We start from the raw sequence: 57671 nt of genomic DNA on the forward strand, positions 1-57671 counted from the left end.
GGTCGGGGTCAACGCGATCGCCCGGGGGGACGCCGGAGCCCCGGCCCTCCCGGACGCGACGGGCCCGGTCACCACCGGGCCGGGCGAGCCGGCCGTCCCCGAGCGCGGCCCGCTGCCCTAGGGAGTTTCTTTCGGATCGGGCCGGATCGGTGAGCGGGGTCCGGTGCCGTGGATCGGGAGGCGGAGGAGGGAGCCCACGCGGAGCGCCGGCGACCGACGACAACGCGGCGGGGCGCGGTGCCAGGGCTCGCGAGCCCGGCACGATCCGAAAGAGACGGCCTGGAGGCCCCCTCCGAGCAGGGGCGGGCCACAGTGACACATCTCTCACTCGGTCAACCCCGGCCCCGGCCCCGGGCGTAAGGCCATCAGATACTGACCTTGCGAGGAGCCGATGGCCAACCACACACAGACCGACCTCCGTCCGCCCCCGGCCGCCGTCTCCGTCCCCCGTACCCGGAAGCGGACGGGCGCGCGTTTCCTCGCGGGTTCCCGTGCGGGCTTCCCCGCCCGGCGGTGGGATGTCCTCGCCCGCACGGCGGGCACGGCGCTGGCGGTCCACGCCGTGAGCACCACGATCCATCTGGTGATCCTCGCCCTGATGGGCGGTCCGGGCGGTCCGCCGCTGCGGGAGCGGCTCCAGGCCTGGGACGGACACCTCTACATATCCATAGCCGAGGACGGCTACCCCCAGGGCCTCACCCGCTCCGAGACGGGCGAGCCGACCGGCAACAACCTCGCGTTCTTCCCGCTCTATCCGCTGCTCACCCGGTCCGTGCACCAACTGACCGGCCTGGAGACCGGCATCGCCGCCATCGTCGTGGCACACCTCTCGCTGCTGGGCGCGCTCATCGCCGTGCACCGTCTGCTGGCCCTGCTGTACGGGCCCCGTACCGCCACGATCGGCATCGTGCTGCTGGCGGGGGCGCAGCCGATGGCGCTGACCTTCCTCATGGCGTACAGCGAGGCGCTGTTCCTCGCGCTCGCGGCGGGGGCGCTGCTCGCCGCCCACCGCCGGCGCTGGCTTCTCGCCGGTGTCCTCGCCTTCCTCACCGGGCTCACCCGGCCCGCCGCGCTCGCCCTGGCCCTCGCCCTGGCGCTGGCCGCCCTCCTGGAGCTGCGGCGCCGGCGCGATCTCGCCTGGCGCCCGATCGCCGCGGTCGTGCTGGCCTGCGCCGGCACCCCCGTCTATCTGGCCTGGGTCGGGGAGCGCTCCGGGCAGCTCAACGCCTGGTTCGTGATCCAGGAGGCGGGGTGGGGCACCCACTGGGACAACGGCGCCGCCTTCGTGGACTTTCTGCGCGGGACCTTCCTCCGGAGCGACGACTGGGTGCCGTTGAGCACCGCCGTCCTCCTCGTCCTCGCGGTCTGCGCCACGGCCGTCACCTGGCGGCGCGGTGTCTGGCCGCCGCTGCTGGTCTACGGCACCACCGTGCTCGTCCTGACCCTGGGGCAGAGCAACTACTACCACTCCAAGCTGCGGCTGCTGATCCCCGCCGTGCTCTTCCTGGTGCCCCTGGCGCAGGCGCTGGCGCGGGCCGGCACCCGTACGGTCGTGGTCTCGCTCACCGCGGCGACGCTCTTCGGGAGCTGGTACGGCGCCCATATGCTCACGTCCTGGAAGTACGCGATCTGAGGCCGCCGCCCCGGCGGGAGGGCCGCGGGACAGTGGGGACAAGCTGCCGAACGGGGGGCGTTTCCCCCCGAAGTCCCGCCCTCCTGGCGGCCCGGCGGTTGCCGGCACAGTTTTGTCCGCCATACTCCTGCCGTGGAGCAGAAGCACATAGGACCGAAAATCCCGCCGACGCACGCGGCCGGAGTCGACCCGGCGTACATCCCCGGGCTCATGCCCGCGCGCCCCGCCGGGGCCGGCGCGGACACCGGGGAGACCCCGGAGCCGGAGACCGGGGCGCCGCCGCCGGACGGTGTCCGGGAGGACGCCGTATCCGATGCCGTGCCCGAGAACGCCCCGCCCGAGGAGGCGGCGCCCGAGGAGTCCGGGGAGTCCGGGAAGCCCCGGGAGTCCGAGGACGCCGACGGGAGCGGCGAGGGCGGCGCGCCCGACGAGGGGCCCGTCTTCGAGGTCTCCGACCGGCGCGGCGCGATCGTCGCGGACGGCGCGGGCGTCACCTTCCGGCTGGACACGGAGGAGGCCGGCTTCGGCTGGGACGAGATCAAGGCGGTGGAGTTCGACACCCCGCGCTTCGGCCGCCGGTTCAGCGTCACGGTCTACACCTCGACCCAGCGCTGGTTCCAGAACGATGTCGAGGCACCGACCCGGGCCGATCTGAAGACCTGGGCGGCGGAGCTGGACGCGGTGCTGGACGCGCGCTTCGAGGACAGCGCGACCTGACCCGTGGGGCGCGGGGCGCGGCGGCGGGTGAGGCCCGTCAGCCCCGCGGCGCTCCGGCGACGGCCTGCCCGGTCTCCCGCGCGGTGAGATGCGGGCGGAGGCCGTGCGCCCCGGCGCCGTCGTGGACGAGGACGTCCTCGACGCGCCCGTCGAACAGCGGCGCCGGCGTCTTCGCCGGTGCCACCAGATCCGTCCGGTCGGCGATGCCGATCCGGCGCCCGACCGGCTCCGGCCACCGGCCGCGCTTCCCGGCCGGGGCGGTACGAGCCGGCCGAAGACCGGATTCCGCACGTCCGGTGGCGGGCCCGGCGTGACTGGGGTCAGCGGGGGCCGGCCGGGGTGCGCGCACCGTGCCTCGTACGCGACGACCGAGCCGGGCGCGCGGGCCACCAGCCCCTCGGTGCCGTCCGTCAGCTCCCGTACGCACCGCTCCCGCACTGCGGCGCGCACCGGGGCTCGGTGAGATCCCGCTCGGCCACCGGCCGGCGCCGGAGCTTCCGGCGGCTCTGCCCGGCTCCGTCGTGCCCGGTCGCGGCGCGGATGCCGGCGGGCACGGAGGCGAGCTGTTCGCTCTCGGGGAGCGGGCGGTACCGCCCGCTTCCCGGCGCGATGAGGAATCGCCGCCCCGCCCACCCCGCGGCCGCCCCCCTGTTCAGCGCGGTACCGGGGGCGGCCGGGGCCTCTCCCTCAGGGCCTGCGGGGAGGAGTCAGGCCGGGAGCAGCGGGCGGCGGCGCGAGAGACGCATGGCGGCCTCCGTCACCGCGGGGTCGGACGAGGCGCCGGACAGGCCGTCGAGATAGGCCTGGGCCGCCGCCTCGTAGAGGTGGCCGACGGCGTCGAGCCGGGCGTCGTGGGCGTTGCGCCGGGCGGCCGTACGGATGTCGAGGGCCGCCTCGGCCTGTCGGGCGCGCTCGGCGCCGGCCTGCTCCTCCTCGATCCGCTCGTCCAGGGCGCGCAGGGCTTCGACCGCGCTCCGGTAGGAGCCCAGATGGGGGTGCTCGTCGCCGAGCCCGAGCAGCAGGGCGACACCGCCGGAGAGCAGCAGCAGGGCGACGAACATCAGCGAGACGGTGTCGGGGGAGAGATTCAGCGAGTCGATCAGGCTGACCTGCGGAATCGGCTCCACATCGGGGGAGAGCTGGAGTGGCGGCTCCTCCCGGAAGACCAGCCGCGCCCTCATGTCGCCGAGCGTCCACGCGCCGTACCCCCAGGCCACGAGGGCCGCCAGGGCGGGCAGGGCGGCCAGCCGGATCGCGCCGGTGGCGGAGCGCCGCCGGAGAATCCGGCCCGCGAAGTGCGGGCCGAGGATCATCACCGTGGACACGGCGAGGGTGAGGCTGACCGTGAGCCCGGCGGCGGTGTCGCCGGTGCCGTGGAGTTCGGTGAAGACGGCGTAGTAGACCGGGATCTCCACCAGCGCCAGCAGGGCGAGCAGGGCGAGCCGGCCCCAGACGGGCATGCCGGGGCGGGCGGTGGCGCCCTCCCAGGCGGCCCGGGCCGCCGGGTCGGCGGCGGGGGCGGGGAGCGGGTCCGGGGTGTCCGCCGGGGCCGTGGGCGGGGTGTCGGAGAGGGCGTACCAGCGCGGGTGGCCGGCGGCCGGCTCCCGGTCGTCGCCGGGGCGCGGTTCCGGGTCGTCCCGATCGGACGGCAGCCCGGCGCGGGTCCCGCGCGGGTCGAACCGGCCCACCACCCGGTCGCGGAAGGCGTGCCAGCGGTCGGCCCGCTGGGCGAGCCGGTCCAGCTGGGCCGTGGCCCGGTCCCGCTGGGACTCCAGCAGCGTCCGCCGGTCGTCCGCGCGCCGGAGCCGCGCTTCGGCGGCGGTGAGGGCCGCCCGCACCCTGCCCGCCTCCAGCGCCGCGCTCTCCTCGGCGCGGGCCGCCTCGACGGTGAGCTGCTGCCGCACCCGGTCCCGCGCGCTCGCCAGCTCGGCGAAGTACGGGACCGGCTCGGGGCCGCTGAGCACCCAGGGGTCGTAGACCCCGGCCTTCGCCGCCCTGGCGCCGTGCTCACGGGCCCCGCGCCTCAGCCACTCGGTGTCCTTGCCCCGGATGAGGGCGGGTTCGATGGGCTCCGGCTGGGGCAGCGAGCCGTCCGGGAAGAGCCGGGGGTCCGGCCGGCCGCGCCGGGCCCGGTCGTCGGCGGGCCGGCCGCGCCGCGGCCGGAGCCGGCGGGGGCGTTCGTCCCTACCGGTAAGTGGTGTGGACACGGGCCTTGATCCTCCCCTCCAGGAGTTCCGTCCAGAAGGCGTCGAACTGGCGGTACCGCGAGGACTTGGTGTCGAACTTCATGCCGTACCCGACGGGGTGGATGTCCGCGCCGTCGAGCTTCGGGATGTCGTGCGAGGAGAGCAGGTCGTCGATGACCGCCTCGCGCTTCGCGGCGGTGGACAGATCCTGCCTCCCCATCCGGAACTCGGGGTCGTTCTGCTGGAAGTCGCTGACCACCAGCACCTCGAAGGAGGTGTCCCCCCGGTCCGGCCTGGAGAGCGCGATACGGGAGAGCCCGCCGATGACGTCCGAGCCGGGCTCCTCCTTCTGCGCGCAGGCCAGCAGCTTCCGCGCACCGGCGACCGCGGCGGCCCGCAGCGCGGTGCGGGTGCGGTCGCGGTCCGCGGTGCCGGGCAGGTCCGGGTCGAGATCGACCTCGCCGACCTGGCACTTGGACGCCTGGGAGACCCGGGTGATCGGGGCGAAGGCCGTCCTGCGGCACTTGTTGTCGGCGAGGAACCCCGCGAGTTTCGCGTCCAGTTTGGCCTTGGCGTCGAAGCCGTCCTTGGTGGCGGCGGCCGAGCCCGAGCCGTCGACCACCACCCCGCAGGCCTGGCTCCAGCGCTCCGGTTCGTCGTTGAACCCGCAGGAGGCGGTCGCGGTGGTGGCGAGGGCGAGCAGCAGGGCCAGGGGGAGCGAGCGCCGGGCGCGGGTCCGGGGCGGGGGCGGGGTTGCGGTGGGGGTCCGGGTCGGGGTCGGGGTCATCGGGTGGTCCTCCTCCCGGCGCTGCCGGGCATCTGCCGGTCGAGAATGCGCAGCGCCCGCGAGGTCGCCGTGGAGTCGGTCTCGTCGTCGTCGAGGAGCCAGATCTCCGGCCGCCGCCAGCTGTCGTCCAGCGCCGTGCGGCCGGGCAGCCAGTCGGCGCTCGGGCGCCGGCCGAGCCGGGAGAGCTGGGGGTGGGTGATCCACACGGCCTCCCAGTAGCAGGCGAGTTGCTGATTGGAGCGGTCGATCACCGCCTGGGCGCGGGAGCGGCAGAGGTCGGTGCTGGTGCGCCACTCGCCCACCCAGTGGCCGTAGCGGGCCAGCGCGGCGGGCAGCGGCTCGGCCCGGATGTCGTACTGGTTGACGACCCGCACCGACTCGGAGCGCAGCCGGGCGATCAGCTCCCGCTTGCGCAGGATCAGGGCGGAGCGCATCTGTTCCGTGGTGCGGCGAGCGGTCTCCCGTACCTCGGTGACATAGGGCGTGACCAGCAGGAGGTCGGTGTCGGCCGGTCCGGCGGGCGGCCCGTCGGCCGGGGTGAGCGGGACGCGGGGGACACCCCGGGCGCCGTCCCGCCGGCCACGCCATCCGGCCACGGTTCGTGTGGTGCGGCCGAGCCGGCCCCGGCGGGCCACCGCGTTGACACTGTCGGCTCTGATCATGGATGTCTTTCCCCCGATTTCCCACAGCGCGAATTCCGCGCCGGACAGAGGTGCAATTCATCGTGCTCACGCATGCCGAATACGGCCCTTTACGGCCGGCTCGCGGTACCGCCCCCACGGGACCGCGAACGGTAGTTCGGATCGGATACGGATCGGAGATGCGGATCGACGCGGGGTCCGGATACGGATCGGAGCCGGTCCGGATACGGATCGGGCCGGCTCCGTCGAGCGCGGCACCCCGGGTGGTTGAAGGCGATAACTGGCAGGAGCGTAGCGGAGGTTTCCCGCTTCCGTACCCGAGAACGCCCAATTCGGCGACCGTTCCCGAAGTCGCCCGGAAGCCGACCGGAGAACGCCCTCGGGGGCCGTCTCCAGCGGGCCATACTGAAATGCCTCAGGGGAGAGAAAGGGAGTGGGGCGGATGGCCGGCACCACCGGGTCCTCGGGCCTGTCAGCGGACCCGTCCACGGCCCCCGGGAGCGCGTCCCGAACGGGTGCCGGTGCCGGTGCCGATGCCGGTGCCGGTGCCGATGCCGATGCCGGTGCCGATGCCGGTGCCGGTGCCGATGCCGGTGCCGGTGCCGGGCCGGACGAGGGACGGCGGCCCGGGGACGGGCGGGCGGACGGTACGGAGGAGGGCCGGGCGGGGGCCGGGGCGGTGGAGGACGGGCCGGTGGAGGACGAGGCGGCGGAGGACGGGCCGGTGCTGCGGGTCTCCGGGACGCACTTCCCGGTGTGGACGCTGGGGCCGGGGAAGCGGCTCTGCGTCTGGGTCCAGGGCTGCGGCCTCGGCTGCCCCGGCTGCATGTCCCGGCACACCTGGGACCCGCACGGCGGCCTCGCCCGTACGGTCCCGTCCCTGCTGGCGCTCTGGCGCGCGGCCCTGGCCGCCGGGGCGGACGGGCTCACCGTCAGCGGCGGGGAGCCCCTGGACCAGCCCGCCGCCGTGGCGGCCCTGCTCGCGGGCGCCGCGCGGATCGCCTCCGCGTCCGGCCGGGAGGCGGACCTGCTCCTCTACACGGGGTACGAGGACGGCGAGGCCGAGGCGGACGAGGCGCGCACGGCGGCGGTCCGGCACGCGGACTGCCTGGTGACCGGCCGGTTCCGGACGGCCGAGCCGACCGCGCTGGTGTGGCGCGGCTCGGCGAACCAGCGGATGCGGCCACGGACGGAGCTGGGACGGGCACGGTACGGGCCGCATCTGCACCGGACCGACACCGGCTCCCGGCTCCAGGTGCACATGGTCGAGGGGGAGGGCGATGTACGGCTCTACGGGGTGCCCCGGCGCGGTGAACTCCGCGCGCTGGAAAGGCGGCTCAGGGACTTGGGGATGGGGCTCGACGGGCCCAGCTGGCGGCCATGAGACACCCCGCCCGCCGCGCCGCCGACCCGGGCGCCGCCCCCGGCAGGGCGAGCACGGCGGGTGCGGCGGACAGCGCGGGCAGGGCGAACAGGGCAGGCAGCGCGGGCAGAAGGGCCAGGGCCGCCCCCGCGCTCCGCTCTCACAGCTCCCCCAGCGCCTCCGCCGTGCTCCGGTTGCGCACCACCACATGCACCTGACGGCCGGGGTCCCGGGCGAGTTCGTCGCGGATGGCCCAGCGCAGCCAGACCGCGCTGACCTGCGGGGTCAGCCCACCGCGCCCGGCCCCGAGCAGCGGAAAGCAGAGCGAGGCGAGGGCCGGGCCCCGGCCATCGGCCGCCAGCGCGGCGTCCTCCTCCCGGGCGAGGGCGAAACAGGCGCCCACCGCGCGGGCGATGCTCTCCGGGCTGACCCGGTAGGTGTCCTCGTACGGTGTGGCCACCGCCGCGTGGTAGATCCGCCGCACCCCGCGGGCCGCCAGCGCTCCCGGCGAAGTGGGCACCACCGTCCCGGGCCGCACCGGCAGTCCGGGGCGGCCATGGGCGCGCAGCCACTCGCCCAGCTCCCGGGCGAGGACATCGTCGACTATCTCGCCCGCCGGGTCGCGCACGGCGGCGGCCAGCCGCAGCGAGCCGGAGACCGTGGGGCGGAAGGTCTTGGACATCTCCAGGTAGATGTTCTCGGAGGAGACCAGCACATCGATGTCCCGCAGCAGTTCGATGGGCGAGACATGGAGGGTGAAGCCGGCGTGGGCGCCGACCGGGACCCGGCCCGCGGGCTGCCGCGGGGGTTCGAGCCCGCCCCCGGTCCCCGCCCCGGCGCCGGGCCCGGTCTCGGCAGCCGCCGTGCCCGCGCCCACGCCGACGGTGCGCGCCGGTTCCCTCAGCACGGTCAGCACCGCCTCCGCCAACTGCTGCACCACCTGGGGCTCCTGGTGTTTGCGGAAGCGCTCGGGAGTCACCCCGTACACCGCCGCCGCCATCTTGCGGCGCTCGGACGCGGGGGCACCCCGGCGGTCCGGGAGCAGACCGAAGGTGTGGGCCGCGGCCCGCCCGAGCAGATCCCCCGCCCCGAGCCGTCGCACGGCCTCCTTGAGCAGGGCCTCGATGCCCGCCGGGAGGTCGTCCGGGCCGTCGCCGAAACCACCGGCGAGGGCGGCGGAGCGCAGCGCCGGATACTCCGTTCCGCGCAGACCGGCCAGGCCGGGCCTGCGCAGATTCCGCAGCTCCTCCAGAAGTTGATCATAAGCGGGCAGAGAGTGCGGCAACCGCTCCTGACTCATGGCCACCACGGTAGCGAGCGGCCGTACTCCGGTCGACGGTTTCCGCACATCCGGCACCCGGGGCACAGCGGGCCGAACACCCCCCGGACACGGCGGAAAAGGGAAATCCCTCCCGCCGTCGCCGGGGCTTCGCTACGATCGCGGCGGCACAAGGAGGGGTACGGGGGTTTCGCGGCCGAAGCGGCCGAATTCGGCGCCGTCGGTGTCGTCCATGTCGTTGAGGTCGTTGAGGTCGTTGACGTTGAGGTCGTTGACGTCGTTGACGTCGTTGACGTCGTTGGTTTCATCGATGGGGCCGGCACGATCAATACCGTCCGAGCCGTCGAACCCTCGCTGCCGGCGCCGCCTTTGCCGCGATTCCGCGCGCCGACGCACGGCACGGCCCGCGCGGCCGGTTCCGCGCGGATTCCGGCCGGGTCCGCCGAACCGGACCGGCGAATTCCCCGCACGCGGGTCCGGGAATTCCCGCCGCCGCCCGGAAAGGGCGGCCGAAGCGCCCGTTCCGCTCCGTTCCACTCCCCCGGCCCCGGCTCCCGACCCCGGCCACCGACACCCGCCCCTGGCCCTGCACCCGCCCCCGCCGCCGACTCCGTCCACCCGCGCACGAGGTGACTGAAGTGACCCTCCCACCGGAACCGCCGCCGCCCACCGAGTACGAAGCCGGTCACCCCACCCCCGGAGCCGCGCCGCCCACCGAGTTCGAGGCCCGCGACCCACGGCCGCCCGGAGCCGCGCCGCCCACCGAGGACACCCGGGCCGGGCAGCCCCGCACCGGCGGCCCCGCAACCGCGCCCCGGGCCGACACCGGGCAGTTGCCGGCCTCCCTGCGCGCCCGGTTCCGGCTGCGGGCCGTGCTCCGCCGCGCCGAACGGCCCGAACAGGCCGCCGTCTTCCGGGTCGAGGACGAGCACGGCGCCACCCACGTCCTCAAGTGGTACGACCGCGCGCACGCCCCGGACCCCGAGGTGTGGGCGCTGCTGCGCGAGAGCGCGCGCCCCCACCTCACCCACTTCTCCGAGGCCGACCCCACCGGCGCCGACGGCCACCCCTACGACCTCGCCCCCTCCTACGGGGAGATCAACCTCGCGGACCATCTGGAGCAGAACCCCGGCCCGGCGGACCCGGTGTTCATCCACAGCCTCGTGCGCCAGCTGCACCGGGCGCTGACCACCCTGCACGAGCTGGACATCGTCCACCGGGACCTCAGCCCCGCCAACGTGGTGCTCGGCACCCTGGACCCGGCCGATCCGGAGCTGGTCCTCGTCGACTTCGGAGTCTCCGCCCACGCCCCCGAGGAGCGGTACAGCCGGGAGCGCTGGGCCGGCACCGCCCGCTACATGTCGCCGCAGGCGTCGCTGCGCAACCAGGTCATCCACCCGCCCGCCGACTGGTGGTCGCTGGGCATGATCGTCGCCGAGCTGGCCGGCGGACGGCACCCCGTCCGGTACCACGAGAACGACGCCGTGCGGGAGGAGATCAGCTCCCGCGACCCCGATCTGCGGCTGGTCACCGACCCCGGGCTGCTCCGGCTCTGCCAGGGGCTGCTCACCCGCGACCCCGACCCCGGCCACCGCTGGGGCGGCGACGAGGTGGCCCGGTGGCTGGCGGGCGAGGCCCCCGACGTCCGGTGGGTCCCCGGCTCCGCGCCGGGCGGGCCGGACCCCGCCGACGGCCCCGGAGTCGAGCCGTACGCCTTCCTCGGCGAGGAGTACACCCGACCGGCGCCGCTGGCCAGGGCCTTCGACGAGAACTGGCGGCACGCCCGCGCCGCCCTGGCCCGACGGCGCGGCCGGGAGACCTTCACCCGCTGGCTGCGGCAGTTCGAGGGCGCCCCGGGACGGGACGGCGCCGAACTGGCCTCCCTCATCGGGCTGTTGGCGAACGAGCCCGGGCCCGCGACGCTGGTCCGGCTGATCGGCTGGCTGGGCCCCGGCCTGGAGGCCTCCTACCGGGGAGCGCCGCTGGACCGGGCGGGGCTGCGGGATCTGCTGACCGACGCCGGGCGCGGCGACGAGTTCGCCGGGTCCGTGGTCGCGGACCTGGGCCGGCACACCATCCTGCCGCTGCTCGACGACCGTCCCGGCGGGGAGGGGCTGCGGGAGGTGCACGGGCGCTGGCTCACCGCCCTCTCCCGCTGGGAGCACCTGGTGGCGGAGCTGATCGACGAGACCCCTTCGCTGCGCGGCGCCCGGGACGAGATCCGTCTCGCCGCCCGGCTCGACGGCTACCGGCGGGCCGCCCTGCTCTCGCTGGCGGCCGACGCCGAACCGGGCCGCCGCCGGCTCGCCGAGCGGACGGCCCGCACCCTCAGGGCCCTGCCGCAGCCCGTCGCCTGGTACGAGCGGCTGGTGCGCGACCGCGACGATCTCGTACGGATGCATCTGGCCGAGCGGCTGGCCCCGCTCGCCGAGGAGGAGTCCTGGCAGGCGCACGCCCGGATCGAGGCGGACCGCGCGGTCCTGCGCCAGCAGCGGGATCTCGACGCCGCCGCGCTGTGGCTGCGGCGGCAGGACATGCTGCCCACCCTCGGCTGGGCGGTGGGCGGGGCCGCCGCGCTCATCCTGCCGTGGATCTTCGTCATCGGGATCACGGATGTGGCGGGGTGGGCCGACCAGCGGAGTGTGCTGATCGCCTGGCTGCTGGCGGTCCCGGGGGCCGCCGCCGTGCTGGCGCTCGAACTGTGGACGGCGTACCGCATCGGCAGCCCCGGCTACCACCCGGACCGCTCCCTGGCGGGCCTGGTGATCGACCGGGCGCTGCCCTTCGCCCGGTTCATCCGGCAGCCCGGAGCCCGCTTCCCGGTCCGCGGGCTGCTGCTGCTCCTGCCGCTGGGGGCGATGTGGCTGACGGTGGTGTACGCGGGCTGGATCTGGCCGGTCGTCACGGTGACGGCGCTGGCCTGGTGGTGCGTACGGCGGCTGTACCGCTGGCAGGTGTACGTCGCCGAACTGCGGGCGCGGGTGGGACCCGGGACCGGGGGGCGGCGGCGCGACGGCGAGGGTGCGGACGGCGGGGACAGCGGACACGGCGGAGACGGCGGAGACGGCGAGGACGGCGAGGACGGGACGGCGGGCGGGCGGACCGCGCGCCCGGTGCGGAGAGGAGGGCTCGGATGAGCTCAGGAATCGCGTTGCCCAGCATCAGCGAGGTCATGACACAGGTGAACTTCCCGGCGGACCCGTTCGCCGTGACCTTCCCGCAGGGGGTCGTGGAGGGCGCGGCGCGGGAGGCCGCGGGGTCGGCCGGCTCGGCGGCCGGGAACATCGGCGTCCCCGACGTGCTGCGGGAGGCCGCGGGGTCGGCCGGCACGGTGCCCGGGAGCATCGGCGTCCCCGACGTGCTGCCGGAGTTCTCCGTCACGGACGCGGCGGGCCAGGCCGTGGACTCGGCCGTGGACCAGCTCCAGGACCTGCTGGTGCCCGCTCTGATCGGGCTCGGCTCGCTCAGCGGCGCGCTGCTCGCCGGCCGGGCGGCCATGGCCGGGGCGCAGGTGCTCGCGACGGCGGCGATCCGGGCGGCGCAGGCGCAGGACGCGCTGCGGGAGCAGCGGCTCGACGCCCAGCGGTCCGCCGCGTGCTGGCGGGACGCCGCGTTCGCCGCCGCGCAGGTCAACGCCCGGCTCGATGTGCTGCGGGCGCGTATCGCGCGGGCGGGCGCGGCGGCCGGGCCCGGCGGGCCCCGGCCGCCCGGGCTCCCCGGGGCGCCCGATCTGCCGCCGCCGCTCGCCCCCGCCGGGCTGAGGCTGGAGGAGATGTGGCGGCGGCTCGCCGACACCGAGGGCCGGCTGCGCCGGGCCGAGGCCGCCTGGGCGCGGGCCGCGATGGACGGCGCGGGCGCGGCGGAGGGCACGGCCGGGGCGAGCGCCTGGCACACCCGGCTGCGGGCCCGGCGGCGGGAGGCGCTGGCGGAGTACGAGCGGACCGGCAGCCCTCCCGCCCCGGCGGACCCCGTACCGGCCCGGCCGGCCGCGGGCGCCGGGCCCTCCGGCGAGGAGGTGCTGCGGATCGGCGCCGAACTGCTGGCCGGGCTGCCGCACACGGTTTCCCCGGCGGACCACCGGCTGGTGGAGGAGACGATCGCGGCGGCGGCGGAGGTGGCCGCCGAGCGGCCCGCGGCGGCCAAGCGCCATCTGCGCGAGGCCACCCGGTTCGCCGACCGGGCGGCCCGCGCCGCCGAGCGCCGGCAGCGGGATCAGGAGTGGGCGGCGCGGAAGCTCGCCTTCCTCCGGCACACCCCGCCCGGTGCCGGTCTCCCGCTGCCGGACGCCGGCGCCGAGATCGCCGCCCTGGAGCGGGCGCTCGCCGAGGGGACGGCGCTCAGCGAGTCCGAGACGGCCCGGGTCTCGGCGCGGGTCGGCGAGCGGACCGCCGTGTTCCAGCGGCTGTACACCGGGGAGGTGATCCGTACGGCGGTACGGGAGGTGGGGGCGGAGCACTCCGCCGGGAGCGGTGAGCGGGCCATCGACTGGACGCCGCCCGGCTGGGGGGACGAGCACTGGCTCCGCGTCCTGGTGGACGGATCGGGCAGCGCCCGCGTCATCACGATGCACCGCGACCGCACCGCGACCGGGGAGACCGAGGCGGACCGGGAGCTGGACCGGCTGCGCTGCGCGGAGGCCCCGGCCCGGCTGAGCGCGCTGGAGGAGGTCGCGGAACGCTCAGGGCTCCGGCTGCGGTTCACCTTCGAGCCGGCACCGGAGCACCCCACGGCGGGGGCGGCCGACGGGGCCACGGAGCACACCCTCCCGCCCCCGCAGCGCCGCGCGGACCCCCGCACGGGCCCCAGGGCCCGCCACCACGACGGAGGCCCTCGCCGATGAGACCCGGGGCTGCCCCGCCCGCCACCTGTCCGGGCGGGCCCGGACCGGGGACCCCCGCGCGGCGCCCGTGCGGGCGGGGGCCCCGGGCCGGGGCACCGCCGGCGGAGGAGCCACCCCCGCACCCGGCACACCGACCACCCGCCGGTGCCACGCCGAGCCCGCCGGGAGGAACACCCCTCCGGGCCCCGCAGCCCGCACCCCGGCACCCCGGCACCCCGTACCAGCCGGACCACCGCACCGACAGCACCCCGCCCCGGCGGAAACGGACACCCGCCCACCGGCCCCCACCCCGGACAACGCCCCGTACCGAAGCCACGACCACCCCGCCGGTGGCGCACCGCGCACCGCACCCCCCAGCCCACGCCACCACCACCAGGAGGCACGCCGATGACACAGGAGCCACCGCAGGAGACGCTCCGGGACAGGCTGCGGAAGGCACCCCCGCGACCGGAACACCAACCGGAGGGGACAGCGGAGCCGGTGGCCGGGCCGGGGGGCGGTGGGGTCAGGGAGCGGCGGCTGCCCGCGTTCGCCGAGGAGTTGACCGGCACCCTCAGCGTCCACTCGCAGTACGTCCTGCACGGCAACATCCGCGATATCCACCTGGTCCGCCACGACGACGGCGTCGGCGCCCCGCACGACGGCCACCACACCCTCACCGAGGTGGTGTGGAACGCGCTCTGGCAGGAGGGGTACGAGGTCCTCCTCCGCTACGACATCGTGGACGGGTTCACGGTGGTCACGGGCCCGGCGGCCGAGGAGGTCCGCGCCCTGCTGCCGTCCCCGCGCACCGCCGGCCGGCTGCCGGGCGACCGCGACCGGCCCCCCGGGCACCTCGCCGGTGCCGAGCAGACCATCCGCGCGATCGCGAACGGCTGGCAGCAGCCGGGGGCGGCGGAGCGCCGGCCGGCCGAGGGCAGGCCGCACCTGGGGGCGGCCCGGCGGAAGGACCCGTACCGGGCCGCGCTGCTGATCGACTACGCGGCCCGCATCCCCACCGATGTCACCCGGCTCAGCGACCCCGAGCGGGACTTCTTCCTCAACTGTCTGAAGCTCGCGGAGGACGCCCGCCCCCTGCTCGACGAGGAGACCGGGCGCCGGGTCTTCAACCCGGTGATCTGGCTCGCGGACGGCGAGCGCGAGCTGCCCACCTGGCTGGTGGCCGGGAGCGAGCGGGTCCGCACCATCGGCCTTCCGCTGCCGGACCTCGGCGGCCGGCGGCGCATGGCCCGGCTGCTCGCGGAGGAGCACGAGGAGCGGGCGGGCGCCCTCCGGGAGGGCCGCCCCGTCCTGCTCGACAAGAAGCACCACGCGCGCGACCACGCCCAGGACATCGACACCTTCGCCCGGGCCACCGCCGGGCTGACGCTGCGCGCGATGCGCGAGAGCACCCATATGGCGCTCGACCGGGGGCTGCCGTTCTCGGCCATGCGCGACGCGGTGCGCGTCTACCAGCTCGGTGTCGAGGACAACCCCTGGCAGCGCTCCCATGTGCGGGAGCAGATCACCAAGGGCGAGACCTACATCCGGAGCCGGGTGAAGGGCCAGGAGAAGGCGGTCGGCAAGACCCTCGACATCCTCAAGCGCGCCGCCCTCGGCCTCTCCGGCGCACAGGCCTCCCACCCCGGCAGCCGCCCGCGCGGGGTGCTCTTCTTCGCCGGGCCGACCGGGACCGGCAAGACGGAGCTGGCCAAGTCCGTGGCCGAGGTTCTCTTCGGCACCGAGGAGGCCTGTCTGCGCTTCGACATGAGCGAGTTCTCGGCGGCCCACTCGGTGGACCGGCTGGTGGGAGCGCCCCCCGGATACGTGGGGTACGAGGCGGGCGGCGAGCTGACGACGGCGGTCCGCAACGACCCCTTCCGGGTGGTGCTGTTCGACGAGATCGACAAGGCGGACCGGGGGGTGCTGGACAAGTTCCTCCAGGTGCTGGAGGACGGCCGGCTCACCGACGGACAGGGGGTGACGACCTACTTCAGCGAGTGCGTGCTGATCTTCACCTCCAATCTGGGGGTACGGAGCCGGGCGGAACGGCCGGGCCAGGGCGAGGTGTCCGGCGGCCGGGTGGCCGTGCCCGGGATGCCGTACCACGAGCTGGAGGAGATCATCCTGGACAATGTGAAGCAGCACTTCGTGGAGGGGATCGGCCGGCCCGAGCTGATGAACCGGCTCGGCGGGAACGTGGTGGTCTTCGACTACATCTCGGCCGAGGTGGCGGCGGAGATCTTCGACTCGCAGGTCGGCAACATCCAGCGGGTGCTGCGGGAGGAGCAGGGTGTGCGTCTGAGCCTCTCCGACGCCGCGCGGCGCACGCTGTCCGCGCACTGCACGGCCGACTCGGACAACGGCGGCCGGGGCATCGGGATGCTGCTGGAGACCCATCTGATCAACCCGCTGGCGCGGGCGCTGTTCGACCAGGGGGCGCTGCGGGGCACGGCGGTCTCAGTGGAGCGGGTGCGGCTGGACGGGGACGGCACGGCGGAGCTGGAGCTGCGGGTGGCGCCGGCGGAGGGCGGGGCGTGAGTACGGAGGAGGGCGGGGCGTCCGCGTCCCGCCCGCTCCGGCGGCGGGCGCGGGGCTGGGTCCCGCTGACGGACCCGGCCCCCGCCCCCGCCCCCGAACCGGAATCCGAACCGGAACCGGAACCGGCGGCGGGGCCGATCGGAGCCGGCGGCTGGCAGCCCGTGCCCGAACCGGCCCCCGCCGCCCCCGCCCCGCCCGGGGCCCCGCGCCACACCCCGCCCGGGGACCCCGGGAGCCGCCCCGGTCCGACCGGCGACGGGCCCCGGGACTGCTGGCACTGCCGGGAGCCGCTGGACCCCCGCGAACCCCTCTGCGCCTCCTGCGGCAGCCCCCGCACCCATGTCCTGCTGCTCTGCGACTCCCCCTGTCTGGAGCTGGCCCAGGGCCCCGGCGCCCCGCTGAACCTCGGCCGGGACCCCGACTGGTCCCCCCGTACCGCCGCCGCCTTCACCGAACTGCTCAGGATCTCCCGGCGGCACGCGACGGTCACGGTGGAGGCGGACGGCAGCGCGTGGGTGGAGGAGGCGGCGGCGTCCGGCAGTCTCAACCACACCTATCTCAACGGCGCCCGGATCACCCCGGGTCTGCGCACCCCGCTGCGCGACGGCGACGAACTCCGGCTCGGGCTGCGGGTGGTCGGTTTCTCGGTGCGGCTGTACGGACCGGGGTGACCGGCTCCGCACCGGAGCGTCCGGCGGACGCGCCCCGCGCACGGGCCCGGGCGCCGAACGCCGGTCGGCAGGTGGACCGGGCCGTCCCCCGAGCGGCCCGGTGCACGTCTCAGAGCCGCGCCCCCGGCGGGACGACGACGGCCCGCAGCGGCGCCAGCAGCCGGTTGGCCTCGATCGCGCCCTCGAAGGTGCCGAGCGAACAGCCCTGCCCCGGCTCGGCCTTCAGCGGCTCGGCGCCGCAGCGGTCCCCGAAGAGCACCACCGCGTGGTGCGGCCGGTTCCGCCGCGACTGCCACACCAGCCCCTGGGCCCGGCGCTCCTGACGCCGGATCTCCCGGGCCCAGAACCGGGTCGACGGATAGCGGCCCTCGTCGCCCTCCAGCAGCCAGGAGCTCTGGAACACCGCCGCGAGATCCTCCTCGGAGACCAGCCGGACCAGGGTGAGGTCCTCCGTCACCCGCACCCTGGACAGGGTCCGGGAGGCCGCCAGCGCCCAGGGCACCTGGCGCGTCCCGGCCGGGCCGGAGAACCGCACGGAGCGCAGCAGCACCTCCGCGAGCGCGGTGGTCGGCTCCGGTGCCGCGTACAGGAAGGGGTAGGGGTCGTCCACCGTGCCGTCGAAGCGGGCGCCGTCGAAGTGCGGGTGGGCGCGGGACGTGTTGAAGGCGGTGGCCGCGTAGGCCGACGCGTGGCAGCGCCACAGCTCGGTACCGGCCGGGACCACGGTCAGGGCGGGCTCCATCGCGGCTCCCACGGGGGGCGGCTGGCCTACCACGCGCCCTCCTCCAGCAGCGCGTGGGCGGCCCGCGTCAGCTCCTCGTCCGGCACCTGTCCGACCAGCGCGGCCGGGGTGCCGCTCAGCCACTCGTTGCCGCCGAGCCACCAGTCGGCGGCGCCCCAGGGGTCCTGGTCGGCCAGGAGCAGCCGGTTGATCCGCTGGACGACCGGGCGCGGCTCGCCCGTATCGGGGTCGAACTGGAAGTCCGGGTAGCGGGCGGTGCCCTCGCCGTCGGTGAGCCGGATGAGCGCGGCGCCGCCGGGATCGGCGGACGCCTCCGCGCCGAGCCGGTCCGCGCCCCGGGCGGGGGCGGCCAGCAGCCATTCCCGCACCCCGCGCGCGAGTTCCGCGCTCGCGGGCTCCAGGGCCGGCCAGTCCACCGACTCCAGCAGCCTGATCAGGGACTCCAGCCGGTCCGTGTCCGGCAGGACCGCGGCGGTGACCGGTGAGCGGACCTGGCGCAGCAGCCGGCTCGGCTCGCTGTCGGGCGGCAGCGCCCGCAGGACCTGCCGCACACCGCGCACGGCGACGCGCACGGCCCGGATGTCGTCACCGGCGGCGCGCAGGGCGCGGACGGCGCCGCGGTAGCGGTCGAACTGCCCGGGGGTCAGCGAGGCATGGATCTCCGGCTGGTGGCCGCGGAGCAGCTCCAGGAGTTCATCGGTGCCCGAGGTCATGGGTGCGGCCCTTCAACGCGGGGGACGGGGGGCGGGGTTGCCCTGGTGGGTGAAGGCGGCCCAGGAGGCCGGTTCGGCGAGGTGGCCGGGGTCGCGCTCGACCCCGGTGAGGAGGTCCCCGCGCAGGCCGGGGACGGGCCGGCGGTCGGGGTCGGTCATCCACACCTGGGCGGCGCGCAGGGCGTCGGCCGGGGCGAGCCCCTCGACGGCGAGGTGGTGGTGGAAGACGACCATCAGCGCGGCGGACGCGGTGTCGGGGACCTCCCAGCGGGAGCCCACGACATCGGCGGCGCCCCGGGCGAGGAGGGCGGTGGAGAGGGTGAGCGCCTCGTCGTGGTCCCGGCTGCTCAGATCGGTCTCGCAGGCGCTGAGGACGATGAGCGGGCCCTGGTCGGGCCGGTGTCCGTGCGGTACGTCGAGCAGCCGGGCGACGCTGAGCAGCCCGCTGTCACCGCCGTCACCGCTGTCGCCGCTGTCGCCGTCGCCCCGGGCGTCGGCGCCGGCGGGCGGGGCGAGATGGAGGACGGAGCCGGTGGGGTTCAGCCCGGCCAGTCCGTGGACGACGAGGTGGAGCAGGCTCGCGGGAGGTGTCGTGGGGTGGCCGCCGGGGAGCCGGCCGAGGATGTCGTCCGGGGTGCCCGGGGCGTCCTCGGGTGCGTCGTCGTGCCAGCCGTAGAGGGCGGCGCCGGGGTAGTAGGCGGTGCGCAGGGCACTGACCTCGTCCTCCGCCCAGGCCAGGTCCCCGGTGGGGTCGGCGACCAGCACGGGCCGCTCCCCGACGGCCATCCGCGCCCGCCGCGCGGACCGCAGGAACTCGGCTCCGGAGGCGGCGTAGGTGAGGACGGCGTGCTCACAGAGATGGCTGTGGGCGCGGCGCAGCGTGGGCGAGGGCAGGTCCAGCCGGGCGGCGTGCCACGGCACGACCCCGAGATTCCCGCACGCCACCACGACCAGCCGCACCGGCGGCGGCAGCGGCGGCACCGGACCGCCGGAAGCCGCCTGGCCGCCGGGGCCATGGGCGTCCCGGGACTCCCCGGGGCCCCCGGGCGGGGCCGTTCCGTCCGGGGACAGCGCACCGAGAGCGTCCAGCACGGGGGCCATCACCGCCACGCCCGACCACGCGCACAGCTCCAGAAGCGCGGCCTCCCAGGCGCGGTGGGCCTCCTCGCGGGCCGCGCGGTCCAGGGACCGGGCGGCCGAGCGGTGGGCTCCGGCGTCCAGATAGCGTTCGAGCGGCCCGCGGCCCGCCGCGCCGAGGCCCGGGAGCCAGAGCACCTCCGGCTCCCCCTCCGGGCGGACCAGTACGGCCATCCCGTCCATGGAGTCCTGCCCCGGCACCAGATACAGCAGCGCGTCGGCGCCCGTCGCCGTCAGCCCCTCCCGCAGCTCCGCGATGCCCGGGGCCTCCAGCAGCTCCCGCAGCGAGTCCCGGCCGCCCCCGTCCGGCTGCCGCAGAACACCCAGCGCCCGGCGGCGCAGCGTACTCGGGATGGTGAACTCCTCCGGGGAGCCGCTCGGCAGGATCTGCCCGACCACGTTCTCCCAGTCGGCGGAGGCATCCCCCGGCAGTGCCGGCCGCCGCTCCGCCGGGCGCAGCTTCCGCAGCGCGTTCTCCCACTCCGCCGCCAGCTCCGGCTCCCCCCGGGCCGCCAACTGCTCGGGCACCCCGGCCGAGGCCGCCGCCGCCCTCAGCACCAGGGCCCGCCCGGTCTCCAGCACCTCCACCGCCCGGTCCGCGCGCAGATCGCCCGCGGCCCACCCGGCGGCCGGCAGCCCCCGCTCGGCGCTGGTCCTCGCCACCTCCAGGCCGTGTTCGGCGCCCAGTTGCAGCAGGACCTCCTCCGCGAGCACCCGCAGCGAGTCCCGGGCGGCGGCGACGGCGGACCCGCCGTCGTCCCGCGCCCGGTCGCCGCGCGCGCGGTAGGCGTTCGCCAGCGACCAGAGCACCTGCTGCGCGGCGTCCGGGCTGTGGCCCTCGCCGAGTTCGCCCCTGGCCCGCTCCAGCTCCGCGATCTGCTCCTCCTGGTGGGAGGGGTCACCGGTCTTCCGGTACAGGGTCTCCAGCGCGGTGGCCATCACCAGCCGGGTCCGCACATGCTGGTCGGCCACGAGGGCGGGGGTCCGCAGCGTGGCACGGGCCCGCTCCAGCCCCTCGGTCAGCCGCACGGGATCGGGGTCGAAGAGGGAGGAGAGCAGCACGATGGGCAGCCAGGAGACCTCCAGCAGGGGCCGGAGCATCGGCGGAATCCGCGCCCCCTCCAGCGTCTCCTGGAAGTAGGCGGCGGCGGTGCGCAGCGGCCCCAGCACCCCTTCCATCCGGGCCAGATACAGATGGACGGTGCCGAGGGTGAAGCACACCAGGAAGTACCAGTCCGAGTCGGCGTCGACCTCCTCCTGGAGGTCGAGCAGTTCGTCCAGCAGCCCCTCCATCGCGGGCACATCGTCGTCGCGGCCCGCCTGCTCGGCCCGCAGCTGAATCCGCAGACACTGGTTGATCAGGAGGAACTCACGGGCCGGCCCGGAGGCGAAGGAGGTGTCGAGCACGGCGGCGGGGTCCGCGAGCAGCGCGTCGAGCCGGGCGATCTGCTGATCCCGGTCGGAGAGGCTGCCGCCCGTCAGGGCGGCGGCGGAGAGCAGACCGGGCGAGAACAGACCGGCCATCGCGGGGAGCCACTCCGTCGCCCCGCCGTCCGGGGGGCCCTTCATCAGCCGCGCCGCCTCCTCCAGATCCCCGGGGGCCCCGGTGCGCAGTCCCTGCATCATCCGGGCCAGCGCCGCGGTCATCGTGTCCGCCTCGTCGGCCCCGGGCCGGTCGCCGACCTCCGTGGCGAGGGCGTCCAGCTCCTCCCGCCGGATGAGTCCGGGGGCGAAGGCCTCCAGGCTGAGGACCGTCCGCGCGACCATGGCCGCGGGGTCCTCCTCCCCGGCGGGCCGCCCGTCCTGCGGCGGGGGCGGTACGAGGGACTCCCGGGGGCCCTCGCCAGGGGGGCGGTCGCCGCCCGCCAGCATCAGGGCGGCGTCCAGGAGGCGCTGGTACTCCGCCTCGTACGGGGTGCCGGCGAGCATCAGCCGGGCCGTGTCGGCCAGCCCCGCCAGGTCCTCGCGCTCCCCTGCCTTCGGGCGGGTGTCGATCCAGTCGGCCAGCCGCGCCATGCGCTCGGCCTCGGGGTGGTCCGGCATCCTCGGCAGCAGCCCGCGCAGGATCTCGCCCAGCTCGGTCAGATCACGGTCGAAGTCCGAGCCCCTCAGCTCGGCCTGACGGCCCATCTCGACCATCTCCAGCAGCCGGGGCAGGGTGCCGTCGAGCCCGTTGAACGCGATGGGCGGCAGCAGCAGTGCGGCCAGGCCCGTCTCGACGGCGATCAGCTCCTTCGGGACCAGCTCCCCGGACTCCCGGGCCGCGCGCAGCACCCGGAGCCCCCGGGACCGGTCGTCGGCCCGGTGGTGGTTGAGGTAGCGCAGGACGTACAGGCCGCCGAGCCGGGCCCGGACGGTGGCGAGCACCGGGTCCCCGTCCGGCCGGCCGGCGGCCAGTTCGCCCTCCAACGCGTCCAGTTCGGCGATCAGACGGTCCCGGTCCGCCGGGTCGGGCGGCCCGACGCCCACCGGGGTCGCCGCGGGGTCCGCGGTCCGCGCCGCCTCCGGGGCGTCCGGGGTGGGCTCCGGACTCCATGTCCTCGCCGGTGCCGCCGCGGCCTGGACCGACTTGGCGTAGTTCGCCCAGGCCCCGGCCTCGGCCGCGACCCGCGCGGCCCGGATGTTCAGCTCCGCGATCCCCTCGCTCCGGCTCATGGACTCCCCCTCCGACACACGACGGCCTCCCCATCATGGGCCGCTTTCCGGCCACGCAGGAGGTGATTGCCGTCTTCGCCGGAAACCAACCGGAAGCCGTCCCGCAATCGCCCGGGAGCGGGGTCAATCTCCGTTCCGGGTGAGGGGTGTTACGGGCCGGGCGGCCCGGGCGGCCGGGATGCCGGGACGCCGGGACGCCGGCGGGCACAGCGGATGCGGCGGACCCGGCGGACCCGGCACCGCGCAGCCGACACCGACCAGCCGCACGGCGCAAGGCCGGGCACGACGGCCCCGGCGGACACAGCAGGCACAACATGCGCGGCAGACCCGGCGGATGAGGCGGCCCCAGCAGACCTGGCACCGCGCAGTCGGCGCGGCCCAGCCGCACAGCGCGAGGCCGGACACAACGGGCCCTGCGGGCACAGAGGGCACAGCAGGCACAGAGGGCACGGCGGATGCGGTGGGCACGGCGCCCCCGGCGCCGCACAGTCGACGCGGACCGGCGACACGCCGCGAGGGCGGGCACAACGACCCGGGCAGGCCCAGCGGACCCGGCACGCACCGCGCCGCACCGCACCGCACCGCGCCGCGCCCCGAAATCAACGCGGACCCGCCACACGGCACAAGGCCCGCCACACGGCACAAGGCCCGCCGGGGCCGGGAGGGCAGGGTGCGCGACCCCGCCCTCCCGGACCCGGCGGGCCGGCGGCCCATCCGGCGGCTCCCGCGAGCCTTCACCGGCTCCACCCGGCTCCCCGGGCTCCCCGGGGCAGCCCCCGGCCCTCAGCCGGCCGCGGCCCGCTCCCGCTCCCCGGCCTCCCCGGGTCCCCCGGGTCCCCCGGGTCCCCCGGTCTCCCCGGCGCCCCCAGCCGGCGCCGCCCCCTCGCCGGCCGCGCCCCCGCGGTCGCGCATCAGCAGCAGGGCGGCCACCGCGGCGCCGACCACGCCGGCGGCTCCCGCCAGGAAGCTGTGGGACATCGCCGTGGTGAAGGCGGACCGGGCGGTCTCCGCCAGGGCGCTGTCCCCCAGGGCCAGGGCCTCGGCGATCGACTCGCGGGCGGCGCCGGAGGCCGAGCCGGACATCTCGGCGCTGTAGGTGCCGGAGAGGACCGCGCCCAGGATCGCCACGCCCAGCGCTGCACCCGCCTGCTGGATGGTGTCGTTGAGCGCCGAGCCGACCCCGGCGTGCTCGGCGGGCACCGCGCCCATCAGCGCACCGATCGTCGCGGGCATCGCCAGTCCGCCGCCGACACCCATCAGCACCATCGCGCCGGTGAGCACCGCGAGCCCGTCACCCGCCGAGAGGGTGGCCAGCACCCCGAACCCGGCGGCGGTGACCACCAGTCCGGCGACCGCCATGAACCGGTTGCCGGTCCGGTTCACCAGCGCCGCGCCGATGGTGTTGAAGACGATGACCGCCACGGCCATCGGGGCGAAGGCGAGACCGGTCTCGGTGGGGGTGTAGCCCAGCACGAACTGGAGGTACTGGGTCAGCACCAGCATCAGCCCGCCGTTGGCGAAGGTCAGCAGCACCAGCGAGAAGCTCGCCCCGGTGAAGACCCGGTCGCGGAAGAGCGAGAGCGGCACCATCGGGTGCGGGGTGCGGGACTCCCAGACGGCGAACCCGGCCAGCGCGGCCACGGCCACGGCCAGCGGGATCAGGGTGGCGGGGTGGCCGATCCCCTGCTGGGGCAGCTCGATGATCGTCCACACCAGCGCGGTCATCCCGGCCATGGAGAGCACCATGCCGACGGGGTCGGCCTTGCGCCACGGCCCCTTGGACTCCGGCATCAGCACCAGCGCGGCGACGATGGCGAGCAGCGCGATCGGAACGTTGATCAGGAAGACCGCGCCCCACCAGAAGTGGGCTATCAGCGCACCGCCGAGCACCGGCCCGCCGACCAGGCCGACCATCGCCACCGCGCTCCAGGCGGCGATCGCCTTGGGCCGCTCGTCCTCGTCGAAGACGGTGATGAGGATGGAGAGGGTGCTCGGCATGACCAGCGCGCCGCCGATCCCCATCAGCACCCGCGCGGCGATCAGTTCGGCGGGGCTGCCGGCGACCGTGGCGACCACGGACGCCGCGCCGAAGAGCGCGAGACCGATGATCATCACTCTCCGCCGGCCGTAGCGGTCGGAGAGGCTTCCCGAGGTCAGCAGCAGTCCGGCGAAGACCAGGATGTACGAGTCGATGATCCACTGGATGTCCTGGCCGGTGGCGTCCAGATCCTCGACGATCGGCGGCACCGCGACGGTGAGCACCATGTTGTCGATGACCAGCACCAGGGTGCTGAGGCAGAGCACCACCAGGATGAGCCACCGCTTCGGGTCGCGGCGCGTCGCCGCGTACCCCGGGTCCCATGAATCGCGGGACTCGCTCGAACTCGTGGCCTGCGTCGAATCCATCGCTGAACCTCTCGGACGGGGCACGGATGACGGAGTGCGGTACGCCGTGCGCTTCTCCGCACACTGTACGGAGACGGAACGTTGTACGCAAGACCGAACACTGTGCGGAACTGCGTTACGCTGGGCCCCGGCAGTGTCAGTCCGGAGAGAGGGAGGCCGTATGCCGGCCGAGGACCAGCCGTTTCCGTCCGTGTGGACCCGTCCGCGGCGACAGCGGCGGGAGCAGCCCGCGCTGAGCCGGGAGCAGATCGTGGCCGAGGCCATCGCCCTGCTGGACGCCGAGGGCGTCGACGCGCTGAGCATGCGGAAGCTGGGCACCCGGCTGAACGCCGGGGCGACGTCGATGTACACGCACGTCGCCAACAAGGACGAACTGATCGAGCTGGTCGTGGACGAGGTCTACGGCGAGATCGAGGTGCCGGGGACGATCGGCCCCGACGGCTGGCGCGCCGCGGTGGCGCACTCCGCGCACAGCATGCGGGCGGCCGTGCTGCGGCACCCGTGGACCGCCTCGGTCCTCGGCGCGTTCGCGGGCGCGTTCCTCGGCCCCCAGCTGCTGCGGGTGTCCGAGCGGATGCTCGCCCTGCTGGAGAGCGCGGGGTTCGGCCCGGAGGAGGCCGACTGCGCGATGGACACGGTCTTCGCCTATGTGCTCGGGACGACGATGAGCGAGGCGGCCTGGCTGACGACGCTGGCCCGCGACGGCCGCGGCGAGGAGGAGTGGCTGGCGGGCATGTGGCCGGCCGCGGAGGCCGCCGTACGGCACCACCCCCGGCTGCGGGCCCGGCACGAGGCGCGGGCGGCGACCGCGCGGCCCGGTCCCGAAGCCGCCTTCGGCCGGGGTCTCGACTGCGTTCTCGACGGTCTGGAGTCCCGGCGCGGCGCCTGAACCGGGCGCCGGACGGCGGGCCGGACGGCGGGCCCGGAGCCGTGACGGGCGCCGCGCCCGGCGCGCGTCATCTGTCGGCGGTGAACAGCACCGCCCGCCCGGCCCCCGCCGCCCGCGCGTGGAAGCGGCGCACCGCCACCAGCCGCTCCCAGAGGTACGGGAAGCACGGCCCGCCGTCCGACGCCCCCAGCGCGAGATACCGCCGCCACAGCCACCCCCGGTCGAGCGGGGCGAGCGCCCGGGCGGCCTCGGCGACCCGGTCGGGACCGGCCAGGACCGCGAGCCACGGCGCCGCCGGGCCGGTCAGCACCCGCCCGCCGAGCACGGTGTACGCCAGGGGGCCGGGCCCCCCGAGCGCCAGACACCGGTGCAGCGTCCCCCACGCCCGGTCGGTGTCCACCACCCGGCCGCCGCCCCGCGCGCACGCGTCGGCGCGGTCGATGTACGCCACCACCGCGCCGTCCCCGGCGCGCTCCAGCCACTCCGCCTCAGCCGCCTCCACCGCGAAGTGCCGGCCCAGTCCGGGCGCGCCGAGCCCCGCGGACCCGAGCCCGCCCCCGCCGGAGGCGACCGATGCGAGCATCCCGAGGGAGAGATCCCGGACGAGCGACGCGGCGCCGCCGGGCGCGGACCGGCGGGGGGAATCGGCGGGCGGACGGCGCTCCGGCGGTCCCGGGGTGGTCGCGGCGAGGTGTCCGGCGGCGCGGGGCATGGGTGGTCCTCCGGGGTCGGTCGGTGCGGCCGGGCCGAGGGGGCCGGAGCGCACCTGTACCGTACAGTTCAGTACAGGTGAACTCAACTGTACAGTTCAGTTGGTCGGCTAGGCTCGGCCCCATGACCCCCGACAGCACCGCCCCGCGCCCCCGCGGCGACGGCCCCAGCGGCCCGCGCGCCGAGCGCAAGCGGCAGGCCATCGTCACGGCCGCCCGGGCGCTCTTCCTGCGGGAGGGGTTCGGGGTGGGGATGGACGCCATCGCCGCCGCGGCCCAGGTCTCCAAGGTCACCGTCTACAACCACTTCGGCAGCAAGGAAGCCCTGGTCACCGCCGTGGTCGCGGGGGCGCTCGACGAGCATGTCGACACCGGGGACGATGGCTCGCCGGCCGCGCTGGACCGGCTCGCCGACGCCGACGACCTCCGCGCGGCCCTCGTCGTGGCCGCCCGCGCCTGGGTCCGCGCCGTCCGCGCCGACCACGAGGTCACCACCCTGCGCAACCTCGTCGCCGCCGCGCCCCACCGCTTCCCGGAGCTGGGGCGCGCCTGGCGGCACCAGAGCCCCACCGGCCACCACCCGGCGGTCGCGGGCGCGCTGCGCGAACTCGCCGCACGGGGCCGGCTGGAGATCCCGGACCTGGAGGTGGCGACGCTTCAGCTGTACGCGCTGCTGGTCCACCCCCATGTGGTCTTCGGCCAGTACGGCGCGACCATGAACGACGATCTGACCGAGCGGCTGCTCGTCGGCGGGGTGGACACCTTTCTCAGCCGGTACGCCACCGGCGTCTGACCGCCCCCCCCCCCGCCCCGGGGACCCCGCTGCGGGAATCCGGGCCTCCGCCCCCCTTGCGAATTGGTCCGGACCAAGTAGCTTCGAAGGTTGTCATGTACGCCCAAACATGACCGGCCGCCGGCCCACCCCACGCACCACCGGCCTGCACACCGCGCACCGCACCGCGCACCGCGCACCGCGCACCGCGCACCGCGCACCGCGCACCGGCAACCCAGCACAGCGCACCGAACGCACCGAGCACGGAGTGAGCACGGCCACCGCCCCTACCCCCTCAGGGAGCGCCATGTTCAACCGACGTCACGGAAGACTCCGACCGCGGCAACGGATCGCCGCCCTCCTCGCCGTACTGCTGCTGCCCCTCGCCGCCCTCACCGGCCTGGCCCCCCAGGCCCGGGCGGCGGGCAGCCTCACCGCCACCTTCGCCTCCCAGAACAACGGCTCCTGGTGGAAGGGCACCTTCACCATCCGCAACAGCGCCGCCACCCCCGTCAACGGCTGGACCCTGGCCTTCGACCTCCCCGCCGGGGTCACGCTCAGCGGCCACTACCACGGCGAGGCGAGCGTCAGCGGCTCCCGGGTGACCGTGAAGAACGCCTACTACAACGGGACCGTCCCCGCGAACGGCACCACCGAGCCCTGGAGTTACTGGTTCACCGCCACCGGACCCATCTCCGAGCCCAGGGGCTGCACGGTCAACGGGGACAAGTGCGACGGCACCCCCGACAACCCGCCCGGCGCGCCCGGCACCCCGCGCGCCACCGGCGTCACGGCCCGCACGGTCGCCCTGGCCTGGACCCCGGCGACGGCCGGTGACTACCCGGTCGCCTCCTACGACGTGCTGAGCGGCGGCTCCGTGGTGACCAGCACCGCCACCACCGGCACCACGGTGACCGGCCTGAACCCGGCGGCGGAGTACACCTTCACCGTCCGCGCCAAGGACACCCGGGGCAACACGGGGGCGGCGAGCCCGCCGTTCACCGTGCGGACCGTGGACCCGGCGACCGACCCCGTGCCGCCGACGGCCCCGGGCTCACTGCGCTCCACCGGGAAGACCGCCTCCACCGTGAGCCTCGCCTGGAACGCCGCCACCGACAATGTGGCCGTGGCGGCCTATGACGTCTACCGGGCCGCGACCCTGGTCAAGACCGTCACCACCACCAGCGCCACCGTCGACGGCCTCTCCCCGGCCACCGCGTACACCTTCACGGTCAAGGCACGGGACACCGCCGACAACGCCTCCCCCGCCTCCAACGCGCTCTCCGTCACCACCGACGACGTGGCAGGCCCCGGGAAGCACTACAAGGTCGGCTACTTCATCCAGTGGGGCCTGTACGGGCGCCAGTACTTCGTGAAGAACATCGACACCTCCGGCTCCGCCGCGAAGCTGAATGTCATCAACTACGCCTTCGAGAACATCGACCCGGTCAACCTGACCTGCCAGGCCGGGGTCACCAAGGGCGTCTCCGGCAACCCCCAGGACCCGGACGAGGGCACCGGCGCCGGGGACGCCGACGCGGACTACGCCCGCCCGTTCTCGGCCGCGCAGTCGGTCGACGGCGTCGCCGACGACGGCTGGGGCAAGCTGCGGGGCAACTTCAACCAGATCAAGAAGCTCAAGGCCAAGCACCCGCATCTGAAGGTCGTGGTCTCGCTCGGCGGCTGGACCTTCTCGAAGTTCTTCTCGGACGCGGCGGCCACGCCCGCCTCCCGGGAGAAGTTCGTCAAGTCCTGCGTCGATGTGTGGATCAAGGGCAATCTGCCGGTCTACAACGGCGCCGGCGGACCCGGCACCGGTGCCGGGGTCTTCGACGGCATCGACATCGACTGGGAGTGGCCGGGCGCCGAGGGCCACCCGGGCAATCACTGGAAGGCGGCGGACAAGGCCAATCTGACCGCGCTGCTCGCCGAGTTCCGCAAGCAGCTCGACGCGCTCGGCGGCGAGCACCGGCTGCTGACCGCCTTCACCCCCGCCGACCCGGCGAAGATCGAGGCCGGCTGGGACCTGACGAAGATCTTCGACTATCTCGACTTCGCCAATGTCCAGGGGTACGACTTCCACGGCGCGGGCAGCGACAACTCCTGGGAGCCGGCCCGCACCGGCCACCAGGCCAATCTGCACCGGGACGCCCAGGACCCGTACCCCTTCGACTTCAGCGTGGAGCGGGCGGTCAAGGCCTACACCGACGCCGGGGTCAACCCCCGGAAGCTGACCGTCGGCTTCCCCTTCTACGGCAGGGGCTGGAAGGAGGTCGCCCCCGGAGCCGCCGGGGTCAACGGCGAGTGGCAGACGGCGAACGGCGCCGCGCCGGGGCAGTTCGCCGAGGAGGCCGGAATTCGGGGCTATCAGAATATGATCAGCAGCTACCCGAATATGACCGTCCACCATGACGAACAGTCCATTTCCACCTATGGATACACGGGTGCGAATGGAACGTGGTGGAGTTTCGACGACACCTGGTCCATCGGGAAGAAGACCGACTGGATCAAGTCGAAGGGGCTGCTCGGCGCGATGGTCTGGGAGCTTTCGGGTGACACCCCGAACGGAACTCTGATGAATTCGCTGCACACGGGTCTCCCGTAGGAGCGCCGGCGGGGCGGTACGGTGCGGTCTGCGCCGTACCGCCCCCAGGTTCCGTGTGCGAAGAGTCCGTGAACCCGGCGGTCATATCAGGCGGATAATCCGCTCGTACGAGTGGAATGGGCGCGCCCCCCATGCAGAAAAGGTCCCGTTGCCCAGTAGGAATTGACGCCATGACCAGAAGAATCGGCATGACCTTGAGCGCACTCGCCCTCGCCCTCGTCCCGCTCCTCACCTCCGCGTCCGCCGGCACCGCCGCCCCGGCGGAGGTCCGCCAGCTGGAGGACGCCATCTCGGTCCTCGTCGAGGCCGAGGCGTACCACGGCGGCCGCGGCGCGGCCGCCTTCCCGCACTGGAACGCCGGCCGGGACGCCACCGACGGCTGCTCCACCCGCCAGGAGGTGCTGCTCGCGGAGGCGGTCGACGAGCCCTCGGTCGGGCCCGGCTGCTCCCTGTCGGGCGGCCGGTGGGTCTCGTACTACGACAACCAGTCGGTCACCAAGCCCGCCAGCGTCACCGTGGACCATGTCGTCCCGCTCGCGGAGGCCTGGGGCTCGGGCGCGTCCGAGTGGACGACGGCCCGCCGGGAGGCCTACGCCAACGACCAGGACGCCCCGGCCACACTGGCGGCGGTGACGGTCCGGTCCCAGAAGGAGAAGGACGGCCAGGACATCACCGACTGGCTGCCGCCGGAGGCCGGCGCCATCTGCCGCTACCTCGGCGACTGGGTCGGCACCAAGCTGCGCTGGGGGCTGACCGCCGACAAGGCGGAGCTGGAGACCCTGAAACTCTTCGCGGACAACTCCTGCGAGACCACGGTGGTGATCTATCACCCCGCTCCCCAGGTATGACCGTTCGGCCGAACGGGTGAATGACCCTCGGTGAGGTTTGAGGCCGTGTCCTGGGAGCCGGTCGGATAGTTATACCGGCCGACAGATACGCGACGAACAGGGATGAACAGGCGGGCGATATCGACATGAAGGCCAAGATCACCCTGACGCTGCTGGGTGCGGCGGTGCTGGCAGCCGTACTCCCCGTCGGCACCGCGGCCGCGGACGAGACCCACACGGACTCGCACAATGGAGTGACGCTGATCTCCATCGGACAGATCGACGACCCGCTGGAGGACGTGCTGGAGCACGCGGCGGTGTTCGGCGAGACCTACGTCTACGACTAGAGCCCCGGCCGCCGGAAGGCCCTCTCCGCCACCGTGGCGGAGGGGGCCTTCCGCGTGCCGGTCCGCCGCGGGCCCCGCGCGGGTCCCCGGGGCGCGCCCCCGGCGGCTCACTGGCGGCGGACCCGACCTCGGGTGATCATCGGAATATGAGTCCCGAGATGCACCTCGCCCAGCAGCCGGAAGCCGATGAGCTGCTCGGCCGCAGCCCGCTCGCCGCGGTCGTCGGGATGCTGCTCGACCAGCAGGTCCCCATGGAGTGGGCGTTCTCCGGCCCGTACACCATCGCCCGGCGCATGGGCCGCGACGATCTCGACGCCGCCGAGATCGCGGCGTACGACCCGGAGGCCTTCGCCGGCCTGCTGAAGGAGAAACCCGCGGTCCACCGCTACCCGGGCAGCATGGCCAAGCGGGTGCAGACGCTCTGCCAGTACCTGGTGGACGAGTACGGCGGCGACCCCCGCGCGGTCTGGACCGGTGTCGACGACGGTACGGAGCTGCTGGCGCGGCTGAAGGCACTGCCCGGGTTCGGGGAGCAGAAGGCCCGGATCTTCCTCGCCCTGCTGGGCAAGCGGTACGGGGTTCGGCCCCGGGGATGGCGCGAGGCGGCGGGCGCCTACGGCGAGAGCGGTTCGTACCGCTCGGCCGCCGACATCACCGGGCCCGAGTCGCTCGCAAAAGTACGCGCTCACAAACAAGAGATGAAAAGAGCGGCAAAAACGGCCAAGGACGGCTGAAATACGGCTGGCCGAATCGGACGTTCCGGGGTTTGGAATGTCGATCTCATGAACTGAGAGGTGAGTTGGGGCACAGGCGTTCCCATAGTGGTCGCGGTCTCGCTAACTTCCCTTCAACTTGTCCACACCGGGAAGGAACTCTGTGAAGGCAACCCGGCGCAGAGCCGTGGCCACCCTGGCCGCCGCCGCACTTGCGACCCCGCTCCTGCTGGCATCCGCCTCCCCCTCCGCCGCCCACCGGGACGATGCCGGTCGGCAGGCGGCGAAACTGGCGAAGAAGCTGGTCTCGAAGGCGTCCGTGCAGGACGCGCACAACCACCTGAAGAAGTTCCAGCAGATAGCCGACTCGGCGGGCGGCAACCGGGCCGCCGGCACCCTCGGGTACGACGCCTCGGCCGCGTATGTCTACCAGCAGCTGAAGAAGTACGGATACAACGTCCGTTACGAGCCCTTCGAGTTCAGCTACACCCAGACGCTCGCGCAGAAGCTCTCCGTGGTCTCGCCGAACGCCAGGGACATCACGATCAACGCGATGACCTACACCAAGTCCACCCCGGTCGGCGGCGTCAAGGCCGATCTGGCGGCGGTACCGGCGGACGCGACCACCGGCTGTGAGGCCACCGACTACGCCTCCGGCACCTTCACCGGGAAGATCGCGCTGATCAAGCGCGGCGGCTGCACCTTCGCCGAGAAGCAGGCCCAGGCGGCCGGCGCGGGCGCGATCGGCGCCATCGTCTACAACAACACCGCCGGTGCGATGGGCGGCACCCTCGGCGACGTGGCCGCGGCCAGGATACCCACCGGCGGAGTCACCCAGGCCGAGGGCGAGAAGCTCCTCGCCGACCTGGCCGGCGGCCCGGTGAACGTCTCCTTCGAGATCCGCCAGCTCCAGGAGAAGCGGATCACCCGGAACGTGATCGCGGAGACCCGCCACGGCAACGCGGCGAACACCGTGATGCTCGGCGCCCACCTGGACTCCGTGGCCGAGGGCCCCGGCATCAACGACAACGGCTCCGGCTCGGCCGGTCTGCTCGAAGTCGCCCAGGAACTGGCCAAGGCCGAGAACCGTCCGGCCAACAAGGTCCGCTTCGCCTGGTGGGGCGCCGAGGAGAACGGGCTGCTCGGCTCGGAGGCGTATGTCGCGGGCCTCAGCTCCCTCGGCAAGAAGGAGATCAAGCTCTATCTGAACTTCGACATGATCGCCTCGCCGAACTACGGACTCTTCGTCTACGACGGCGACAACTCCGACGGCGTGGGCGCGGGCCCCGGCCCCGAGGGCTCGGCGCAGCTGGAGCGCGACATCAACGAGTTCCTCGACTCGAAGGACACCCCGCACGAGGGCACGGACTTCTCCGGCCGCTCGGACTACGGCCCCTTCATCGAGGTCGGCATCCCCTCGGGCGGCACCTTCACGGGCGCCGAGGGCGTCAAGTCGGCGCAGCAGGCGGCGAAGTTCGGCGGTACGGCCGGGCTGGCGTACGACCCGAACTACCACGCCAAGGGCGATGACATCAAGAACGTCAACCTGACCGCGTTCAAGGTGAACATCGGGGTCATCGCGAACGCCGCGGGCACCTACGCGCACGACATCAGCTCGCTGCGGAAGCCGGTGAACTCGGTTCCGACGGAGCCGGGCACGGGCAGCGGCGGCGGTCTGCACGAGGGCCACGAGGACGTGTTCGAGTAGAGCGCACCCGGCCGCCGGTCCCCCGCCCTCCGGGGTGCGGGGCCGGCGGCCGGCGCTATCTCCGCCGGCGGGTGGTGCCGAAGAGGGAGCGGGTGATCTCCCGCCCGATCTGGGTGCCGACCGAGCGGGCCAGGGAGCGGAAGACCCCGCTGCCCACGACCTGCCGCACCAGGGACCCCTGGCTCGGGGCCGCGGCCCCTTCTCCCTCCTCCCCCTTCCCGTCCTTCCCCTCCTTCTCCTCCCGGTCCTCCCGGTTCTCCCGGTCCTCCCTCCCGCTCAACTTCTCGTAGGCGGACTCGCGGTCCACGGCCTGGGCGTACCGCCCGTACAGCGGCGAGGCCCGCACCGCGGACTCCAGCGCCTCCGCCTCGACCGGCCCCATCAGCGACTGCGGCGCCCGGAGCCGGGTCGCCGCCACCGGGGTCGGGGCGCCCGACTCGCTCAGCACGGTGATCACCGCCTCGCCCGTGCCGAGCGCGGTGAGCACCTCCTCCAGGTCGTACGCCGAGTTCGGGAAGGTCCGCACCGTCGCCTTCAGGGCCTTGTCGTCCTCCGGGGTGAACGCCCGCAGCGCGTGCTGCACCCGGTTGCCGAGCTGCGCCAGCACCTCGGACGGCACATCCCGGGGCGTCTGGGTCACAAAGAACACCCCGACCCCTTTCGAGCGAATCAGCCGCACGGTCTGGGTGATCGACTCCAGAAACGCCGGCGAGGCGCCCGTGAAGAGCAGATGCGCCTCGTCGAGGAAGAAGACCAGCTTCGGCTGGTCCAGATCGCCCGCCTCCGGCAGATCGTGGAAGAGATCCGCCAGCAGCCACATCAGAAACGTCGAGAAGAGCTGCGGCTTGTCCCGCACCGCCGCCAGCTCCAGCACCGAGACCAGACCGCGCCCGTCCGGCGCGGTCCGCAGCAGCTCGCCCGTGTCGAACTCCGGCTCCCCGAAGAACTCCGCCGCGCCCTGCTGCTCGAAGGCGGTGAGCGAACGGAGGATCACCCCGGCGGTGGCGGCGGAGAGTCCGCCGATCCCGGTCAGCTCGGCCCTCCCCTCGTCGGAGACCAGAAAGGCGACCACCGCCCGGAGGTCCTTGAGGTCCAGCAGTTCGAGCCCCTTGGCATCGGCGTAGTGGAAGATCAGCCCGAGCGACTGCTCCTGGGTCCGGTTGAGCTGGAGCACCTTGGAGAGGAGCACGGGCCCGAAGTCGGTCACCGTCGCCCGGATCGGGATGCCCGGGCCGATCCCGCCCAGACTGAAGAACTCCGCCGGGAACCCCTGCGCCACCCACTCCTGTCCGACCTGACCGGCGCGGGCGGCGACCCGGTCGCCGGGGCGGCCGGGGGCGGAAATGCCCGAGACATCGCCCTTGATGTCGGCGAGGAAGACCGGCACCCCGTTCGCCGAGAGCTGTTCGGCGATCAGCTGGAGGGTCTTGGTCTTGCCGGTGCCCGTGGCCCCGGCGACCAGCCCGTGCCGGTTGAGCATCGCCAGCGGAATCCGGATCGGGGCGCCGGGCAGACACCGCCCGTCCCACAGCAGGGCCCCGAGTTCGAGCGCGGGCCCTTCGATGGCGTATCCCGAGGCGATTTCCTGCGCGGGCGGCGGCATGCTCTCGGACATGAAGGACCCCTGATTCTCCGTATCTGAGGAGTTTTGCCCAGGATCGCACTCGGTCGCCGAGGCTGCGCCCGGAGGTGCTCGCCCGGTAGGCTTTCCGTGTGATCTTCAAGCGCATCGGAAACGGACGGCCTTATCCCGACCATGGCCGGGAAAGCACCCGGCAGTGGGCTGATGTGGCGCCGCGCCCGGTCCGTCTCGATCAGCTGGTGACCACCAAGGGCCAGCTCGATCTGGAGACGCTGCTCGCCGAGGACTCCACCTTCTACGGCGACCTCTTCGCGCATGTCGTGAAGTGGCAGGGCGACCTCTATCTGGAGGACGGCCTGCACCGCGCGGTGCGCGCGGCGCTCCAGCAGCGCCAGGTGCTGCACGCGCGCGTTCTCGAACTGGGCTGAGCAGGTCCTTCGACTGACCCTTTCGGGCTCATTCGGGGACCGTACGGGCGCAATCGATTGATCATCTTGTAGGCACGACCCCCGGGCCGCACTACGCTGCGCCCATGAGCATGCTGACTCCTCCCGGCATGGGCGGAAAGTACCGCGTCACGGGCGACACGTACCCGCGGATGCGACGCCCACGCAAGCGCCGCAGAATCGTGACGGCGCTGATCGCCGCGACGGTCGCGCTGGGGCTGGCCGGCTGGGGAACGGTGCAGCTCATCGATGTCTTCACCGGCGACGAGAAGAAGGCGTCCGCGGCCCGCGCCGCGGACTGCAAGCCGGCCCCGAAGACCTCGGCGGCGCCACCCGTGAAGCTCGGCCCCCGGCAGGTGACGGTGAACGTCTACAACGCCACCCCGCGCGGAGGGCTGGCGAAGGCGGCGGCGGAGGAGCTGAAGAAGCGCGGGTTCACCATCGGGAAGGTGGGGAACGCGCCGGCGGCCTACGACAAGAAGGTGAAGGGCGCGGGGCTGCTGCTGGGCGCGCCGACGTCGGCGAAGGGCCCGTTCCTGGTCCTGGGCACCCAGGTGAAGGGCGCCACGACCAAGACGGACACCCGCAGGACGAAGGATGTGGATCTGATCCTCGGGTCGGCCTTCACCACCCTCTCCCCCAAGCCCGCGGCGGACCGCGCCCTCACCACCCTGGTGAACCCGCCCCCGCCGGTCAAGCGCAAATGCTGAGCCGCCCTCCCCCGCGCGGCGCGGGGGAGGGCGGGGAGGGGCGGTCCGAGCCGGAGGCCGCTACTCCGCGGTGCCGTACATCCGGTCCCCCGCGTCCCCGAGCCCGGGCACGATGTACCCCTGCTCGTTCAGCCTCTCGTCCACGGCCGCCGTCACCACCGTCACCGGCGCGCCGGCCAACTCCCGCTCCATGACCTCGACCCCTTCCGGCGCCGCCAGCAGCACCACGGCCGTCACATCGTCCGCCCCGCGCTTGATCAGCTCGCGGATCGCCGCGACCAGCGTCCCCCCGGTCGCCAGCATCGGGTCCAGGACGTACACCTGGCGCCCGGACAGATCCTCCGGCATCCGCGTCGCGTAGGTCGACGCCTCCAGCGTCTCCTCGTTGCGGATCATCCCGAGGAAGCCGACCTCCGCGGTCGGCAGCAGCCGCACCATCCCGTCGAGCATCCCGAGCCCGGCGCGCAGGATCGGCACCACCAGCGGGCGCGGGTGCGACAGCTTCACCCCGGTCGTACGGACCACCGGGGTGTCGATGTCCACCTGCTCGGTGCGCACATCCCTGGTCGCCTCGTAGGCGAGGAGTGTGACCAGTTCGTCGGCGAGCCGCCGGAAGGTCGGGGAGTCGGTGCGCCGGTCGCGCAGTGTGGTGAGTTTGTGCGCCACCAGCGGGTGGTCGACGACATGGATCCGCATGCCGTCAACAGTAGCCCGGCTCGCATCAAGGCAGCCTCTGGAGGGAAGGTGGAGGCAGACGTCCAGCCGTGGGGTGGTGTGCCCGATGCCGGAACCCGAGCATCCCGAACAGGAGCGCGAGCAGGCGCAACGCGCCGTGGAGCGCGCCCGGGAAAGCCCAGGGGCGCAGAGCGCGCAGGAGAGTGAGGACGAGGCGGAGCGCCGCAGGCGCCGCGCCCATTTCCTCCGAGAGCTGAACGAGGCCAAGGCCCTCCGGGACCGCGTCCAGCCCCGGCGGGCACGGGCGGCGCGCATGCGCCAGCAGATGCGTATGCGCACCTTCCGCTGGTAGCCGTTCCCCCGATCGGCGGTTCCACGAGAAACCACCGGCTGAGAACTGATGGCCGACGCAACGACGGAAGACCTCTCGCAAAGCCCGGGTTTCTGCCACGATTCCGAGTGGGCGACGCACGCATCAGCGCGCCGCCCAGTCGTCACACCTCTGATCAGTGGGAGAGTCACGGTGTACTTCGCCGCACTGCTCGCGCGCACTCATGACGGGTGGGAAGCGAGCGACACAGAGCTCGACGATGTGGAGACCCTGTCGGATCTGGCGGACCTGGCCCGCGAGGCCTCGCTCGACGAGGACACGGTGCTCCTCTTCATCGAGCAGGAGGACTCCTGGTTCGGGATCGTCCGGGTGGAGGGCGAGGAGGACCCTCGTATCTTCGTCTCGGACGCGGCGGCAGCCGCCCGCTCCTCCTACGGGGAGATCCTCACCAATGAACTGCTCGGCCGGGACGATGGCGACCCCGCCGACGAACTGGACGCACTCGACCTCGACGGTACGGAGGACGGCGAGCCGCCGGCGGACGACGCCGACGACGACCCGGACCCCACCGCCGACTCGGTACCCGCGGCGCCGCTCGGCGACCGCGACATCCTCGCCGACCTCGGCCTCTCGCAGAAGGAGCTGCTGACACTGGACACGGACGCGCTGCTGGAGATCGCGGACGCCGTGGGCGCCGCCGATGTGCTGGAGACCGCTCGCTAGTGACCGAGGCACCATCCGGGGCGGGCGATCCCGTACGGGACCCGTGGGAGGCGTCGATGCGCCTCGCTCTGGCGGAGGCCGGGCGGGCGGCGCTGTCCGGCGATGTGCCGGTCGGCGCCGTCGTGCTCGACCGGTCCGGCGCCCTCCTCGCCACCGGCCACAACGAACGCGAACTGACCGGCGACCCCACCGGGCACGCCGAGGTCCTGGCGATCCGCCGGGCCGCCGAGCGGCTCGGCGGCTGGCGCCTGACCGGCTGCACCCTGGTGGTGACGCTGGAGCCGTGCACGATGTGCGCGGGAGCGATCACCCAGTCCCGGCTGGACCGGGTGGTCTACGGCGCCCGCGACGAGAAGGCCGGCGCGGCGGGCTCCCTCTGGGACGTCGTACGGGACCGCCGCCTCAACCACCGCCCCGAGGTCGTCCAGGGAGTCCTGGAACGGGAGTGCGCGGAGCAGCTCACCGCGTTCTTCCGGGATACGGATTTCAGAGCACGGCCCACCTTGGGCTAAGCTCTCTCCCGGTAGCGTGTCCGAGCGGCCGAAGGAGCTCGCCTCGAAAGCGAGTGTGGGGAAACTCACCGAGGGTTCAAATCCCTCCGCTACCGCTCTTGATGAAGGGCCCCGGTGCGACGCACCGGGGCCCTTCCTGCTGCCCGAGGCCCTTGCCACTGCCCGGGACCGGGACTCTTCCCATCCGGGGACGGGGCTTCTCCCGCCGCCCGGGGCCGGGCTCCTCATCGGCCCGGGCGCCGGCCGGGCCCATGAGGAAGCCCCGGCCACCGGGGTGGCCGGGGCTTCTTCGCGCCGGGTCGGGGGAAGCGGAATCGGGGGAGGCCGCTCCCCCCGGTGAGGGAGACCGGTCCGCCGGCCCGGGTGCCGCAGTCGGGGGAACGTGCGGCGGGGTGGGCCGCGCGGGGCGGGGCCGGTCTCCGGGGCCCGCCGGCATTCCTGCCAGATCCCTGCGGGCCGTCTCCATCGTCCGCCCCCGCGACCGCGCACCCCGACGGCAAACGGCCCGCATCTCCGGGCCCTTGGTCCTTAAAGGCTCGGTTAGACTTCCGCGACTCTCCAACGATCACCGAGAGATCACGGGTCCACAGGTCCCAGGGGAGCCACACGGGATCATCGGGGAGGACGAGGCACATGGCCCAGGCGAGGACGATCGCTCTCTACATCCTGATCATCTTTGTGCTGTACACGATCATCAATTCCCCGGAGAAGGCCGCCGACCTGGTCCAGATAGGGTTCGAGGGCATATCGAGCGCCGCCAACAGCGTCGGCGACTTCATGACCGAGCTGGTCAACTAGACCCGGCGGGCCCCGGCCGCCCCCGGTGAGGAGCCCCCTGTGATCCGTCATCTGGTCCTCTTCAAGCTCCACGAGGGCGTCTCGCGCGACGAGCCCCGGGTGATCGCCGGGGCGAGGGCCTTCCAGGAGCTGGACGGTCTCGTGCCCGGGCTGGAGTTCTGGGAGTGCGGCTGGAACATCAGCGACCGGCCCATCGCCCATGACTTCGCGATCAACTCCGCCGTGGCCGATCAGGACGCGCTGAAGCGCTATATCGAGCATCCGGCCCATCAGGCGGCGGCCGGACAGTGGCGGGAGTTCGCCAGCTGGGTGATCGCCGACTACGAGTTCTGACCCCCGGACCCCGCGCTCCCCCTTCCCGTACAGCGTCCGGCACGGCCCCTTGCCCCTGCGGCAAGGGGCTTTTTGAGGTTTGAACCCCAACTTGCCTTCAACACGGTGTTATCTGGTGCTTGCACACAGTGGACATGTCTTGTGATGCTATGACCGCTTTTGATTGATGAGTTGACCGTAGATGACCGCAAAGGGGTGGCGTACGTGCCGGCCAGTACCGCGCCTGAAGCGCTGCCCCAGAACGAACGCACGGACGATCCCCCGGCCGCGGCGCCCGGCGGGCCGGGGAAGCCCGGCGGCGACCCGCCGGACGACACCCCCGGCGGGGCCGGCACCGGCGTACTCACCGACCCGGACGTTCTCACCGACACCGGCGCCCCCGACCCTCTCGACCCCGCCGCCGGCCCCCCTCTCCGCCCCGGCGGCCGAGGCGCCGACACCCGCGCCCTCACCCAGGTGCTCTTCGGCGAGCTGAAGCATCTGGAGCCCGGCACCCCGGAGCACACCCGGGTGCGCGGGGCGCTGATCGAGGCGAATCTGCCCCTGGTGCGGTACGCGGCGGCCCGCTTCCGCAGCCGCAACGAGCCGATGGAGGACGTGGTCCAGGTCGGCACCATCGGCCTGATCAACGCCATCGACCGCTTCGACCCGGACCGGGGGGTCCAGTTCCCCACCTTCGCGATGCCCACGGTCGTCGGCGAGATCAAACGATACTTCCGCGACAATGTGCGCACCGTGCACGTCCCCCGGCGGCTGCACGAGCTGTGGGTCCAGGTCAATGGGGCGACCGAGGACCTGACCACCGCCCACGGCCGGCTCCCGACCACCGCCGAGATCGCCGAGCGGCTCAAGATCGGCGAGGACGAGGTGCTCGCCTGCATCGAGGCCGGGCGCTCGTACCACGCCACCTCGCTGGAGGCCGCCCAGGAGGGCGACGGGCTGCCGGGGCTGCTCGACCGGCTCGGTTACGAGGACCCCGCGCTGGCGGGCGTCGAGCACCGGGACCTCGTACGCCATCTGCTCGTGCAGCTGCCCGAGCGGGAGCAGCGGATTCTGATGCTCCGTTACTACAGCAATCTGACGCAGTCGCAGATCAGCCAGGAACTCGGCGTCTCACAGATGCATGTGTCAAGGCTCCTTGCCCGCAGCTTCGCCCGATTGCGATCCGCAAACAGGATCGAAGCGTAGCTGGAACGGGTATACCCCATCTGATTGTTTTTGCACGGGCCCAACCCCCGCGCACCCCCTGCTTCCTGCGATGATCCCCTCAAGAAGTGTCGACAAATCTCTTCGGCGTGTTGCCGACATGTGACATTCTGCCGGTGACGCGTTTGCCGCAGCCTTGTGACCGGTATTTCAGGTGCAGGCTGCGTTCCTCCGTTGGTCGCGGCCACCGCGACCGTACGCGACCTCAAGGGGGTGGCATGTCCGTAGAACAGGGCAGCTCGAAGGTGCTCACGCTCACGCCCGTACCGAGCGCACCCGCACCTGTCACACCTGACAGCTCGGAGGCCATCGACACCCGCACTCTCTCCCGTTCGCTGTTCCTGCGGCTGCGCGCGCTGGACGCCGCGAACACCGCGCAGGCTGCGGAGACCGGCGAGAGCGTCGACAGCCCGGAGCGCACCTATGTGCGCGACACTCTGATCGAGCTGAATCTTCCGCTGGTGCGCTATGCGGCAGCCCGCTTCCGCAGCCGCAACGAGCCGATGGAGGACATCGTCCAGGTCGGCACCATCGGCCTGATCAAGGCGATCGACCGTTTCGACTGCGAACGGGGCGTGGAGTTCCCGACGTTCGCGATGCCGACCGTCGTGGGCGAGATCAAGCGGTTCTTCCGCGACACCTCGTGGTCGGTGCGGGTGCCGCGCCGCCTCCAGGAGCTGCGGCTCGCGCTCACCAAGGCCAGCGACGAGCTGGCGCAGCGGCTGGACCGCTCGCCGACCGTTCCCGAACTCGCCGCCGTGCTGGGCGTGTCCGAGGAGGAGGTCGTGGACGGCCTCGCCGTGGGCAACGCCTACACCGCCTCCTCGCTGGACTCCCCGTCCCCCGAGGACGACGGAGGCGAGGGCTCCCTCGCCGACCGCCTGGGTTACGAGGACACGGCGCTGGAGGGCGTGGAGTACCGCGAGTCCCTCAAGCCGCTGCTGGCCAAACTCCCGCCCAGGGAGCGCCAGATCATCATGCTGCGGTTCTTCGCCAATATGACGCAGTCACAGATCGGCGAGGAGGTCGGCATCTCCCAGATGCATGTCTCCCGGCTGCTGACCCGGACCCTCGCCCAGCTCCGGGACGGACTGATCGCGGACTGATCGCGGGTCGACCGCCTGTCCGGCGCTTCTTGTTGACGGCCCATCGGCTCCCTGGCCGGAGGCCACAGCGGTGGCGGCGCTCTGCCCGAGCGGGGCGCTGACCGCGTACGGAAGCGGTGCTCGGGACGGGCGCGCGGCGGTGGGCGCGGAAGGCCGGGGAGCCGGCGGCGCACCCACGGCCGTACCGCCGAGCGGCGCGCGGTCGCGCCGGTGTGCCGCTGGACGTTCAAACCCGGCCCGGCGCCACGCCACGGCCGCGCACAGCCATGCCTGTGTGCCTGTGGCTGTGCCTGTGCCTGTGCCTGTGGCAGTCGAGGGCACCCGCCCCGTCCGCACGGCACGGGGCAGACGGGCGGGTACGCGAAGGTGAGGCCGGGGCTCCGCAACACCGGTGCCGCACAGGTGACTTCGGGGACGGCCCCATCCCTACGCACCTCATCGGCGCGCACCCGGGCCGGCCGGCCGGCGGCCGAGATCCCACCGGTCCCCCGCCCCGCGCCGATCGCCGTCGGATCACCGCCGGATCACCGCCGGATCGGCGCGGACCGGGTCGTACACCGTCCGCGTCGCCGCCCGGCACTCCCGCCGGACCCCGCGCGGACTGTCGCGCGGTGTGGTTACGCCAGGGCGAGCCAGGCCACCGCGCCGAGGACCGCGACCACCGCGATGACGGCGATGATCACGCCTGCCTTGGGTCCCGACTGCGCGGCGGCGGCCTGACGGCGGCCCTGGGGAGCGCCCTCGTCGACGAACGCGCGGAACATCTGGGTACTGCCGGAAGGGTCGTTGTTGCCCTGGGGGTTCTGGCCCTGGGGCGCATGGGGGTTGTGTGCCATGGGGCACGACCCTAGCGAACCCGGGTGCGGCGCCCAACCCCGGGCACGGCCCACCGGGCGCGCCCCGGCTCCGGTCTCGGGGGCTTTGGCCTTCCTTTACCACCATCGCCCGCCTTTTCGTTTGCCTTCAGCAACCAACTGAATCTATGGTTGCCCTAAGCAACAACAGGATGGGGAGGGCTCGGCCATGGCCGCACAGAGTCAGTACGCGGAACTGGCCCGACAGATCAGCGCCATCAGCGGCATCCGGCGCACCCTCGCCCGCCGGCTGCCCGTCGAGTGCCCCTCCGGCGCCGCCGCCGTGCTCGCCCTCCTCGCCCGCCACGGCGAGATGCGGATGAGCCGGCTCGCCGATCTGCTCGCCATCGACATGTCGGTGACCAGCAGACATGTGGCCCATGTCGTCGAACGCGGCTGGGTCGAGCGGGCCTTGGACCCCGAGGACCGGCGCTCCCGTCTGCTGCGGCTCACCCCGGCGGGCCGGGACATGATCGCCGAACTGCACCGGCGCACCTCGGAGGTCTTCGCCCGCAATCTCCACGACTGGTCCGACGACGACGTCGGCCGGCTCATCACCATGCTCGACCGGCTGCGCGACTCCTTCGGGGACTGCCGCACGCTCCCCGAGGACCAACGATAGGAGAAGGACCACCCATGGCGACCACCACGCCCACCGGTGTGCGCGGCGACGGCCTGGCCGGGCCATCCCCCGAGGCCGGCGACGCCCCCATGACCCACCGGCAGATCATGAAGGCGCTGTCCGGGCTGCTGCTCGGCATGTTCGTCGCCATCCTGTCGTCCACCATCGTCTCCAACGCCCTGCCCCGGATCATCGGCGACCTCGGCGGCGGTCAGAGCGCCTACACCTGGGTGGTCACATCGGCGCTGCTGTCGATGACGGCGACCACCCCGCTGTGGGGCAAGCTCGCGGATCTCTTCAGCAAGAAGCTGCTGGTGCAGATAGCCCTGCTGATCTATGTGGCGGGGTCGGTGGTGGCGGGGCTCGCGCAGAGCACCGGGATGCTGATCGCCTGCCGGGTGGTCCAGGGGATCGGGGTCGGCGGTCTCACCGCCCTCGCGCAGGTGATCATGGCGGCGATGATCTCGCCCCGGGAGCGCGGCCGTTACAGCGGCTATCTCGGGGCCACCTTCGCGGTCGCGACGGTCGGCGGACCGCTGCTGGGCGGGGTGATCACGGACACCGAGTGGCTCGGCTGGCGCTGGTGCTTCTATGTCGGAGTGCCGTTCGCGCTGCTCGCGCTGGTGGTGCTCCAGAAGACGCTGAAGCTGCCGGTGGTCAGGAGGCGGGTCAGGGTCGACTGGACGGGCGCGCTGCTGATCAGCGCGGCGGTGTCGCTGCTGCTGGTGTGGGTGACCTTCGCCGGGGACAGCTACGCGTGGGCGTCCTGGCAGACCCTCGCCCTGGTCGGCGGGGCGGTCGCGCTCGGCGCGGGCTTCCTGGTCACCGAGGCGCGGGCGAGCGACCCGATCATTCCGCTGCGGCTGTTCCGGAACCGGACCATCACCCTGGCGTCGGTGGCCTCGCTCTTCGTCGGTGTCGCGATGTTCGCGGGCACGGTCTTCTTCAGCCAGTACTTCCAGCTGGCGCGGGGGCTGTCCCCGACGATGTCCGGGGTGATGACGATCCCGATGATCGCGGGGCTCTTCCTCTCCTCCACGGCCTCCGGTCTGATCATCACCAGGACGGGACGCTGGAAGGCCTGGCTGGTCGTCGGCGGCGCGCTGACGACGGCGGGTCTCGCGCTGCTGGGGGTCATCCGGCACGACACCCCGGTCTGGTACCTCGCCTCGTCCATGGCGGTCCTGGGGCTCGGGCTCGGCATGATGATGCAGAACCTGGTGCTCTGCACCCAGAACCAGGTCGCGCCCGAGGACCTGGGCGCCGCCTCGTCCGTCGTGGTCTTCTTCCGCTCCCTCGGCGGCGCCATCGGCGTCTCCGCGCTGGGCGCGGTGCTGGGGACCCGTGTCGGCCACTATGTCGAGGACGGCATGGCGAGGCTCGGCCCGGAGGCCGCCGCCCTGGGCGACGGAGGCGCCGCCGGGGGCGGCATCCCCGATCTGGCGGCGCTGCCGGAGCCGGTGCGCGCGGTGATGGAGAGCGCGTACGGGAACGGGGTGGCGGATGTCTTCCTCTACTCGGCGCCCTTCGCGCTGGTGGCGTGTGTGGTGACGGTCTTCATCCGGGAGGTCGCGCTCAGGGGCGACGCGGTACGGGAGAAGGCGTCGCCGGCCGGTCGCTCCGCCTAGGTCGTCTCTTCCGGTCGGGCCGGTTCGGGCGGCACCCGCGCGCCCCGAGCCCGTCCGGCGATCGAGGACGGCCCCGCACCACGCGGGACCCGCACCACGGCGATCCGCACCACGCGGGGCCCGCACCCACGCGGGACCCCGCGCCTCACTCTCCGGCGGCGCGGCGCGGCGCGGCGGGGCGGGGCGGCGGGGCCGGGCGGGGCGGGGCCGGGGGGCGGCGGGGCGGGGCCGGGGCGGGGGCCCCTACCTGCGAGCCACCATCGCCTCGATCCCCGCCACCAGCAGATCCAGCGCGTACCCGAAGTCCCGCTCCCGGCTCTCCTCCACCGTGTCCCCGCCCCGCGCGTCCATGATCTCCTCGGAGCTGCTGAGATAGTCCCCCAGCGCCGGATCGGCGGTCACACTCCCCATCGCCTCGCGGTAGTACTCGTCCTGCGTCAGCCCCGCCGAATCGCAGCGCGCGATGAAGTGCCCCTCGATCGTGCCGAACCCGTACACGAACTGGAACACCGCCGACAGCCCGCCCAACTGCCCGTGCGACGGCAGCCCGGTGTTCCGCATCACCTGCTGCGCCGCGAGCGAGAACCTCAGCGAGTTCGGGCCGATGTTGAGGAAGGACCCCACCAGCGGCGAGACCCAGGGGTGCCGCACCAGCATCGTGCGGTACTCCGTCGCCAGCGCGCGGAGCTGCTCCCGCCACCGCCCCGCCTCGCTCTCACCCGTCTCCGGCAGCGAGATCGAGCCGAAGGCCGCGTCCAGCGCCAGTTCCAGCAGGTCGTCCTTGGTGTCGACGTACCAGTAGACGGACATCGCGGTGACATCCAGCTCCGCCGCCAGCCGCCGCATCGAGAACTTGGCGGCGCCCTCGGCGTCCAGCAGCCGCACCGTCGCCTCGACGATCCGCTCGCGGTCCAGCCCGGCGGCCTGGGCCGGCGACCTGCGGACCCGGCCGGTCCGGTCCTCCAGCCACACACTGGTCCGGGCGGGACCCTTCACACGGTCGGCCGCACTCACCATCGCGCACCCTCCTCAGCGGTAGCCCCTCGGGCAGACGGACAGACGGACAGACCGTCGTCCGGCCGGACGACCGACCGGATGCGCCGGCGTCCGGCGGAGCCGGCACTCCGGTCGCGTCCGTCCGTCCGATGCTATGCCGCCTGACCGGCCGGTTCCGCATTCTCCGCCCGCCGCAGCAGCAGCGCCGCCAGCAGACCGCCTGCCAGCACCGCCACCGCCCCGACGAGCTGGCTCGTCTCCAGGCCGGAGGCGAAGGCTTCCGAGATCCGCTCCCGTTCGGCGGCGCCGTCCGCCGCCGCGAGGGCCGCCGGCAGCGAGGCCGCGCCGATCACACTGGGCACGAGCGCGGCGAACCGGGAGTTCAGTACGGCACCGAGCACGGCGACCCCGAGCCCATTGCCGAACTCCGCGAGAGTGCCGTTGACCCCGGCCCCCACCCCGGCCTTCTCCTTCGGGATCGCGCTCATGATCGCGTTGGCCATGGCGGGCATCGACAGCGCGATACCGGCGCCCATCACCACGAGCCCGAGGAACATCCCGCCGTAGCTCTCCCCGCCGAGCAGCGCGATCGAGGCGAGTCCGGCGGAGACCAGACCCATGCCGATCGCGATCGTCAGCGGGGTGCCGAACTTCGGCAGCAGCCGGGGGCCGAACCCGGTGAGGTTGAGGGCGACGATGGTGAGCGCCAGCGGAGCCGTGCGCAGACCCGCGTCCAGCGGCCCGTACCCGAGCACGAACTGAAGGTGCTGGGTCAGCAGGAAGAGCGAGCCGCCCATGCCGAACGCGACCAGGATCGAGCCCGCGACGGCCCCGATGAACCGCCGGTTCCGGAAGAAGTGCATATCCAGCATCGGATACGGAGTCCTCAGCTCCCACAGGGTGAACGCACCCAGCACCGCGATACCGACGAGCGCCGAGGCCAGCACCTCCGGGGAGGTCCAGCCGTGTTCGGGCCCGGAGATGATCGCGTACACCACGGCCGTCATACCGACGGTGGAGAGCAGCGCGCCCGGCAGATCCGGCCGCTCACCCTGCGGATTCTTGGACTCCGGTACGAGGACGGCCACCGCGACCAGCGCGAGTGCCGCGACCGGGAGGTTGATGAGGAAGATCGCGCCCCACCAGAAGTGGTCGAGCATGATCCCGCCGATCAGCGGCCCGGCGGCGAAGCCCAGGGAGGTGACGGTCGACCAGAGGGCGATGGCCTTGACCCGCTCGCTGTCGTCGAAGACCTGGACGATGACCGCGAGGATGGTGGTCATCAGCAGCGCGCCGCCCACCCCCATCCCCGCCCGCGCGGCGATCAGCTGCGCCGACGACTGGGCGAGCCCGGCCGCGAGCGAGCCGGCGCCGAAGAGCACGAGCCCGGCCATCAGCAGCTTCTTGCGGCCGTAGCGGTCGGCGGCGTTCCCCGCGGTGAGCAGCAGACCCGACTGGACCAGCGAGTAGGCGTTGATCATCCACTGGATGTCGGTGGCGGAGGCGTCCAGCTCACGGTTGAGGGAGGGGATGGCGACGCTGAGGATCGTGTTGTCGAGCAGCACGGTGAGCTGGGCGAGACAGATCACCCCGAGGATCAGCCAGCGCTGGGGGTGGCGGCCGGCGGGGGTCAGCTCCGGTTCGGTGGTCGTGGCGGCGGCCGTCATGGGCAGCTCCTTATACGGCGTACGAGGCGTGTGCTCGTACACCGTACAAGGATCAGCTCTACGCTGTAGAGCGAATATCGGCCGCCCTCATCCCACCGGCCCTTCCGCCCTCACTCCACCGGCCCTTCCCGCCTCACCCGACCGGCCCGCCGACCGGTCCTCGCGCCGGCCCGCCCACCGGCCGGCGGTTCCGCGACGGCGCCTCCCGGGGCGCGCCCTCCCCCGGCTTGATCAGATACCCCGCCCCGCGCCGGGTGTGGATCATGGGTGGCCGCCCCGCGTCGATCTTCTTCCGCAGATACGAGACATACAGCTCGACCACATTGGCCTGCCCGCCGAAGTCGTACGACCAGACCCGGTCGAGGATCTGCGCCTTGCTGAGCACCCGCCGGGGGTTGCGCATCAGATACCGCAGCAGCTCGAACTCGGTGGCCGTCAGATGGATGGACTTCCCGCCCCGGCAGACCTCGTGGCTGTCCTCGTCCAGGGTCAGATCACCCACGGAGAGCAGCGACCCTGCCCGCGCGGACGCGGCACCCGAGCGCCGGATCAGCCCGCGCAGCCGGGCGACGACCTCCTCCAGCGAGAACGGCTTCGTCACGCAGTCGTCGCCGCCCGCCGTGAACCCGGCGATCCGCTCCTCGGCGGCGTCCCCGCCGGTGAGCAGCAGCACCGGCACATCCGGCAGCTCGCGCCGCAGCCGGCCGAGGAAGGCCAGCCCGTCCATGTCGGGCAGCAGCACATCGAGCACCACCGCGTCGGGCCGGAACTCCCGTGCGGCGCGCACCGCCCCCGTGCCGTCCCCGGCGCCGCGCACCTCCCACCCCTCGTAACGCAGGGCCATCGACAGCAGATCGCTCAGCGCCGCCTCGCCGTTCACGACGAGCACCCGGACAGCTCTCCCGTCCGGCCTGAGCACCTCGGTACGCCCCTGGGGCGAGATCACGGTCATGGCCGACAGGCTGCGCCCCCGCCCTGAAAACGGCCTTGCCCCCAGCTGTGAATTGACTGAGAAACCGGGCCGGGGACCGCCGGGGCGGGTACCGGGAGCCGGCCACCGGGCCGCGAGCCGGGCCCCGTTGTGCCGGTGGACCGCGCGGCGGCCGGCCGTCACCGGGGGCCGGGACCCTCCAGGGCGTGGGGCTGACGGACGTACGGACAGGGGATGTCCGGGAGGTCCGGCCCGAGGGCGACGGGGACGCCGCGCGCGGCGAGGGCCACCTTCGAAGCACCGGGCGCCCCGGGGCCCCGGAGCACGGCGAGGCGCCCGGCCTCGCTCAGAACAGCCCGTCCTGCATCCCGGCACCTCCGGCCTCGACCCCCAGCGCGGAGGTCGGCACCGACACCCCGGCGGTGGAGTCCGCCCCGATGAGGGACCAGCCGGACATCAGCCGGGTGTCGAGGACGACGATCTCGGCGTCCGCCGTCCGCAGATGCAGATCGGGCCCGGCGACGGCGAGCAGCTCCCCGGCGACCGCGCCGCCGGGGGAGAGTTCCCGTACGACGGCGGTGGCGGGCGGGAGCCCGTCCAGACCGAAGGCGCCGCTGTGGTCGACGGCCGCGAAGCCGAGCGGCTCCAGGGTCTCGGCCCAGCCGTCGAGCGCGAGGGCGCGCCGGTGCAGCCCGGCGATCTCGGCGGAGCGCTCCCGGGGGTCCGGCGGGAGCTGGGCGCGGACGGCGCGCTTGTCGGCGTACGGCACGCGGTCCGGTATGCCCAGCGCGCTCCGCAGCAGCTCCTCGGTCCGCCGGGCGGCCATGAGCGGCCCGCGCCCCAGCCAGCTGAAGCAGACCGCGCCCTGTTCGAGCAGCCGGGCGGGGCCGCGCTCCTCGGCGGTGATGCCGGCCTTGACCATGCCGGGGCCGAACCAGGCGAGGTAGACACGGTAGGTGCGCGGATCGTCGGCGATGGTGTCGGCGGCCACCGAGTGCGCCCGGTCCAGCCGCGCGCACTCGCCGCACCGCGCCCGCGTGGCCCGCGCGGGGACGACGGCCCGCACCGGGCAGGGGTTCCCGCGCGCCCCGACGCAGCCGCGGTCGCCCTCCGCCCGGAACCCCAGGGTTCTCCCGGCGATGAGCGGGCTGACCCGCCCGCCCTCCCACCGCAGCACGGCCATCCGCGCCTCCTGGGGCCAGCCGATCCCGGAGCACCTCCAGGTCATACGCACCTCCGGGCGCACAGTTGTGACCGCAACCACCGCAACCACCGAAAACGGGCACAGTACCGGAGCCAGCCGCCTCGGCCCGCGCCGGTACATCGGGTTCCGGCCGTCTCCCCAGGCGCTTCTGCGTCACAGCGTCGCACGCCAGAGGGGAGATCCGCAGATGGGAGCGGTGGCCTGAACTATGCCCCAGGTCTTCTCACACTCCCCGCGACGGGCTCCGCCCCCACCGCGAGGGGGCGCTCCGCTCCCACCGGGACCCCTTCGGTGCCGGCCGTGGTGCCCGGCACGGGGAAGGCAGGACCGGCCGGGTCCTCCGCGCGGCGCGGTCGCGCTGGTCCGGACGGAGACCATCGCCCGCTCACCGGGGCGGGATGTGCCAGAGGGGGGCGGCGTACTGCTCCGGATGACCGGCGATCAACAGATCCCTGAGCTGCTCGCGTTGGGCGCCGCAGAGCCCGAGGACCTCGGCGAGGCGGCGGAAGGTGGTGTGGCTGACGCCCCGGGCGCGGGCGCGGTGTTCGTAGTCGGCGACCCGGGCGAGGGCGGCGGCGGGGTCGAGTGCCCGTGCCGGACGGGTGCCGAGCCGGGCGGCCTTCTCCCGTTCGCCGTCGATCTCGGAGAAGCCGCAGATGTCGCGGGTGAGCCGTTCCGCCTCAGCGAGCGTCGTGGTGGCGGCGATGGCGCGGGCCGGCCGGTTGCGCTCCAGGGCGGTGCCGAGGCCGACTTCGTGGACGGTGGGGCCCTCGTCGGTGAGAGGCACGGGGAGCCCGGCGCCCCGGATCTCGCAGAGCCCGCGCAGCTCCCGGGCCGTGGCGGCGAGCAGGGCGGTGGCCTCGGAGGGGTGCCACTCCAGGACGTGGGCGATCGCCTCGACATGCCCGGGGGCCAGGGTGAGGACGTTCCGCCCGAGGAGCCCCCGCAGCTCCCCGGCGTCCAGCTCCCCGTCCAGTCCCGGCCCGGCGACCAGCAGCCGCGCGGGCGCTCCGGCCTGCGAGCAGGCCGCCAGGGTGAGCGCGTCGGCGAGCGGGCTCCGGAGCGCCGGCTCATCGCCCCGGGCGAGGATGTCGCCCCCGACATCCAGCAGATCGACGGAGTCCGGCTCCAGATGGCGGATGAGCCGGTCGAGCTGCCGGGCGATGCCCAGGGCCCCGTGGTGCGGGTCGATCAGCGCCAGGGTCTCCGGGAGATCCCGCGCGAGCCGGGGGAGCGCGGAGCCGGCGGGGGCGATGGCCACGCTCTCGGCGGTGACCGCGTGGACCCCGGGCACCATCTCCCGGAGCCCGCGGAAATCCCCCGGCCCCCGAGGCCCCGGCACCGGATCGACGAGCAGCCGGTCCCACGCGTAGGTGAGGACCACCCCCCGCGCCCCGCCCCCGTACAGCGCCCTGCCCACCATCGACGCGGCGACCGCGTCACCCCCTCCGCCGGCCGCCACGATCAACCACGTCACGCGGCCAGCGTACGACCGCCCACGCGCCTGCCACGCCGCACCGGCATCCCCCGGCGCCACCCCGGCTCAGGGCAGCACACAACGACCATGCCGACGCGCACCCGCCCCACGCCCACGGCGCCCGGGCGGCCTCTCGGGCGCGGATATCCCGGCAACGCGAAAGGCCCCCGGACGATCTCCGGGGGCCTTTCCTGGCTGTGCACTCGGCAGGATTCGAACCTGCAACCTTCTGATCCGTAGTCAGATGCTCTATCCGTTAAGCTACGAGTGCTTGTCTCCCGGGCTTTTCTTCCCGGTCGGCGTTGCGGGAACAACATTACATGACCTGCGCCGCGAGACGAAATCCGTTCCGCATACCCCGCCTGACCTGCGGAAACAGCTCGGATGTGGGGCAGATCCGGAGGGCCGGAGCCACTCGTTCGGGGGAAACACGGAAGCCCCGGCCGCAGGGGCCGGGGCTTCGGTGATCGAGCTGGCGGAGGCGGAGGGATTTGAACCCTCGATGGGCTTTAAGACCCAAACCGCATTAGCAGTGCGGCGCCATAGACCGGACTAGGCGACGCCTCCAGCACACCCGCGCGGGCGCGTGGTGTGTGCAGATGATGACACAGTCGAACGCCGCGCCACCAATCGCTGCCCACGGTACTAGGCGCGCGGGCCGCAGGGCAAAGCGCGTTCGGCGGGGCGGAAAGGGGCGGGGAAGAGGCAGGGAAGGGCGGGGAGGGCTCCGGAGGGAAGGGGCCGGAGGGAGAGGGCGTCCGATCGGCGGGTGTCCGGTTGCGCAACGGACCGGCGCACGGAGCGTTAGAAGCGGTGGGGGCCCGGGCCCCCACGGCACGACCGACCGGAAGCCGCCTCAAGCTCCAGGAGCATCCATGCTGCGCCGCATCGTTCTCACCGCGACCGTCTCCGCCGCCGCGCTCGTCTCCGCCGCCGCCCCCGTCGCCGGGGCCGCCGCCCTGCCCGTCCCGCTGCCGGGGCTGCTCTCCGCCCCCGAGCCGGAGCGGGACCGGCTGACCGTGACCGTCTCCGACACGGGGAACGCCCGCACCAACGGGCGGTACGAGCTGGAGTGCGACCCGGCCGGCGGTACGCACCCGGCCGCCGAGGGGGCGTGTGAGCGGCTGGACCAGCTGGCGCGCGAGGGCAGCGACCCGTTCGCGCCCGTGCCCCAGGGGCAGATGTGCACCCAGCAGGCGGGGGGCCCCGCCACCGCCCGGGTGACCGGAACCTGGCACGGCCGGCCGGTCGACGCCACCTTCAACCGCACCGACGGCTGCGAGATTTCCCGCTGGCAGACCATGGAGCCGGTGCTGCCCAGCACCAGGTCGTAAGGTCGGTGGTCACTGCATATACACAGGACCTCGGTATGAGCTCCCCCTCATCCGCCGCCCCGCGCGCACCCGGTGCCCTTAGACTCCCTTCAGTGACAGGCTGAGGGTTCGAGGGGCAAGATGGGAACCCGGCCGTCCGCACATGCAGTAGGTCAGGGAGGAACCGTCGTTGTGAGCAGCAGGCCATCCCGAGGCGCTGCTCGCCTCGCAGCCATACTCGACGCTCTCCCCGACGGCCTCGTGCTCGTCAATTGCAATGGCACGGTCGTCAACGCCAACACCATTGCCCTTGAGCTGTTCGAGGCCCCGGGCACCGCACTCGTCGGACGCGGGCTTCTCGATCTGCTGCCCGCGTTCGACTCGCGGCTCATCCCGGGGTCCATGCGCAGTCCCGAGGGCGCCGACGAGCGCGGCCGTACGAAACCGACGCGGATGACGGCCCGCCGCACGGACGGCAGCGAGTTCCCCGTCGAGGTCACCAGCGCCAGCCTGGAGGACGGGCGCGAGGCCTACGACTCGTACAACAACTACACCGGCGACGAGCTGCTGATGCTGGTGGTCCGCGATCTGTCGGGCACGGTGGACACGGAAGCGGAGCTGGCGCGTTCGCAGCGGCAGACCGAGATGATTCTGCGGGCCGCCGCCGAGGGTGTCGTCGGCACGGACACCGAGGGGCGGGTCGTCCTGGTCAACCCGGCCGCCGCGCAGATCCTCGGGTTCCGGGCCAGCGACCTCGGCGGGCAGGAGCTGCACCCGCTGATCCTGCACTCCCGGGAGGACGGCAAGCCCTTCCCGTACGCCGAGTCGCCGCTCGCGGACACGCTGCGGTCCGGCCGCAAGCACCGGGTGCGGGCGCAGGTGCTCTGGGCGAAGGACGGCTCCCGGGTGCCGGTCGATCTGACCACCGCCCCGGTCCGGGACGGGGATCAGCTCGTCGGCGCGGTGATGACCTTCACCGACCGCCGCCCCGGCGAGGAGCTGGCCCGGAAGCACGCGGCCGAACTCGCCGAGACCGTGGAGCGGTACACCGCCGAGCTGGCCGAGACGACGGAGCGGTACACCGCCGAACTCGCGGACAAGTCCGAGCGCTACACCTCCGAGATCGAGGGGCGCGACGAGCGCTATCTCGAACTGGCCGGACGGCACGACCAGCTCACCGCCGTGCTCGGCGAGTCCCTGCGCGAGCCGCTGGAGGAGCTGCGGGCGGAGCTGGGCACCCTCGCGTCCGACCCGGCGGGGCAGCTGTGGCCCGAGGCCAACCAGATGCTCCGTCATCTGGCCGCCGGCTCCTCCCGGATGACCACGCTCATCGACAACGTCCTCGGCTTCCAGCGGCTCGACACCGGCCGGGAGCAGCTCACCAAGACCAAGGTCCTCCTCGACGCGGTCGTCGCGGCCGGGGTCGAGGGCGCCGTCGAGCTGATCGGCCCGGGACGGGCGCAGTTCGCGGTGCACGCCCCGGCCATCGAGGCGGAGGTGGACCCCGGCCGGCTCGCGACCGCGCTCGCGCATCTGGCGGCGGATGTCGCCGGGGTGGACTCCACCGGCAAGGCCCGGCTGCTGCCCGACGGCGGGCATGTGGACTCGACCGTGGTGGTCGCCGCGGCCCAGCGCGGTGAGGTGGTACGCATCGAGGTGCGGGGGCCGTTCGCCGGGGGCGACCCGGTGCACGAGCCGATTGTGCGCGGGATCGTCGAGGCGCACAGCGGGGTGCTCCAGACGCACGAGGTGCCGGGGATGAGCGGCAGTGCGTATGTACTGGAGGTGCCGCTCGGGGCGGGGTCGGGGGCGGTCGCCGTTCCGGCGCCCTCCGGGGCCCCGGCGCTCGGCCCGGCGGCCGGTCCGCCGGCCGGTCAGCCCGGGGGCCCGGCACTCGGCCGGGCGGCCGGTCCCGCGCGCGGCCAGGCAGCCGGTCCCGCGGTCCGTGTCGCGCCGGGTGCCGCTCCGATGACCGCCGCTCCGGTGGCCGCTCCCGCCGCCCGGCCCGTACAGCCGCCGCGCCCCGCCCTGCCCGCTCAGACAGCACAAGCAGTACAAGCAGTACAAGCGGCTCCGGTCGTGGCCGGGGGCGGCACAGGAGCGGTCGCGCTCCCGCCCGAGGCCCTCCCGGAGCCCCCGGCGGTCCCGGTGGCCCCGGAGACACCCGATGGTTCCGGTGTCCAGGACGGTCCCGAGGCGGGCGGCGGGCGGCGGCGTGCCCGGCGCGGGTCCACCGACGCCTTCCTGGAGAGCGCCGTCGCGGGTCCGCCCGCCGAGGCACCGGCGGCGCAGCCGACCGGCCGCCGCCGGGCCGCCGGCCAGGGCGAGCCGCAGCCGGACGAGCCGGGCGGTACGGCACAGGACTCGCACACCCTGGGTGGCGGCGGCGGAACCGGCCGGAGGCGCGGACGGCCCAGCCCGGCCGAGGAGTCGTCCGAGGGTGCCGTGGTCACGGCGGCCGAGGGCGCGCCCGCGCGCCGGGCACCCGGCCAGACGGTGCCGCCCGGGGAAGCGCCCGGCCGGGACGACTCGCCTCAGGGCCCGGTGGCGCCCGAGCAGGGAGCGCCGGCCCGGGCGGTGCCCCCGCAGGGCATGTCGCCGCAGGCCGTCTCCCCGCACGGAATCCCCCAGCCGGGGGATTCCGGCCGGCAGGCCGCTGTGCCCCGGCAGTCCGTCTCCCCGCACAGTCCCGCACCCCAGGGGGCACCCCCGCAGCGCGGCCCCCGGCAGACAGCGCCGCAGACACCGCGAACACCGCAAGGCCAGCAGGTCCAGCAGGTCCAGCAGGTCCAGCAGGCGGTGCCGCCGCAGGGGATGTCCCACCCGGGCGCGCGTCCCGGACCCGAGCAGCAGACCGCCGTACCCCCGCAGGGGCTCTCCCCCGACCACGGCGCCCGGCGGGCGCAGGGCGGCGGGATGCCCGAACTCGCCGCCGGGCCGTCCGATGACGCGCGGGCGGGTGGGCGCCGGGCGCGGCGGGCGCTGGCCCCCGCGCCCGCCGAGGAGGCCGGGGTTCGGAGCGCGTTCGCGCTGCCGCCCGCCGAGGCCGACCGGGTCCCGCCCGGAGCCGGGGCGGCCGATGCCTCCCTGGCGGGCCGGCACGATCCCGTACGGACCGAACCGGGCACCGAGCACCACACCCCGCCGCAGCCCCACCCGGCCCCGACCGGGCGGCGGCGCGCGCAGAGCACCGAGTCCCAGGACGGGGCCGCGACGACGGCGACGGCGGACGAGACCGGGCAGACCGGTTCCGTGTCCCTGCCGCTCCCGCCGCTGGACGCGATCCCGGCTCCCGCCGCCCCCGTGGCGCAGCCACTGCCCGCGGAGGCTCCGCTTCCGCCCGATGCCTCGCACGGGCGGGCCTTCAGCGTGCGGACCCTCGGCCAGGGCGTCCCCTTCGGTCAGCAGATCGCCGAGCAGCAGAACAGCCAGCAGGGCGGCCAGCAGACGGGCCAGCAGAGCCAGCAGGCCGGACAGCAGGGCGGATCGCTCGGTTCCGGGCGGCGCCGCAGGCTCTCCACCCCGTCGGAGGGCGAGCGCCCCGAGTCCACCGCACGCCCCCACCCCCAGTCCGGCCCGGTCCAGGGCGGCCCCGGCACCCCTGCCGGTCCCGGTCCCGGTTCCGGCCAGGGGCCTCGGCTTCCCGTCGAGCGGGGCGAGGGGCGGGCGTACGCGATAGGCGCGCCCGACGAGGGCGCCGAGGGGCCCGAGCCGCTGGACGGCCCCGGTGGCGCGGTCGAGGTGTCCAACCAGCCGCAGCCCCGGCCCGTGGACGACGAACTCCCCCCGGAGCCCCTGGACAACCCGCGCCGGCTGCTGGTCTGGCCCGCCCCCGACGTCTCCACACAGCAGGCGCTGAGCGACCGCGGCTACCGCCCGGTCGTCGTGCACTCGCGCGAGGAGGTCGACGCCCAGATCGCCGCGTTCCCCGCGGCGCTCTTCGTCGACCCGCTGACCGGCCCCATCACCCGTACCGCACTCCAGTCGCTGCGCCAGGCCGCCGTGGCGGCCGAGGTCCCGGTCCTGGTGACGGCCGGTCTCGGGCAGGCGACCCGGGAGGCCGCGTACGGCGCGGACCCGGCGATCCTGCTCAAGGCGCTGGCCCCGCGCGACAGCGAGCAGCACCCGCCCCGGGTGCTGCTGATCGAGGAGCACGAGGAGATCGCGCTCGCGCTCACCGCGACCCTGGAGCGGCGCGGCATGCAGGTCGCCCGGGCCGGGGCGGACACCGACGCGGTGACGCTCGCCTCGCAGATGCGGCCGAACCTGGTGGTGATGGACCTGATGCAGGTGCGCCGCCGCCGCGCCGGGATCATCGACTGGCTGCGGGCGAACGGGCGGCTGAACCGCACCCCGCTGGTCGTCTACACCTCGGCCGGGCTCAACCGGGCCGAGCTGCCCCGGCTCTCCTCGGGCGAGACCGTTCTCTTCCTCGCGGAGCGCTCCACGAGCGGTGAGGTGCAGTCGCGGATCGTGGATCTGCTCGCCAAGATCGGTACGAACTGACCGGGCAGCGCACCGGACAGCGGGCCGGGCAGCGGGCCAGGGACCGGCCGGGGCAGCCAACGGAACAGCGCACGGAACAGCGCACGGAAGAGCGAACCGGACAGCGCACCGGCCGGCCCCGGTGACCCCGGGGGCCGGCCGGCCCCGGGCTACAGCCGGGTGACGTCCAGCTCGCCGTCCGCGTACTGCTGCCGGATCACCTTCTTGTCGAACTTGCCGACGCTGGTCTTCGGCACCGCCGGAACCACCGCCCACCGCTCCGGCAGCTGCCACTTGGCGATCCGCTCGGCGAGGAAGGAGCGGAGCGTCTCGTAGTCCGCGGCCGAGCCCTCCGTGAGGACGACCGTGGCCAGCGGGCGCTCGCCCCACCTCTCGTCGGGCACGGCGACGACGGCCGCCTCGGCCACCTCGGGATGGGCCATCAGCGCGTTCTCCAGTTCGACACTGGAGATCCACTCCCCGCCGGACTTGATGACGTCCTTGGCGCGGTCGGTGAGCGTGAGGAACCCGTCGGCGCTGATGACCCCGACGTCACCGGTCCTCAGCCAGCCGTCCGCGCTGAACTTGTCGGCGGGCCGGATCTCCTCGCCGCCCGCGCCCCCGTAGTAGGCGCCCGCGATCCACGGGCCGCGCACCTCCAGCTCCCCGGCCGACTCGCCGTCCCACGGCAGCGGCCGGCCCGCCGGGCCGATCAGCCGGGCCTCCACGCTCGCCGGGAAACGGCCCTGGGTGACGCGGTACGGCCACTCCTCCTCGGCGGCGAGCCCGCCCGGCGGGTGCGCCATCGTGCCCAGCGGTGAGGTCTCGGTCATGCCCCAGGCGTGACAGAGCCGTACGCCGAGTTTGTCGTACGCCTCCATCAGCGCGGGCGGACAGGCCGAGCCGCCGATGGTGACCTGCTTCATGGAGGAGATGTCACGGGGGTTGGCGAGGACCTCGGCCAGCAGGCCCTGCCAGATGGTGGGGACGGCGGCGGCGTGTGTGGGCCGCTCGCGCTCGATCATCCCGGCGAGCGGCCCGGGCTGGAGGAAACGGTCCGGCATGAGGAGGTTGATACCGGTCATGAAGCAGGCGTGCGGCAGTCCCCACGCCTGTACATGGAACTGGGGGACCACCACCAGCGTGGTGTCCTTGTCGTCGAGCCCCATCGACTCGCGCATGTTCACCTGCATGGAGTGCAGATAGATCGA

The 57671-nt window shown here is 74.0% G+C and carries 47 protein-coding genes and 3 tRNA genes (1 of these 50 running past the window's edge); 28 read left to right on the top strand and 22 right to left on the bottom strand.

The window, feature by feature from the left end; genetic code table 11:
• Positions 1–391 precede the first annotated feature (391 nt).
• Both ABT122_RS03835 and ABT122_RS03840 read left to right on the top strand, forming a co-directional pair.
• A complete protein-coding gene (locus ABT122_RS03835; protein ID WP_351544847.1) occupies positions 392–1633 on the top strand; it encodes a putative hexosyltransferase in 1242 nt (413 codons plus the stop codon).
• 132 nt (positions 1634–1765) lie between these two features.
• Positions 1766–2350: a hypothetical protein gene (locus ABT122_RS03840; protein ID WP_351544850.1), complete on the top strand. Its 585-nt coding sequence runs from the start codon at positions 1766–1768 to the stop codon at positions 2348–2350.
• 37 nt (positions 2351–2387) lie between these two features.
• On the opposite strand, the gene ABT122_RS03845 is transcribed toward ABT122_RS03840, so the two are convergent.
• The 4 genes from ABT122_RS03845 to ABT122_RS03860 form a co-directional block, all read right to left on the bottom strand.
• Positions 2388–2534 (bottom strand): hypothetical protein, encoded by a 147-nt coding sequence (locus tag ABT122_RS03845; protein ID WP_351544853.1) that lies wholly within the window; start codon positions 2532–2534, stop codon positions 2388–2390.
• Positions 2535–3057: 523 nt separating this feature from the next.
• Positions 3058–4557, bottom strand: coding sequence for a hypothetical protein (locus tag ABT122_RS03850; RefSeq protein WP_351544856.1), 1500 nt, complete (start codon positions 4555–4557; stop codon positions 3058–3060).
• Positions 4535–5323, bottom strand: coding sequence for a hypothetical protein (locus tag ABT122_RS03855; protein WP_351544859.1), 789 nt, complete (start codon positions 5321–5323; stop codon positions 4535–4537). Before ABT122_RS03855 ends, ABT122_RS03850 begins: the two co-directional genes overlap by 23 nt.
• Entirely contained in the window at positions 5320–5985 is a 666-nt protein-coding gene (locus tag ABT122_RS03860) for a hypothetical protein (protein WP_351544862.1), read from the bottom strand. Before ABT122_RS03860 ends, ABT122_RS03855 begins: the two co-directional genes overlap by 4 nt.
• 673 nt (positions 5986–6658) lie before the next feature.
• Between ABT122_RS03860 and ABT122_RS03865 the strand changes: the two genes are divergently transcribed.
• The gene (locus tag ABT122_RS03865; RefSeq protein ID WP_351544864.1) at positions 6659–7348 is read left to right on the top strand and encodes a 4Fe-4S cluster-binding domain-containing protein; all 690 of its coding nucleotides are present in this window, start codon (positions 6659–6661) and stop codon (positions 7346–7348) included.
• A 139-nt stretch (positions 7349–7487) separates the two neighbouring features.
• Here ABT122_RS03865 and ABT122_RS03870 read toward each other — a convergent pair whose 3' ends face one another.
• Both ABT122_RS03870 and ABT122_RS03875 read right to left on the bottom strand, forming a co-directional pair.
• A complete protein-coding gene (locus tag ABT122_RS03870; RefSeq protein WP_351544867.1) occupies positions 7488–8627 on the bottom strand; it encodes a macro domain-containing protein in 1140 nt (379 codons plus the stop codon).
• Between the two features lie 132 nt (positions 8628–8759).
• A complete protein-coding gene (locus ABT122_RS03875) occupies positions 8760–9143 on the bottom strand; it encodes a hypothetical protein (RefSeq protein ID WP_351544870.1) in 384 nt (127 codons plus the stop codon).
• A gap of 101 nt (positions 9144–9244) precedes the next feature.
• Here ABT122_RS03875 and ABT122_RS03880 point away from each other — a divergent pair, with 101 nt between their 5' ends.
• The 4 genes from ABT122_RS03880 to ABT122_RS03895 all read left to right on the top strand — a co-directional run bounded on the left by ABT122_RS03880 (position 9245) and on the right by ABT122_RS03895 (position 16637).
• Positions 9245–11743, top strand: a complete 2499-nt coding sequence (locus ABT122_RS03880) for a protein kinase domain-containing protein (RefSeq protein ID WP_351544873.1) — start codon at positions 9245–9247, stop codon at positions 11741–11743.
• Positions 11740–13446: a hypothetical protein gene (locus ABT122_RS03885; RefSeq protein WP_351544876.1), complete on the top strand. Its 1707-nt coding sequence runs from the start codon at positions 11740–11742 to the stop codon at positions 13444–13446. The genes ABT122_RS03880 and ABT122_RS03885 overlap by 4 nt, the downstream gene beginning before the upstream one ends.
• A 387-nt stretch (positions 13447–13833) precedes the next feature.
• Entirely contained in the window at positions 13834–15966 is a 2133-nt protein-coding gene (locus ABT122_RS03890) for an AAA family ATPase (RefSeq protein WP_351544879.1), read from the top strand.
• Positions 15963–16637, top strand: a complete 675-nt coding sequence (locus ABT122_RS03895) for an FHA domain-containing protein (protein ID WP_351544881.1) — start codon at positions 15963–15965, stop codon at positions 16635–16637. Before ABT122_RS03890 ends, ABT122_RS03895 begins: the two co-directional genes overlap by 4 nt.
• 109 nt (positions 16638–16746) lie before the next feature.
• On the opposite strand, the gene ABT122_RS03900 is transcribed toward ABT122_RS03895, so the two are convergent.
• From ABT122_RS03900 to ABT122_RS03915, 4 genes are all read right to left on the bottom strand, one after another.
• Entirely contained in the window at positions 16747–17379 is a 633-nt protein-coding gene (locus ABT122_RS03900; protein ID WP_351544883.1) for an RES family NAD+ phosphorylase, read from the bottom strand.
• Between the two features lie 26 nt (positions 17380–17405).
• Positions 17406–18092 (bottom strand): hypothetical protein, encoded by a 687-nt coding sequence (locus tag ABT122_RS03905; protein ID WP_351544885.1) that lies wholly within the window; start codon positions 18090–18092, stop codon positions 17406–17408.
• Between the two features lie 12 nt (positions 18093–18104).
• On the bottom strand, positions 18105–21884 hold the full coding sequence (locus tag ABT122_RS03910; RefSeq protein WP_351544887.1) for a CHAT domain-containing protein: 3780 nt from the start codon (positions 21882–21884) through the stop codon (positions 18105–18107).
• 783 nt (positions 21885–22667) lie between these two features.
• Positions 22668–24290 carry an MFS transporter gene (locus ABT122_RS03915; RefSeq protein WP_351544890.1) on the bottom strand — a complete coding sequence of 541 codons (1623 nt, stop codon included), beginning with the start codon at positions 24288–24290 and terminating at the stop codon, positions 22668–22670.
• A 160-nt stretch (positions 24291–24450) separates the two neighbouring features.
• On the opposite strand from ABT122_RS03915, the gene ABT122_RS03920 reads away from it, so the two are divergent.
• A complete protein-coding gene (locus ABT122_RS03920; protein ID WP_351544893.1) occupies positions 24451–25179 on the top strand; it encodes a TetR/AcrR family transcriptional regulator in 729 nt (242 codons plus the stop codon).
• A 67-nt stretch (positions 25180–25246) separates the two neighbouring features.
• Here the strand turns inward: ABT122_RS03920 and ABT122_RS03925 are convergent, their stop codons facing one another.
• A complete protein-coding gene (locus tag ABT122_RS03925) occupies positions 25247–25891 on the bottom strand; it encodes a DUF1877 family protein (protein ID WP_351544896.1) in 645 nt (214 codons plus the stop codon).
• 122 nt (positions 25892–26013) lie between these two features.
• Here ABT122_RS03925 and ABT122_RS03930 point away from each other — a divergent pair, with 122 nt between their 5' ends.
• From ABT122_RS03930 to ABT122_RS03955, 6 genes are all read left to right on the top strand, one after another.
• On the top strand, positions 26014–26682 hold the full coding sequence (locus tag ABT122_RS03930; protein ID WP_351544898.1) for a TetR/AcrR family transcriptional regulator: 669 nt from the start codon (positions 26014–26016) through the stop codon (positions 26680–26682).
• Positions 26683–26968: 286 nt separating this feature from the next.
• Complete coding sequence (locus ABT122_RS03935; RefSeq protein ID WP_351544901.1) at positions 26969–29266, top strand: glycosyl hydrolase family 18 protein; 2298 nt, start codon at positions 26969–26971, stop codon at positions 29264–29266.
• Positions 29267–29436: 170 nt separating this feature from the next.
• The gene (locus ABT122_RS03940) at positions 29437–30114 is read left to right on the top strand and encodes an HNH endonuclease (RefSeq protein ID WP_351544904.1); all 678 of its coding nucleotides are present in this window, start codon (positions 29437–29439) and stop codon (positions 30112–30114) included.
• A gap of 125 nt (positions 30115–30239) precedes the next feature.
• Positions 30240–30440, top strand: coding sequence for a hypothetical protein (locus tag ABT122_RS03945; RefSeq protein ID WP_351544907.1), 201 nt, complete (start codon positions 30240–30242; stop codon positions 30438–30440).
• A gap of 146 nt (positions 30441–30586) precedes the next feature.
• On the top strand, positions 30587–31174 hold the full coding sequence (locus ABT122_RS03950) for an HhH-GPD-type base excision DNA repair protein (protein WP_351544909.1): 588 nt from the start codon (positions 30587–30589) through the stop codon (positions 31172–31174).
• A gap of 142 nt (positions 31175–31316) precedes the next feature.
• Complete coding sequence (locus tag ABT122_RS03955) at positions 31317–32861, top strand: M28 family metallopeptidase (RefSeq protein ID WP_351544912.1); 1545 nt, start codon at positions 31317–31319, stop codon at positions 32859–32861.
• Between the two features lie 55 nt (positions 32862–32916).
• On the opposite strand, the gene ABT122_RS03960 is transcribed toward ABT122_RS03955, so the two are convergent.
• Positions 32917–34476, bottom strand: a complete 1560-nt coding sequence (locus tag ABT122_RS03960) for a helicase HerA-like domain-containing protein (RefSeq protein ID WP_351544915.1) — start codon at positions 34474–34476, stop codon at positions 32917–32919.
• A gap of 98 nt (positions 34477–34574) precedes the next feature.
• On the opposite strand from ABT122_RS03960, the gene ABT122_RS03965 reads away from it, so the two are divergent.
• The gene (locus ABT122_RS03965) at positions 34575–34871 is read left to right on the top strand and encodes a type II toxin-antitoxin system VapB family antitoxin (RefSeq protein ID WP_003955420.1); all 297 of its coding nucleotides are present in this window, start codon (positions 34575–34577) and stop codon (positions 34869–34871) included.
• A gap of 104 nt (positions 34872–34975) precedes the next feature.
• Positions 34976–35599: a LytR C-terminal domain-containing protein gene (locus tag ABT122_RS03970; protein ID WP_351544918.1), complete on the top strand. Its 624-nt coding sequence runs from the start codon at positions 34976–34978 to the stop codon at positions 35597–35599.
• Positions 35600–35659: 60 nt separating this feature from the next.
• On the opposite strand, the gene upp is transcribed toward ABT122_RS03970, so the two are convergent.
• Positions 35660–36295: a uracil phosphoribosyltransferase gene (gene upp / locus ABT122_RS03975; RefSeq protein ID WP_351544921.1), complete on the bottom strand. Its 636-nt coding sequence runs from the start codon at positions 36293–36295 to the stop codon at positions 35660–35662.
• An 85-nt stretch (positions 36296–36380) separates the two neighbouring features.
• Here upp and ABT122_RS03980 point away from each other — a divergent pair, with 85 nt between their 5' ends.
• The 8 genes from ABT122_RS03980 (at position 36381) to ABT122_RS04015 (ending at position 41283) form a co-directional block, all read left to right on the top strand.
• A complete protein-coding gene (locus ABT122_RS03980; protein ID WP_351544924.1) occupies positions 36381–36626 on the top strand; it encodes a hypothetical protein in 246 nt (81 codons plus the stop codon).
• 171 nt (positions 36627–36797) lie between these two features.
• Entirely contained in the window at positions 36798–37328 is a 531-nt protein-coding gene (locus tag ABT122_RS03985; RefSeq protein WP_351544927.1) for a tRNA adenosine deaminase-associated protein, read from the top strand.
• A 56-nt stretch (positions 37329–37384) separates the two neighbouring features.
• Positions 37385–37840: a tRNA adenosine(34) deaminase TadA gene (gene tadA, locus ABT122_RS03990; protein ID WP_351545158.1), complete on the top strand. Its 456-nt coding sequence runs from the start codon at positions 37385–37387 to the stop codon at positions 37838–37840.
• 10 nt (positions 37841–37850) lie between these two features.
• Positions 37851–37935 (top strand) — tRNA-Ser (locus ABT122_RS03995).
• Positions 37936–38473: 538 nt separating this feature from the next.
• Positions 38474–38638: a hypothetical protein gene (locus tag ABT122_RS04000; protein WP_351544930.1), complete on the top strand. Its 165-nt coding sequence runs from the start codon at positions 38474–38476 to the stop codon at positions 38636–38638.
• 39 nt (positions 38639–38677) lie between these two features.
• Positions 38678–38971, top strand: coding sequence for a Dabb family protein (locus ABT122_RS04005; protein ID WP_351544933.1), 294 nt, complete (start codon positions 38678–38680; stop codon positions 38969–38971).
• Positions 38972–39175: 204 nt separating this feature from the next.
• On the top strand, positions 39176–40159 hold the full coding sequence (locus tag ABT122_RS04010; protein WP_351545161.1) for an RNA polymerase sigma factor SigF: 984 nt from the start codon (positions 39176–39178) through the stop codon (positions 40157–40159).
• Positions 40160–40395: 236 nt separating this feature from the next.
• A complete protein-coding gene (locus ABT122_RS04015) occupies positions 40396–41283 on the top strand; it encodes an RNA polymerase sigma factor SigF (RefSeq protein ID WP_351544935.1) in 888 nt (295 codons plus the stop codon).
• A 617-nt stretch (positions 41284–41900) separates the two neighbouring features.
• Here ABT122_RS04015 and ABT122_RS04020 read toward each other — a convergent pair.
• Positions 41901–42119, bottom strand: a complete 219-nt coding sequence (locus ABT122_RS04020; RefSeq protein WP_351544938.1) for a hypothetical protein — start codon at positions 42117–42119, stop codon at positions 41901–41903.
• 187 nt (positions 42120–42306) lie between these two features.
• Between ABT122_RS04020 and ABT122_RS04025 the strand changes: the two genes are divergently transcribed.
• Positions 42307–42759, top strand: a complete 453-nt coding sequence (locus ABT122_RS04025; protein WP_351544941.1) for a MarR family winged helix-turn-helix transcriptional regulator — start codon at positions 42307–42309, stop codon at positions 42757–42759.
• 89 nt (positions 42760–42848) lie between these two features.
• On the top strand, positions 42849–44387 hold the full coding sequence (locus ABT122_RS04030; protein ID WP_502976092.1) for an MDR family MFS transporter: 1539 nt from the start codon (positions 42849–42851) through the stop codon (positions 44385–44387).
• A gap of 243 nt (positions 44388–44630) precedes the next feature.
• Here the strand turns inward: ABT122_RS04030 and ABT122_RS04035 are convergent, their stop codons facing one another.
• The 7 genes from ABT122_RS04035 to ABT122_RS04065 all read right to left on the bottom strand — a co-directional run bounded on the left by ABT122_RS04035 (position 44631) and on the right by ABT122_RS04065 (position 51229).
• Positions 44631–45404, bottom strand: a complete 774-nt coding sequence (locus ABT122_RS04035; RefSeq protein ID WP_351544947.1) for a TetR/AcrR family transcriptional regulator — start codon at positions 45402–45404, stop codon at positions 44631–44633.
• 131 nt (positions 45405–45535) lie between these two features.
• Positions 45536–47050 (bottom strand): MFS transporter, encoded by a 1515-nt coding sequence (locus tag ABT122_RS04040; RefSeq protein ID WP_351544950.1) that lies wholly within the window; start codon positions 47048–47050, stop codon positions 45536–45538.
• 133 nt (positions 47051–47183) lie between these two features.
• Positions 47184–48002: a response regulator transcription factor gene (locus ABT122_RS04045; protein ID WP_351544953.1), complete on the bottom strand. Its 819-nt coding sequence runs from the start codon at positions 48000–48002 to the stop codon at positions 47184–47186.
• Positions 48003–48327: 325 nt separating this feature from the next.
• Positions 48328–49209, bottom strand: coding sequence for a DUF2797 domain-containing protein (locus ABT122_RS04050; protein ID WP_351544956.1), 882 nt, complete (start codon positions 49207–49209; stop codon positions 48328–48330).
• Positions 49210–49570: 361 nt separating this feature from the next.
• The gene (locus tag ABT122_RS04055; protein ID WP_351544959.1) at positions 49571–50662 is read right to left on the bottom strand and encodes a DUF1152 domain-containing protein; all 1092 of its coding nucleotides are present in this window, start codon (positions 50660–50662) and stop codon (positions 49571–49573) included.
• 198 nt (positions 50663–50860) lie between these two features.
• Positions 50861–50933 (bottom strand) — tRNA-Arg (locus ABT122_RS04060).
• 202 nt (positions 50934–51135) lie between these two features.
• Positions 51136–51229 (bottom strand) — tRNA-Ser (locus ABT122_RS04065).
• 308 nt (positions 51230–51537) lie between these two features.
• Here ABT122_RS04065 and ABT122_RS04070 point away from each other — a divergent pair.
• Positions 51538–51996, top strand: coding sequence for an SSI family serine proteinase inhibitor (locus ABT122_RS04070; RefSeq protein WP_351544961.1), 459 nt, complete (start codon positions 51538–51540; stop codon positions 51994–51996).
• 171 nt (positions 51997–52167) lie between these two features.
• The gene (locus ABT122_RS04075) at positions 52168–56481 is read left to right on the top strand and encodes a PAS domain-containing protein (RefSeq protein WP_351544963.1); all 4314 of its coding nucleotides are present in this window, start codon (positions 52168–52170) and stop codon (positions 56479–56481) included.
• A gap of 149 nt (positions 56482–56630) precedes the next feature.
• On the opposite strand, the gene ABT122_RS04080 is transcribed toward ABT122_RS04075, so the two are convergent.
• Positions 56631–57671, bottom strand: partial view of a long-chain fatty acid--CoA ligase gene (locus ABT122_RS04080; protein ID WP_351544965.1) — the 3' portion only. The gene runs 606 nt beyond the window's last position; 1041 of the gene's 1647 nt are visible here — the last part of the coding sequence; its start codon lies beyond the right edge, outside the window — the gene reads right to left on this strand; its stop codon occupies positions 56631–56633.

The organism is Streptomyces sp. NPDC001985 (assembly GCF_040296845.1).
GTDB lineage: Bacteria > Actinomycetota > Actinomycetes > Streptomycetales > Streptomycetaceae > Streptomyces.

What these genes read in the sequence shown, in the direction of transcription:
- ABT122_RS03925 (WP_351544896.1), bottom strand. Translation starts at nt 25,891, where the DNA reads ATGCCCCGCGCCGCCGGACACCTCGCCGCGACCACCCCGGGACCGCCG.
- ABT122_RS03920 (WP_351544893.1), top strand. Translation starts at nt 24,451, where the DNA reads ATGCCGGCCGAGGACCAGCCGTTTCCGTCCGTGTGGACCCGTCCGCGG.
- ABT122_RS04015 (WP_351544935.1), top strand. Translation starts at nt 40,396, where the DNA reads ATGTCCGTAGAACAGGGCAGCTCGAAGGTGCTCACGCTCACGCCCGTA.
- ABT122_RS03900 (WP_351544883.1), bottom strand. Translation starts at nt 17,379, where the DNA reads ATGGAGCCCGCCCTGACCGTGGTCCCGGCCGGTACCGAGCTGTGGCGC.
- ABT122_RS03915 (WP_351544890.1), bottom strand. Translation starts at nt 24,290, where the DNA reads ATGGATTCGACGCAGGCCACGAGTTCGAGCGAGTCCCGCGATTCATGG.
- ABT122_RS04070 (WP_351544961.1), top strand. Translation starts at nt 51,538, where the DNA reads ATGCTGCGCCGCATCGTTCTCACCGCGACCGTCTCCGCCGCCGCGCTC.
- tadA (WP_351545158.1), top strand. Translation starts at nt 37,385, where the DNA reads ATGCGCCTCGCTCTGGCGGAGGCCGGGCGGGCGGCGCTGTCCGGCGAT.
- ABT122_RS03930 (WP_351544898.1), top strand. Translation starts at nt 26,014, where the DNA reads ATGACCCCCGACAGCACCGCCCCGCGCCCCCGCGGCGACGGCCCCAGC.
- ABT122_RS03885 (WP_351544876.1), top strand. Translation starts at nt 11,740, where the DNA reads ATGAGCTCAGGAATCGCGTTGCCCAGCATCAGCGAGGTCATGACACAG.
- ABT122_RS04025 (WP_351544941.1), top strand. Translation starts at nt 42,307, where the DNA reads ATGGCCGCACAGAGTCAGTACGCGGAACTGGCCCGACAGATCAGCGCC.
- ABT122_RS03890 (WP_351544879.1), top strand. Translation starts at nt 13,834, where the DNA reads ATGACACAGGAGCCACCGCAGGAGACGCTCCGGGACAGGCTGCGGAAG.
- ABT122_RS03950 (WP_351544909.1), top strand. Translation starts at nt 30,587, where the DNA reads ATGAGTCCCGAGATGCACCTCGCCCAGCAGCCGGAAGCCGATGAGCTG.
- ABT122_RS03960 (WP_351544915.1), bottom strand. Translation starts at nt 34,476, where the DNA reads ATGTCCGAGAGCATGCCGCCGCCCGCGCAGGAAATCGCCTCGGGATAC.
- ABT122_RS03970 (WP_351544918.1), top strand. Translation starts at nt 34,976, where the DNA reads ATGAGCATGCTGACTCCTCCCGGCATGGGCGGAAAGTACCGCGTCACG.
- ABT122_RS03855 (WP_351544859.1), bottom strand. Translation starts at nt 5,323, where the DNA reads ATGACCCCGACCCCGACCCGGACCCCCACCGCAACCCCGCCCCCGCCC.
- ABT122_RS04000 (WP_351544930.1), top strand. Translation starts at nt 38,474, where the DNA reads ATGGCCCAGGCGAGGACGATCGCTCTCTACATCCTGATCATCTTTGTG.
- ABT122_RS04050 (WP_351544956.1), bottom strand. Translation starts at nt 49,209, where the DNA reads ATGACCTGGAGGTGCTCCGGGATCGGCTGGCCCCAGGAGGCGCGGATG.
- ABT122_RS03835 (WP_351544847.1), top strand. Translation starts at nt 392, where the DNA reads ATGGCCAACCACACACAGACCGACCTCCGTCCGCCCCCGGCCGCCGTC.
- upp (WP_351544921.1), bottom strand. Translation starts at nt 36,295, where the DNA reads ATGCGGATCCATGTCGTCGACCACCCGCTGGTGGCGCACAAACTCACC.
- ABT122_RS04040 (WP_351544950.1), bottom strand. Translation starts at nt 47,050, where the DNA reads ATGACGGCCGCCGCCACGACCACCGAACCGGAGCTGACCCCCGCCGGC.
- ABT122_RS04020 (WP_351544938.1), bottom strand. Translation starts at nt 42,119, where the DNA reads ATGGCACACAACCCCCATGCGCCCCAGGGCCAGAACCCCCAGGGCAAC.
- ABT122_RS04030 (WP_502976092.1), top strand. Translation starts at nt 42,849, where the DNA reads ATGACCCACCGGCAGATCATGAAGGCGCTGTCCGGGCTGCTGCTCGGC.
- ABT122_RS04045 (WP_351544953.1), bottom strand. Translation starts at nt 48,002, where the DNA reads ATGACCGTGATCTCGCCCCAGGGGCGTACCGAGGTGCTCAGGCCGGAC.
- ABT122_RS03940 (WP_351544904.1), top strand. Translation starts at nt 29,437, where the DNA reads ATGACCAGAAGAATCGGCATGACCTTGAGCGCACTCGCCCTCGCCCTC.
- ABT122_RS03980 (WP_351544924.1), top strand. Translation starts at nt 36,381, where the DNA reads ATGCCGGAACCCGAGCATCCCGAACAGGAGCGCGAGCAGGCGCAACGC.
- ABT122_RS03910 (WP_351544887.1), bottom strand. Translation starts at nt 21,884, where the DNA reads ATGAGCCGGAGCGAGGGGATCGCGGAGCTGAACATCCGGGCCGCGCGG.
- ABT122_RS03935 (WP_351544901.1), top strand. Translation starts at nt 26,969, where the DNA reads ATGTTCAACCGACGTCACGGAAGACTCCGACCGCGGCAACGGATCGCC.
- ABT122_RS03860 (WP_351544862.1), bottom strand. Translation starts at nt 5,985, where the DNA reads ATGATCAGAGCCGACAGTGTCAACGCGGTGGCCCGCCGGGGCCGGCTC.
- ABT122_RS03905 (WP_351544885.1), bottom strand. Translation starts at nt 18,092, where the DNA reads ATGACCTCGGGCACCGATGAACTCCTGGAGCTGCTCCGCGGCCACCAG.
- ABT122_RS03870 (WP_351544867.1), bottom strand. Translation starts at nt 8,627, where the DNA reads ATGAGTCAGGAGCGGTTGCCGCACTCTCTGCCCGCTTATGATCAACTT.
- ABT122_RS04035 (WP_351544947.1), bottom strand. Translation starts at nt 45,404, where the DNA reads ATGGTGAGTGCGGCCGACCGTGTGAAGGGTCCCGCCCGGACCAGTGTG.
- ABT122_RS03945 (WP_351544907.1), top strand. Translation starts at nt 30,240, where the DNA reads ATGAAGGCCAAGATCACCCTGACGCTGCTGGGTGCGGCGGTGCTGGCA.